The sequence below is a fragment of the Bacillus sp. 3255 genome, from assembly GCF_031456485.1.
Classification (GTDB): Bacteria; Bacillota; Bacilli; order Paenibacillales; family NBRC-103111; genus Paenibacillus_E.
This window is the reverse complement of sequence record NZ_JAVDUS010000006.1, coordinates 346,029-395,375: the sequence shown is the minus strand read 5'-3', so window position 1 is coordinate 395,375 and position 49,347 is coordinate 346,029. Positions and strand designations below refer to the sequence as shown.

At 53.2% G+C, this 49,347-nt stretch carries 34 protein-coding genes (1 of these 34 cut by a window edge); 6 read left to right on the top strand and 28 right to left on the bottom strand.

The window, feature by feature from the left end:
- Positions 1-306: 306 nt before the first annotated feature.
- The 6 genes from J2X61_RS12245 to J2X61_RS12220 all read right to left on the bottom strand — a co-directional run bounded on the left by J2X61_RS12245 (position 307) and on the right by J2X61_RS12220 (position 5,329).
- Positions 307-555 carry a hypothetical protein gene (locus J2X61_RS12245; RefSeq protein ID WP_310188052.1) on the bottom strand — a complete coding sequence of 83 codons (249 nt, stop codon included), beginning with the start codon at positions 553-555 and terminating at the stop codon, positions 307-309.
- Positions 556-608: 53 nt separating this feature from the next.
- The gene (locus J2X61_RS12240) at positions 609-1,394 is read right to left on the bottom strand and encodes a sugar phosphate isomerase/epimerase family protein (protein ID WP_310188050.1); all 786 of its coding nucleotides are present in this window, start codon (positions 1,392-1,394) and stop codon (positions 609-611) included.
- Positions 1,395-1,543: 149 nt separating this feature from the next.
- Positions 1,544-2,323, bottom strand: coding sequence for an ATP-binding cassette domain-containing protein (locus J2X61_RS12235; protein WP_274469823.1), 780 nt, complete (start codon positions 2,321-2,323; stop codon positions 1,544-1,546).
- 15 nt (positions 2,324-2,338) lie between these two features.
- The gene (gene ssuC, locus J2X61_RS12230) at positions 2,339-3,121 is read right to left on the bottom strand and encodes an aliphatic sulfonate ABC transporter permease SsuC (protein WP_310188048.1); all 783 of its coding nucleotides are present in this window, start codon (positions 3,119-3,121) and stop codon (positions 2,339-2,341) included.
- Positions 3,090-4,274: an FMNH2-dependent alkanesulfonate monooxygenase gene (gene ssuD, locus J2X61_RS12225; RefSeq protein ID WP_274469825.1), complete on the bottom strand. Its 1,185-nt coding sequence runs from the start codon at positions 4,272-4,274 to the stop codon at positions 3,090-3,092. Before ssuD ends, ssuC begins: the two co-directional genes overlap by 32 nt.
- A gap of 41 nt (positions 4,275-4,315) precedes the next feature.
- Positions 4,316-5,329 carry a sulfonate ABC transporter substrate-binding protein gene (locus tag J2X61_RS12220; protein ID WP_310188046.1) on the bottom strand — a complete coding sequence of 338 codons (1,014 nt, stop codon included), beginning with the start codon at positions 5,327-5,329 and terminating at the stop codon, positions 4,316-4,318.
- Between the two features lie 283 nt (positions 5,330-5,612).
- Here J2X61_RS12220 and J2X61_RS12215 point away from each other — a divergent pair, with 283 nt between their 5' ends.
- Together J2X61_RS12215 and J2X61_RS12210 are read left to right on the top strand one after the other, a co-directional pair.
- Positions 5,613-7,400, top strand: coding sequence for a methyl-accepting chemotaxis protein (locus J2X61_RS12215; RefSeq protein ID WP_310188044.1), 1,788 nt, complete (start codon positions 5,613-5,615; stop codon positions 7,398-7,400).
- Positions 7,401-7,870: 470 nt separating this feature from the next.
- The gene (locus J2X61_RS12210) at positions 7,871-8,002 is read left to right on the top strand and encodes a hypothetical protein (RefSeq protein ID WP_310188043.1); all 132 of its coding nucleotides are present in this window, start codon (positions 7,871-7,873) and stop codon (positions 8,000-8,002) included.
- A 256-nt stretch (positions 8,003-8,258) separates the two neighbouring features.
- Here the strand turns inward: J2X61_RS12210 and J2X61_RS12205 are convergent, their stop codons facing one another.
- The 4 genes from J2X61_RS12205 to J2X61_RS12190 all read right to left on the bottom strand — a co-directional run bounded on the left by J2X61_RS12205 (position 8,259) and on the right by J2X61_RS12190 (position 12,148).
- Positions 8,259-9,161 (bottom strand): DMT family transporter, encoded by a 903-nt coding sequence (locus tag J2X61_RS12205; RefSeq protein WP_274469828.1) that lies wholly within the window; start codon positions 9,159-9,161, stop codon positions 8,259-8,261.
- A 325-nt stretch (positions 9,162-9,486) separates the two neighbouring features.
- On the bottom strand, positions 9,487-10,575 hold the full coding sequence (locus J2X61_RS12200; RefSeq protein ID WP_310188042.1) for a Gfo/Idh/MocA family protein: 1,089 nt from the start codon (positions 10,573-10,575) through the stop codon (positions 9,487-9,489).
- Between the two features lie 18 nt (positions 10,576-10,593).
- Complete coding sequence (locus J2X61_RS12195) at positions 10,594-11,745, bottom strand: Gfo/Idh/MocA family protein (protein ID WP_310188040.1); 1,152 nt, start codon at positions 11,743-11,745, stop codon at positions 10,594-10,596.
- A 151-nt stretch (positions 11,746-11,896) separates the two neighbouring features.
- Entirely contained in the window at positions 11,897-12,148 is a 252-nt protein-coding gene (locus J2X61_RS12190) for a hypothetical protein (RefSeq protein WP_310188038.1), read from the bottom strand.
- Positions 12,149-12,323: 175 nt separating this feature from the next.
- Here J2X61_RS12190 and J2X61_RS12185 point away from each other — a divergent pair, with 175 nt between their 5' ends.
- Genes J2X61_RS12185 through J2X61_RS12170 form a run of 4 tightly spaced genes read left to right on the top strand, consistent with a single transcriptional unit; the run spans position 12,324 to position 16,480 of the window.
- Entirely contained in the window at positions 12,324-12,566 is a 243-nt protein-coding gene (locus tag J2X61_RS12185; protein ID WP_274469832.1) for a hypothetical protein, read from the top strand.
- Positions 12,567-12,587: 21 nt separating this feature from the next.
- Positions 12,588-13,703, top strand: a complete 1,116-nt coding sequence (locus J2X61_RS12180) for a GerAB/ArcD/ProY family transporter (RefSeq protein WP_274469833.1) — start codon at positions 12,588-12,590, stop codon at positions 13,701-13,703.
- A gap of 39 nt (positions 13,704-13,742) precedes the next feature.
- Entirely contained in the window at positions 13,743-15,329 is a 1,587-nt protein-coding gene (locus tag J2X61_RS12175; RefSeq protein WP_310188036.1) for a spore germination protein, read from the top strand.
- Positions 15,326-16,480 carry a Ger(x)C family spore germination protein gene (locus tag J2X61_RS12170; protein ID WP_310188033.1) on the top strand — a complete coding sequence of 385 codons (1,155 nt, stop codon included), beginning with the start codon at positions 15,326-15,328 and terminating at the stop codon, positions 16,478-16,480. Before J2X61_RS12175 ends, J2X61_RS12170 begins: the two co-directional genes overlap by 4 nt.
- A 57-nt stretch (positions 16,481-16,537) precedes the next feature.
- On the opposite strand, the gene J2X61_RS12165 is transcribed toward J2X61_RS12170, so the two are convergent.
- The 18 genes from J2X61_RS12165 to J2X61_RS12075 form a co-directional block, all read right to left on the bottom strand.
- On the bottom strand, positions 16,538-18,052 hold the full coding sequence (locus J2X61_RS12165; RefSeq protein ID WP_310188032.1) for a glycoside hydrolase family 28 protein: 1,515 nt from the start codon (positions 18,050-18,052) through the stop codon (positions 16,538-16,540).
- 21 nt (positions 18,053-18,073) lie between these two features.
- Complete coding sequence (locus tag J2X61_RS12160) at positions 18,074-18,742, bottom strand: hypothetical protein (RefSeq protein WP_310188029.1); 669 nt, start codon at positions 18,740-18,742, stop codon at positions 18,074-18,076.
- A 46-nt stretch (positions 18,743-18,788) separates the two neighbouring features.
- Complete coding sequence (locus tag J2X61_RS12155) at positions 18,789-20,960, bottom strand: glycoside hydrolase family 88/105 protein (protein ID WP_310188027.1); 2,172 nt, start codon at positions 20,958-20,960, stop codon at positions 18,789-18,791.
- A gap of 70 nt (positions 20,961-21,030) precedes the next feature.
- Entirely contained in the window at positions 21,031-22,584 is a 1,554-nt protein-coding gene (locus J2X61_RS12150; protein WP_274469838.1) for a type 2 periplasmic-binding domain-containing protein, read from the bottom strand.
- Positions 22,585-22,802: 218 nt separating this feature from the next.
- The gene (locus J2X61_RS12145; RefSeq protein WP_310188025.1) at positions 22,803-25,115 is read right to left on the bottom strand and encodes a helix-turn-helix transcriptional regulator; all 2,313 of its coding nucleotides are present in this window, start codon (positions 25,113-25,115) and stop codon (positions 22,803-22,805) included.
- A 108-nt stretch (positions 25,116-25,223) separates the two neighbouring features.
- Positions 25,224-26,090: a carbohydrate ABC transporter permease gene (locus J2X61_RS12140; protein WP_274469840.1), complete on the bottom strand. Its 867-nt coding sequence runs from the start codon at positions 26,088-26,090 to the stop codon at positions 25,224-25,226.
- Between the two features lie 12 nt (positions 26,091-26,102).
- Positions 26,103-27,068, bottom strand: coding sequence for an ABC transporter permease (locus tag J2X61_RS12135; protein WP_379240350.1), 966 nt, complete (start codon positions 27,066-27,068; stop codon positions 26,103-26,105).
- A 12-nt stretch (positions 27,069-27,080) separates the two neighbouring features.
- Positions 27,081-30,344: a glycosyl hydrolase gene (locus J2X61_RS12130; RefSeq protein ID WP_310188022.1), complete on the bottom strand. Its 3,264-nt coding sequence runs from the start codon at positions 30,342-30,344 to the stop codon at positions 27,081-27,083.
- Positions 30,345-31,390: 1,046 nt separating this feature from the next.
- The gene (locus J2X61_RS12125; protein WP_310188020.1) at positions 31,391-32,164 is read right to left on the bottom strand and encodes an endonuclease/exonuclease/phosphatase family protein; all 774 of its coding nucleotides are present in this window, start codon (positions 32,162-32,164) and stop codon (positions 31,391-31,393) included.
- Between the two features lie 19 nt (positions 32,165-32,183).
- Positions 32,184-35,426, bottom strand: coding sequence for an NHL repeat-containing protein (locus tag J2X61_RS12120; RefSeq protein WP_310188018.1), 3,243 nt, complete (start codon positions 35,424-35,426; stop codon positions 32,184-32,186).
- 115 nt (positions 35,427-35,541) lie between these two features.
- On the bottom strand, positions 35,542-36,552 hold the full coding sequence (locus J2X61_RS12115; RefSeq protein ID WP_274469845.1) for a zinc-dependent alcohol dehydrogenase: 1,011 nt from the start codon (positions 36,550-36,552) through the stop codon (positions 35,542-35,544).
- Positions 36,553-36,579: 27 nt separating this feature from the next.
- Positions 36,580-38,832, bottom strand: a complete 2,253-nt coding sequence (locus J2X61_RS12110; protein ID WP_274469846.1) for an AraC family transcriptional regulator — start codon at positions 38,830-38,832, stop codon at positions 36,580-36,582.
- A 49-nt stretch (positions 38,833-38,881) separates the two neighbouring features.
- Positions 38,882-39,745 carry a carbohydrate ABC transporter permease gene (locus tag J2X61_RS12105; protein WP_274469847.1) on the bottom strand — a complete coding sequence of 288 codons (864 nt, stop codon included), beginning with the start codon at positions 39,743-39,745 and terminating at the stop codon, positions 38,882-38,884.
- Complete coding sequence (locus J2X61_RS12100) at positions 39,739-40,656, bottom strand: ABC transporter permease (RefSeq protein WP_396135441.1); 918 nt, start codon at positions 40,654-40,656, stop codon at positions 39,739-39,741. The genes J2X61_RS12105 and J2X61_RS12100 overlap by 7 nt, the downstream gene beginning before the upstream one ends.
- Positions 40,657-40,839: 183 nt before the next feature.
- Positions 40,840-42,453: an extracellular solute-binding protein gene (locus J2X61_RS12095; protein ID WP_310188014.1), complete on the bottom strand. Its 1,614-nt coding sequence runs from the start codon at positions 42,451-42,453 to the stop codon at positions 40,840-40,842.
- A 688-nt stretch (positions 42,454-43,141) separates the two neighbouring features.
- Positions 43,142-44,563 (bottom strand): MFS transporter, encoded by a 1,422-nt coding sequence (locus J2X61_RS12090; protein WP_310188011.1) that lies wholly within the window; start codon positions 44,561-44,563, stop codon positions 43,142-43,144.
- 1,162 nt (positions 44,564-45,725) lie between these two features.
- Positions 45,726-48,086 (bottom strand): family 43 glycosylhydrolase, encoded by a 2,361-nt coding sequence (locus J2X61_RS12080; protein ID WP_310188009.1) that lies wholly within the window; start codon positions 48,084-48,086, stop codon positions 45,726-45,728.
- Between the two features lie 139 nt (positions 48,087-48,225).
- Positions 48,226-49,347, bottom strand: the 3' portion of a protein-coding gene (locus J2X61_RS12075) for an alpha-L-arabinofuranosidase C-terminal domain-containing protein (RefSeq protein WP_310188007.1). Its footprint extends 900 nt past the window's final position; the window shows 1,122 of its 2,022 coding nt (coding positions 901-2,022); its start codon lies off the right edge, out of view — the gene reads right to left on this strand; its stop codon occupies positions 48,226-48,228.

The following is a 49,347-nucleotide window of genomic DNA, read 5'->3' as shown; positions in this document are numbered from 1 at the left end:
GACGCTATTTGGCGTCATCGGGCATGAATTTGCCTCGAAACCGGCAAATAAGGGCTCCCGTGTCCGTTAGAATCGCGTCGCGCCGATTTGCGCGCAATTAGCGGCCGTGGTGTCCGTTAGCGCGGGCGCGGCGGGGAACGGCACCCGTGCGGGCGGCGCCAACAACGCAGCGACTCCCTGTGGCCGCTCGCTCCCAGTCCGCACGGCCACAGCTGCCATCCGCCCGCTCATCGGCGAGCAACGGACACAGCGGACCTTATTCCGCGAATTCGGGCCGGCGCGGAATTCTAACGGACACCGGCGACGCTATTTGGCGTCATCGGGCATGAATTTGCCTCGAAACCGGCAAATAAGGGCTCCCGTGTCCGTTAGAATCGCGTCGCGCCGATTTGCGCGCGAATAGCGGCCGTGGTGTCCGTTAGCGCGCAGCGCTCGCCCAGCCCCTCCAGCACGAGCGTCCACCGGCACGCTCTCCCGCCTTCGCGCCCCTCCAGCACGAGCGCCCGCCGGCACGCTCTCCCCGCCTTCGCGCGCAGCGTCACTCGCGGCAGGCACCACCGCCCCCGCGCAAACAAAAACCCCAGCCACAAACATGGCTGGGGATCCTTCTACGCGTATGTACGGCGAATGCGCTCCGCGATCCAGTGGTTGACTTGGAACAAGTCGGCAACAGGCTGGCGGGTAAATGGCAGAGTCGGCATATAGCCCGGAGGACCGAACTCCGGTGTGAACGTTGCGACGGGCTGCGCGGTGATAATGCTATTGCGGAACATCTCATTCCACCATGCTTCGAACTGCTGCAAATGTCCGGCAAACTCCGGAGCTGCAGGATGAGGCACCTGCGGGCCCTCCTCGAAGCCGACCCGGCCGTGAATATGCAGCGCCCGGCTCATAATAAGCGCGAGGTCCTCGCCCTGGTCGGCAAGCATCGACTCGCACACACAGGTGAAATGGCTGAAATCAGCCGTCACCTTCAGATCCGGGAACTGTCTCAGCACGCCGGCCGTCGCTCGCGGTGTGAACATGATGCGCCCGCGGTGCGTCTCATGGCCGACTTGAATGCCGGACGCTTTCTCGACACGCAGCGCATGCTCAAAAAAACGATACTGCACATCCTCGGACATATAATCTTTGCCGCTGTGACTATTAATGATAACCGGCGAGAACTGCTTGGCCCTCTCAACCTGCTCGGCAAAAGATTCCTCATTCGCCGTGAAAATTTGCGGAATGTAAGCAAGCCCAAGCTCTTCCATCAGCTCTTTGAACTCATTCTCCTGCTCAACACTTGGCAATGGCGCCTCGATGCCCTCGTAGCCGTGATCCTTCGCACGGTTCAACTGCTCGCGAAGCGAGCCGGTCATGCCCCAAAGGGCGTGAAACAAGTGTAACTTCATCAGATTCCCTCCTTTATGATCTCATGGATACTTTTCGTGCTGAAATCAGGAATTCCTCCCGCGCTCCCGTTTTTTTCCTGCTTTTTCCCAAATTAACACGAAAAAACACGTTAACGCAGCATATTGCCGCACTAGCGTGTTCATATCGCCTAGATGGAGAAGGCATATTTGCCCGCTGGAGGAATTTCCGCCAATTCGGGACGATTCTCCTTCACCAGAATGCGATCCAGAATCAACTGTTCGAAATAAGCGAACCCGCTGTCCCGCACGCGCGGGCGCGAAAGCGAAATTTTCACATCCAAGGCAATCCTGCCTTCTTCTATTAAAATGACGCGGTCCGCCAGCTGCACAGCTTCCGACACGTCATGCGTCACAAGCAATGCCGTGAACTTCTGCTGAAACCAGAGGCGCTCGATGAGCTGCTGCATCTCGATACGGGTCAGCGCATCCAGCGCGCCGAGCGGCTCATCGAGCAGCAGCAATCTCGGCTGCCCGGCCAGTGCGCGGGCCAGAGCGACGCGTTGGCGCTGCCCGCCGGACAACACCCCCGGCCATTCCTTCGCTCTGTCCGCCAGCCCCACCTGCTTAAGAACCTCCTCCGCTCTCCAGCGTGAGCCGTCTCTTACGCCTACTTGCACGTTCGCCAGTACTCGGTTCCAAGGCAGCAAGCGGGCGTCCTGAAACAGCACGCGCGTATCCGCATGAATCCCCTTCACCTGCTGTCCGTCAAGCTCGATCTGACCGCCGGACGGTTTATCCAATCCTGCGATCAGCCGCAGCAGCGTGCTTTTGCCGCATCCGCTGCGCCCGACAATCGCAATGAACTCGCCTGGCGCTGCGTCAAGCTCGATCTCGTGCAGCACCTGCTTTGCGCCAAACTGCTTCGCCGCCTGTTTCACTTGCAGCCGAAGGCCTTTAGTCTCCGTCATGGTGTCCACTCTCCTCTACGGTTTCAAGAAATTAGGATGCCACTGGAGCCAAGCGCGTTCCAACAGCTTCGCCATATAATCGGACAATTTGCCGAGCAATGCATACACAAGAATACTAAGAATCACGACGTCCATCTGCAAAAATTCCCTGGCATTCATTGCCATATAGCCAATACCCGAACTGGAGGAGATCGTCTCCGCCACGATCAGCGTGATCCACATAATGCCTAAGGAGAAGCGTATGCCCACCAAAATCGAGGGCAGCGCGCCGGGAACGATGACTTTGCGGAACAAATGGATGTGGCGCAGCCCGTAGACGCGGCCCATCTCGATGAGCCCGGGATCGACCGACCGGATGCCATGAAACGTATTGAGATAGATTGGGAAAAACACCCCAAACGCCACGAGAAAAAGCTTGCCTTCCTCGCCGATGCCGAACCACAGAATGACCAGCGGAATCATCGCCAGATGCGGGATATTGCGCAGCATTTGGACGGAGGTATCCGTAATTTTTTCTAGGATAGGAAGAAGTCCATTGATCAGACCAAGTGCGAAGCCGATACTGCCGCCTATGGCAAAGCCGAGGAAAGCCCGCTTGGAACTGGCGCCGATATAATCGAATAGCGTCCCTTTTTCGGCCAAATGAATACCTGCTGCAAGAACAGCCGATGGCGTGGACAGAATGCGCGTGGAAATAATCCCGAATTGTCCCAACAGCTGCCATAAAGCAATCAGCACGATCGGCAGCGCCCAAGGGAGCAGCCCTTTACCCAGAGACTTTGACAGGCTGGTTGGCATCGGATGAAACCCCCTTCGCCGGCTTCGGCAGCTCCGTATTAGCAATGAGCTCACCGAACGGACTAACGTAATTGGCTGTTTCTTTCGAACGGTTCACGGCAGTCTTCAGCGGCAGATGCGGAAACAGCAGCTCCGCCGTCCGGTAAGCCTCTTCCAAGTGCGGGTAGCCGGAGAAGATGAACGTCTCGATCCCTAGATCCGCATATTCTTTCATGCGGGCGGCTACCGTTTCCGGATCGCCGACTAATGCGGTGCCCGCTCCGCCGCGAACGAGCCCGATACCGGCCCACAGATTCGGACTGACCTCCAGCTTCGTGCGGTCTCCGCCATGCAGCTCCGCCATGCGGCGCTGGCCTTCGGAGTCCATACGGGCAAATATTTGCTGCGCGGAGCGAATCGTTTCATCATCCAAATGAGATATTAACCGGTTGGCATCCGCCCACGCCTCCTCGGAAGTTTCGCGCACGATGACGTGCAGGCGGATACCGAATTTCACCGTGCGGCCGCGTTTGGCAGCGGCTTCGCGCACGGTCTTAATTTTCTCCGCCACTTGAGCCGGCGGCTCCCCCCATGTCAAATACATGTCCACATGGTCGGCCGCAACCTCAATACCTGCCGGCGACGAACCGCCGAAGTAAAGCGGAGGATATGGCGCTTGAAGCGGCGGATAGACGATTTTGCCGCCTTTGACCTGCAAATGCTCACCGGTGAAATCCACTTGCTCGCCGGCCAGCTCCTTTCGCCAGATGTGCAAGAATTCATCCGTCAACTCATAACGGGCATCGTGATCCAGGAACAAGCCGTCGCCTTCCAGCTCCTGCGCATCGCCGCCGGTCACGACATTAATTAGAAGCCGGCCGCCCGAAAGCCGGTCGAAGGTGGAGGCCATACGGGCCGAAAGCGTCGGCGACATCAAGCCCGGACGGACGGCAACGAGGAATTTCAGCCGCTCCGTTGCGGGGATCAAGGATGATGCGACAACCCAAGCATCTTCGCAGGATCTCCCCGTAGGCAGCAGAACGCCGCCGTAGCCGAGTCTGTCGGCCGCTTGCGCAATCTGCTTCATGTAGTCGTAATCGACTGCGCGCGCCCCTTTCGTAGTCCCCATGTATCTGCTGTCTCCGTGTGTCGGAATAAACCAGAATACTTCCATCTTCATCGTCTCCCTTTATCGGTATTAGTTTAAGCTCGAAACTATTTCGCAGCCGGCAATACGGCGTCTTTCACTTTGATTTCTTTCGGAATCAAGCCCAATTTGAAGAACGTATCGGCAATTTTCTGCTGCTCGGCAAGCAATGCCTCATCGATCGGTTGAATCCCGTACGTTCTCCGTTTAGCTGCACGCTCCAAGGAAGGAACGTCAATCCCCAACTGCGGCGACAACGTTTCGGCGAGCTCCTTCGGATGATCCTTGGACCAGGCGTCGACCTTGGCCAGTTGTTCCAGAATCGTTTTCACCGTATCCGGGTTGCTCTCCGCGTACGAGCGGGTGGCAAGATAAAATTCGTGGTTCGCTACGGTGTCTTTGCCGTCCGCCAAAATCTTCGCCTTCGCCGATGTTTCGGCAGCTGCGAAGAACGGATCCCAGATGACCCAAGCATCCACGCTGCCTTTCTCGAACGCAGCCCGTGCATCTGCCGGAGGCAGGAAAGCCACTTGAATGTCCTCATATTTCAAGCCCGCCTTCTCCAGCTGTTTGACTAACAGATAATGCACGTTGGAGCCTTTGTTCAGGGCGACTTTCTTCCCTTTCAGGTCGGCAACGGTTTTGATGTCGGACTTCTCCGGGATAAGGATCGCCTCGCTGGCCGGGCTCGCCGGTTCATGCCCTAAGTAAACGAGCGGCGTGCCTGCCGCCTGCGCGAATATCGGCGGCGCCTCGCCGGTATGACCGACATCGATGCTGCCGACATTCATCGCTTCGAGCAGCTGCGGTCCGCCTGGGAACTCCGTCCATTGCACGGAGATGCCCTTCTCTTTCAGCACTTTATCGAGCTCGCCGTTAGCCTTCAGGAAGTTCACCGTCCCGTATTTCTGGTAGCCGATGCGGAGCGTCGTGCTTTTACCTTTTCCTTCTTCGGCCTTCGCCGCCGCAGGTGCCTTGGAATCGGCCGCGCCTGCCGCAGGCTTGGCGCCTGATCCGCAGCCGGTTAACGCCGTAACGAGCAGAGCGGATAAGGCGAAAGTAACGAATGCATGTTTTTTCATGTGCAAAACCCCTTTTCTTTATTTGAATCTAACCAGAACAAAAAAGAGACACAGCAATCCCGTTATGGATGATTAGCCTGTGTCTCCGGTGGTCCGGTCGATACATAATTATTCTGATGTTTTTACTTGGTTTTAATTTACCAACATTCCCCTTATTCGTCAATCTATTTTTTAGGTATAACATTTTCGACTTTATTCGCCGAAATTAAACATAGGATAATTTACCCAAAAGGGAAAACATGACCCTTACAAAAAAAAGAAAAACTTCGGAGGCTGGACAGAAATGGATTTGACGAAATTCACAAGAATCACCAGTTTGACAAGGTTGACCAAAATGACGCTTTACAAGAAACTGCTCTGCAGTTTTGTCGTTGTTTTATTGCTTCTTACGGCAATTAGCGTGTCCTCTCAATTGAGAATGAAGTCGATGAGTGCGGCAGCTAAACAAACGACCGAAAAAGGGCTTCCCTCTGTGATCCTGCTTGGCAATTTAAATTTCGATTTGAAAAGTCTCGACGATCAAATGCTGCGTCTTCAATTCAATATGGAAGATAAAACGAAGGAGAACCTAAGCGGAACCGGGATGCTGGAGGAAGAAACGACATCCTCGCCCACCGAAAGGGCACAGAGCTTATTCAATGACATTCAAAAGCAAGTCCAACTCCTGGACGGGATTTTCCAGAGCGAGAAGGACCTTCAGATGCTGAAAGTATTCAAAGATCAATGGCAGCAATATGCAAGTGTGTTTCCGGCAACGCTCGCAGCGGCTGAGAAGCATGGCGCCGAAGGCATGGCGATGATTCAACTCGCGGACACCAATCTCGGCAGCTGTTCCTTGCTGATTGAATCGTTCACCAAACGTATTCAAGAGAATGCGGAAGGCTGGTCTGCCGAAGTCGATCAATCTTATCAAGACGGCGTGACTTGGAATATGACGCTTAGTTTGATTGCTATCGCACTGGGACTGATCATCTCGTTCCTGATCGCGCGCCACGTCTCCAAACCGATTATCTCGATGAGTGCCGCGGCGAAGCGCATTTCCGAAGGCGACCTGTCCGTTCGTTATGTGCCATTGAAAAGACAGGATGAGATCGGCGGTCTTGACGCATCCTTCGCTCAAATGACCGAGCACATGCGGACCATGATTCAAACGGTAAGCGGGCATGCCCAAAGTGTCTCCACCTCGGCAGAGCAGCTGCGCGCAAGCTCCGTCGACATGCAGGAGGTATCGGAGCAGATCACGCAGACCGTTAAAGAAGTCGCATCCGGCGCCGATCAGCAAACGTTGACGATGGAAGAAACGTCCCGCTCCATGGAAGAAGTCGGCTCCGGCATCTACCGGATGGCCGAGAGCGCCTCGTCCATCGCCGAGTCGATCGAATGGACGAAGCAGCAAGCCGAGGCCGGCGGAACGTACGTGCAGAGCACGGTGCAGCAGATGGAATCGATTCACGCGTCCGTGCACCAGACGGATCAGGTCATGACTGAGCTTGAGCGCAAATCGCAAGAAATCGGGCATATCCTGCAGTCGATTCAAGAGATCGCCCAGCAGACGAATCTACTCGCTCTCAATGCCGCTATCGAGGCGGCACGTGCCGGCGAGCAGGGGCGCGGCTTCGCCGTCGTCGCCTCCGAAGTGCGCAAGTTGGCCGAGCAATCCGGCCAATTCTCGGCTGAAATCTCCTCTCTGCTTGCGGACATCCAAACAACCGTGCACGACTCCGGCCATGCGTTAAGCCAGGTGAAAGACGAAGTGCAAACGGGCATTGAGCTCGTTCAGAAAACCGAGCAAAATTTCGGCGAAATCGTACAATCCACCAATCAGGTGGCGTCGCAAATTCAGGAGATGGCCGCAACCTCCGAGCAGATGTCGGCAGGCGCTCAGCAGATTACGGCTTCCGTCCAGCAAGTCGCGTCCATCGCCAGACAAACGGCCGATTCCTCGCAGGGCGTTTCGCAATCTGCCGTCGATCAGCTGGAAACGACCGGCGAAGTGAAAGTTGCTGCGCAGTCATTGTCCACAATGGCGGAGGAGCTGCAGGAAATTCTTTCCCGTTTCCGTATCGCCTAGCCATAAAGCTCCACGGAGCTGCGTCTTTTGTGTTGAGACGCGAGTTAGATGACTTCCCTCTGGTCCTATGGACCTAGAGGGAAGTTTTTTTGTGGTTGGCGCGGGGGTGCGGGGGGCGCGGAGCGAGCGCCGCATGAAGCGTAACTGGAATTTCTCCAGTTATTTCCTCCATTTCCCCCTTCAACTGAGGCGATAACTGGAAATTCTCCTGCTAATTTCACGAGAAATTGCAGTAAGGCTCGTCAATCGCTAATTTTAGATGGAGAGATTCCTTTTATTCCGTCCAGTGGGCTGCCTGGACACTGGAATAACTGGAGTTTTTCCAGTTATTCCAGTGCGGCTAGTTGTGCAGCTTAATGTGGTGCAGATTGCTCAGCTTATGCAGCGCAGCTCAATGTGGTACAGATTGCTCAGCTTATGCAGCGCAGCTCAATGTGGTGCAGATTGCTCAGCTTGTGCGGCGCAGCTCAATGTTGTGCAGCTTTGCGCCGCTCGCGCGGCTCAGCGCAACGCAGTGCAGCAACGGCACGGCTGTACAGCTGCAGCTATACGGCCGCACCTCCCTCACCAGCAAGTTAACGGAAATACGATTCGTTATTTAGCCTCAAGAAGGAGATTTGGGGGAGGAAGCGGAAGTGTAAGACCTTATTTCGCGGTTATTCCTTCAAATTCTGCGAAAAACCGCTTAATAACGAATCGTATTTCCTCTTCATCCGCAGAATGGGTGGTTCTTGGTGAAATAGCGAACTGTATTTCCCTTTCACCGATAGGATGTGCAACGCAACGCGGGAGCTTACGGGGCAGAGATCAAAAAAGAGCCAAGCCGTATAAACAGCTTAGCTCCTTCTTTACCGACAATTACAAAGTCCGCGCTCGTGCCTCCACCGGCTGACGCCGCTTCATATTGGCGATGGCGACGCCGAGCAGAATCAGGATGCCTCCGCCGATCTGAGCAGCGCGAATCGGATCGCCGAGCAGGAAAAAGCTGACGATAATCGCGATGAACGGCGGAATATTCATAAACATAGAGCTCGTGGACGGACCGACGACGGCGATGCCTTGGTTCCACCAGAAGCCCGCCAAACCTTGGCCGATGACGGCCACCGTAATGAGCAGCAGCCAGGTCAGCCATTGGTGACTAGAATGAAAGTTCCCTTGAAATGCCTCAACTCCGACAGCCGGCGACATCATGATGGTCCCGATCACCGTTGAATAGATGGTCACTTCATACGAGCTCATCCCCGTTGTCAGCTTCCGGATGAACAGCAAGCTGGCTGACATGCCCAGCATCGCCAACAGCAAGTAAATATCTCCTTTGGAAATCCCCAGCGATTTCCCGCCGTATAGCACGATGCACACCACACCTGCAAGCGCAACAACCGCTCCTGTAAGCTTCGTTGCGGTTACTTCTTCTTTTAGAAACAGACGGGATAACAGTGTCGTGGCAATCGGCGATAAAGCGATGATAAGTGCGGCATTACCCGCAGTTGAGTGCTGCAGCCCCGTGAAGTAGAAGAGCTGGTTGATCAGCGTGCCGAAAATACCGGCGAACAGCAGCAATCCCCACTCCCGGGAGGTCGGCCTACGTATCGATTTGTTAATTAGAGCCACGGAAATTAGAAAAAGCGACATGACGACTAAACGGGCGAATGACAAAAAAATCGGCGAGAAATCCCGCAGCAAATAGGCGCTTGCAACATAATTGAAGCCCCATAACAGCGACACTCCCCAAAGCTTCCATAGAACAGTACGGTCTGACATCTCTCTGTAGTCTCCTTGAATGGTTATCGTTCCATGTTTCTTATCATACCAAATTATAAGGGGATGGGGTATGGAAATGTGGAGATGGGTTATGGAAATGTGGAGATGGGTTATGGAAATGTGGAGATGGGTTAGTTATTGAAATGGAAATGTGGAGATGGGGTATTGAAATGTGGAGTTGAGTTAGTTATTGAAATGTGGAGATAGGATATTGAAATGTGGAGATAGGGTATTGAAATGTGGAGATAGTGTATGAAAATGTGAATCCCGCCTAACCGACCAAAGGCTGCCTCCAATTCGTCAGGAAGCAGCCTTCTTTGCTATTTTACCGCCTTGCCAAGTCTGTAATATTCATCGCATCGCGCTGCGCAATCAGGCACAATTCAGCCGCCTTGAAGGCATGCTCTTGCGTCATCGCAACTTCGGTGCGGTGGAGACAGTCCAAGATGAGCTGGCCGAAGTAAGGGAAGCCGACCTTCCCGTTCACTGCAAAATGCTGCTCCCCGTCCCGATTGACCAGGTAAACATGGTTGCTCGATTGATCGCGGGCAATGTCCACATATTTGCGAAGCTCGATATAGCCTTCGGTACCCAAGATCGTCATGCGGCCGTCTCCCCATGTGGATAGACCGTCCGGCGTCATCCAGTCTACGCGGAAGTAACCGGTAGCACCATTGTCGCCGACTAGCGTCGCATCGCCAAAATCTTCAAATGTCGGATACTGCGGGTACTGGTAGTTGGCGACTTTGCTGTGTACGACTTGGGCATCCTTCGCACCGGTGAAGAAGAGGAACTGCTCGATCTGGTGGGAGCCGATATCGCATAGAATGCCGCCGAACTTCTCTTTCTCAAAAAACCAATCCGGTCTGCTCTTCTCATTCATCCGGTGCGGTCCGAGACCGATCACTTGCACGACGCGTCCAATCGCGCCCTGCTCGATGAGCTGCCCGGCATAAATTGCGCTCTCTACGTGCAGGCGCTCGCTGTAATAAACCGCATATTTGCGCCCGGTCTCAGCCACCTTCGCACGCGCCGTCTCCAGCTGCTCGAGCGTTGTGAACGGCGCCTTGTCCGTGAAGTAATCTTTGCCGCTATCCATAACGCGCAGCCCCAGCGGTCCGCGCTCCGAAGGAATAGCCGCAGCCGCTACAAGCTTCACCTGCTCATCCTGCAGAATCTCCTCCAGCGAGCCGGCCGCTTGAACCTCGGGATACGTGCTGACGAATTTGTCCACCTTCGCCGGATCCGGATCATACACCCATTTCAGCTGTCCTCCCGCTTCCCGCAGTCCGTTGCACATGCCATAAATATGGCCGTGATCCAAGCATGCTGCAGCAAAAACAAATTCCCCCGGCTCACAAACGGTCCTGAAATTTCCTTGTGGTGCGTAGTTCATTCCGTCACTCTTTTGCATAGTTGCTGAACTCCTCTTCTATTTGTAATTGCTGCCCGTCGTAATCGTCTGGGGCGCGAAGTTTTCGATGGATGTTGTCTTCTCATAAAAGTGTGTCGCGTTCGCCTGAACGCCGCTTCTTGTGTAGAACGCGTCTTCGCTCGTTAACGGAAGCTTCACGAGTTCCCCTGTGCTAGCGGATTTATAAATCGCTGTGATGAGTTCAAGCGTTTGGCGTCCGGCTATTCCGTCGATGAGCACAGGCACGCCTGTCTCAATCGCCGTCAGCACGTCATTGATTTGGCCGGCATGCGCTTCATAGACCACTTCCGGCAGGTTGTCATAGAAGGCCTGCAGCTCGGCCTCAAGCTCACGGTTCGGCTCCGGGAAGCCATTGGCCGTCGAATTGGATGCCTTGACCTTCCATGGTGTGGATACACGCGCTTTGCTCCCTTGGAAGATGAGCTGCTGCTCTTCGCCGTGATGCACAACAGAGGAAGTCACTTGTCCCAAGGAGCCGTTCGCAAACCGCAGCATGCCGATGGACAAGTCTTCAACCTCCGCATTATCATGAGCCACATTGCTCATGAAAGCTTGAACTTCCGTAGGGCTGCCCATCATCCATAGCAGCGCATCGATATGATGCACGGCATGATTCAACGTAGGGCCGCCGCCTTCCTTCTCCCAAGTGCCGCGCCACCACAAATCATAGTAGCAATGCCCGCGCCACCAGAAGGAGTCCACCTGCACATGCCCGATTGTACCCATCAGACCGCTATCGAGAACCGACTTCATTTTCATCATCGGCGTTTTGAAACGGTTTTGTGCCACAACCGACAGGATTTTGCCTGTTCGCTTAGCTGCCGCATTCATCTGGTCGCATTCTTCGAGCGACGAAGCCATCGGCTTCTCCACCATGACATGCGAACCCGCTTCCAGGAACTCCGTCGCTAATGCCGCATGCGTATAAGGCGGTGTGCAGATCGAAACGAGGTCGATCTCCTCCTGCAGCAGCTCCTTGTAGTCCTTGACCGCCCGTGCGGACAACTGGAACTGGTCGATGCGCTCCTGCGCCTTGTCCACATAAATATCGCTTATCGCAACAATCTGACATCGTTCAGGGAATTGCAGATATCCTTCAATATGCGCTTTGGAGATCGCGCCTGCGCCGATAATGGCTACCTTTAACATGGTCTTCACACTCCATCTCTATTGGTTGCTCTAAGCATACCAAGAACGCGCTTTCATTTGTGACGCTAGTTTGCTCAAAAATACCGTTACTTTGCGGTGGGCAAATCGAAAAGCCGGCTCGGATGAGCCGGCAATGTGCGAACGGATCTGTCTATTCGTGAATGATCACTTGACCGTACTTTTTCTCGGTAAAGCCAGGAATATCGTATAACAAATAAAACCGCCCGTTCACTTCCCCGCGAAAGGAAGGTGGACTTGCCAGATACTGATCCTTGGACAGCAGCGGCAGAACGGCTATATCCACACTCATCCCGAACTTCTCCTTCATGGATAAAGCGGCAGCAAATTTGTTTTCGATGAGGATGATCCGGTCATATTTGGTGTCGTATAAACAGAACTTCATAGGATGCATTCCCCCATTACGTAATAATCCAATTGTAGTGAGAATGGACACGCTTTCAAATGATACAATTTGTGCTTGGCTTTGATAATTTTTGTTGTCGAATATTCCAGCCCTTCCAAGGAAATGATAACCAGAACTACAAATGCAAACTACCATTGTAAAGCGGGTATGCCCAATGCTTGAACGAATTATCATCTTGCTGATCATTACAGCGCAGCTTCTGTCGGCCGATTTCGGCAAGTTGCAAAAAGCGTCGCGGCGGGAAACGATCGTCTATACCGCAGCGACGCTTGCGGCTGGCTATCTCGCCTTTCTATTTATATTCGGGAAAGACTGGTTCAATTTTAACGATTTGCTCAATCTGGTATTCTCGGCTCCGGCACATAAAATTGTCGAATACCTCAAAGCTCCATCCTAACCCCTGTCGAAGGAGTATGACATGAACAAAAAAGAGCAAATCTCTCTATGGCAGCTGATGTTTTTGTTCATCATAACGATAACCGGCTCAGCAATCGTCAATATCCCGCAGCCTATCTTGGCCGTGGCCCATAACGGAGCCTGGATTTCCCTTATCATGTCCAGCGGGTTCGGGTGGCTGGGCCTTGCTTGCATTTATTATTTGCATCGGCAATATCCGGAAATGACTTTGGTTGAATATGCAAAACAAATTCTAGGACGTCCGATAGGAACTATCATCCTCATCCCTTTCCTGTGCATGCCTCTGATCCTGCTTCCGAATATGGTCGCCGATATCGGCAATTTCTTCACATCGACGATGATGAAGGAGACGCCGGTGTATGCGTTTAATATCGTTATCGTTTTTACGGCCGCCATGACCGTGCAGGCCGGCATCGAAGTGATGGCGCGCATGTTCACTTTCCTGCTCATCGTCATGTGCATCTCGGTCGTCATTGTCTTGTTCTTGGTTTTACCGCTGTATCATCCGGAATATTTGCTTCCCGTCCTGCCCAAGGGGTGGAAGCCGGTCCTTCACGGCGTCTATATTTCGTCCAGCTTTCCCTTCGCCGATGTCATCTTTCTCTCGATGCTTCTTCCCTTCATGCGCCAAGAGAACCGCAGCCGATTCGGCAGCACGGCAGCCATTGCTTATCTGTTGGCCATTGGCAGCCTAATCGTTGTTACACTTTGCAGCACAATGGTGTTGGGGAATGTGGCAGGGCATATCAAGTTTTCCCTCTACCAACTGGCACGCATGATAAGCGTAGGGGACGTCGTAGAAAGGGTCGAAATGCTGGTCGGCATCACCTTAATTGTCGGTTCTTACATGAAGACTTCGATTATCCTGTTCAGCCTCACACTGGGAATCGCTCAACTGACAGGACTCCGCGACTACCGCATCCTGACTTATCCGGTAGCCTGGACGGCCTTCTTTCTATCTCTTACAATGTACGCCAATCAATCCGAATTCACTGAAAATGTTTCCGTCACCCGGCCATTGATGAGCATCACGGTTTCCACCGTCCCGCTTCTCTTCCTTGCACTCGTGTCTTGTGTGAAGAATCGGTTCACCAAGCGCAGCGGGCTGGAAACCTGAGTCCATCCCGACCACAACACAGCAAGAGAGGGACCTAAGATGAAACTGAAATTTTTCAATCAGAGAAGGTCATACACCTCGTCCCAATCCAATCAAGCGGCAATGGAACCGGCACAAGAAAGTAACGGTATCATGCCATCCATTTCCAAAAATTTGGATTTAAATCGAAAAAAAGTGGAGGAATATTTCCTCAATTGTTATGACCTCGTTTATCATACCTGGAGCTATGGACCCAATTTGGCTTATACCGCTTTGTCCGTCTATTTGGGAACGCTGGTTCAAAATAAGCAAGTCAATTATATGAAAGAGTCTCTTCAGGATCTTGTCGATCACGAAATCGGACCGGCGGATACGGTAACTCCTGAGCAGATCATGCATTTCTTCAATCGTAATGGGGTTTCCGCGCAAAGCGCTTCCGTACTTGAGCATTTCGACGATGCCGTCAGCCGGATTCTAAGCGGGAATATAATCATCTTCTTCGATCAATGGGACAAGGCGCTGAGTTATGAAGCGCTTGGACTAACGTCCAGACAAATTACGGAGCCCGTCACCGAACCGGTCGTACAGGGACCTCATGTGAGCACCATCGAGGATCTCGATAGCAATGTCGGTCTCATTCGCAATTTGTTGAAATCTGCCAATCTCAAAGTTGAAATGTTGACGGTCGGGGCAGAGTCCAAACGGAACATCGCTTACTGTTACTTGAACGGAGCCGTCGACCCGGAGACCTTAAGCGAATTTCAGAAGCGAATAGCGGATATCGATCAGGAGGAAATTCTGGAAACCTCCTATTTGGAGGAATGGATCGGCGAAGGCACCTTTTCTCCTTTCCCCGCCGTACGCTATACGGAACGTCCCGATACGGCCGTTGCTGCGCTGATGGACGGCAAAATCATCGTCATGGTTAACGGTACGCCAACGGTTTTAATTTGCCCCGTTACCTTTTTCGAGTTCTTCTCTTCCAGCGAAGACTATTACCATCGGTCGATCTTCTCAACCTTGATTCGTCTGATACGCGTCGTCGCTTTTCTCATCGCTTTACTGCTGCCAAGTACGTATATCGCGCTGTCTACTTTTCATTCCGAATTAATTCCGACGGTGCTTCTGCTCGCTATCTTGGATACCAGAGAAGGCATTCCCTTCCCTGCCTTTATCGAGGCGCTCCTGATGGAATTTTTCTTCGAGCTGCTGCGGGAAGCCGGTATCCGCCTGCCGCGGCCGATCGGCTCGGCCGTCAGCATCGTCGGGGCGCTTGTTATCGGGCAGGCTGCGATTCAAGCCAAAATCGCCTCGCCCGTCATGGTCATCATCGTGTCCTTAACCGGCATCGCTTCTTTCGCTCTGCCGCAATACAACATGGGCATCGCCCTGCGCATTCTGCGGTTCCCGTTAATGGTTCTCGCCGTTACCTTAGGCGGCTTTGGGGTCATGGCCGGTATCTTGTGGATACTGCTCCATCTATGCTGTTTACGTTCCCTGGGGCAGCCTTATTTCACCCCTATTGCCCCGCTGCGAGTCGAGCAATGGCGGGATGTTTTCATCCGTATTCCCCGCAAAATGCTCCTTCACAACCCGCGCAACCGGCACCTTCATAAGAAAAACGGGGAAAGGGGGAAAGGCCGATGAAATCTTGTATCGCGGGGATGACCTGCCTGTCGCTGCTGTTCCTGTTAACCGGCTGCTGGAATAAAGCGGAATTGACGGAATTCGGCTTTGTCCAAGCCGTTGCCGTTGATCTGAGCAAAGAAGGGAAGATCGAGCTGACCACCCATTTCTATTTGCCCTCCGGCGGTGAAGCGGTGAGTAATACACCGCCAAGACAAAGAGGGGTGAGCATTCAGACGGTAGGCGATACTGCCTTCGAGGCGGTCCGCGATATTCCGATTCATTTCGGGCGCAAGGCCAAATGGGACCATTTCCGGGCCATCCTGTTCGGAGAAGAATTTGCCAAAGAGAAAGGCATTACGGAAGTAATGGATTACTTCATGCGCGACCACGAGCCCAGAGAAACGGTATTTGTCCTCATTGCCAAAGGTCCGGCCAAGGAAGTGCTCAATATAAAGCCGTTTATCGAAAGCACGATCGGCCAGCAAATCCGGCGCATGGTCGATTCCGCCGCCCATTATTCCGCCAAAACTACCCGAGTGCCGCTGCTGGATCTGGCCAATCAATTAAAAAGCGAAACAGGTGTCGCCATGCTGCCCTTAATTCAAATTAATAATAAACCCAACATCGCGTCCGTCGCCGGAATTGCGGCAATTAAAGATGAGAAAATGACGAATCAGTTCATGACTCCTGCCGATGTCGAATCGCTCCTGATGATGCTGAATAAATATCAAAGCGGGGTTATCGAATATCCTTGCGGAGAGCCGGAAAATAACATACACGAGGCGCTTGAGGTTATTGCCTTGAATGGAAAAGTGACGCCGCAGGTCAAAGGGGACAAAGTGCTCTCCCGAGTTTCCATTAAGATTAAGGGGTCTCTGGGAGAAATCAGATGCTCGCCTATGGCAACCAAAGAAGACGGCCGACGATTGGAGCAACGGATCAGCGACTATGTGGAGAATAACTTGCGCAAGACGATTACGGATTTGCAAAAGGCCAAACTCGATTTGATCGGAATCGGGAACAAGATATACAGAAAAGATCCCGCCGTATGGTTTAAACTGAAACCGGATTGGGAGGAGCATTTCGCGAAAAGCCGGTTCGACATCCAGGTGAAGGTACAGGTCACGAACTCCGGCCAAGATGCGGGTAAGCCATTTTCCAAGGAATGAGGGCGGACGGCGAAAAAAGAGAGGCCCCTAAGCCAAGAAATGGCTAGGGGCCGAATCTTACACAACGCGAATGCCCGCTGCGGCCTTGGAGAAATCGTTACCTTCCATGCTGCTCATCGAAGCATCGACGTCCCGCAGCACTAAATACGTGCCGGTCCCAGCCAAAGCTCTCGTTCTTTCGAGCACGAAGCCTTGAACATGATGCAGCTCCATCACGGACAGATCTTCATTAGCGGCTTTCCCCTTGAACCCTTGGACGTGCAGGTCCTCCAGGTGTTCACCGTACAAGGCATTGGACCAATTGACATTGCGGTCATCTCCCCACTTCACTTCCACATCGCTAAGTACGACGTCCTGCGCATGCCGGAGGAAGATCGCCGGAATAGGATGCGGGAACACCCCGCGCGCAGATGGCTGCGTATCGAACACACCACCGGTATAGCCGCTGAGCTTGCGCAAGGTCGTCTTCACATTGCGGAGCGAAATCCCCTCAATGACGCTATCTTCGGACCCTTCGATGTAGATGCACCCTTCCGCTTCGGCAAGCACCTGATCGAAGCGAATGTTGCGAATTTTCCCAGGCGCAGGCGCGTTCGGCACGTTCCTCCGCTCCGCCGTCATGAAGATCGGCTCAGCCTTGCCCCACCAACGGAGCGTACGCTGAATTTCCTCCTCGTTGCTGAACAATCGGGTTTCGATCAGCAGATTGGAGAAAAGCATATTTTCTACGGTCGCCCCGTCGCGAACCCAGATCCCGACGCCACGGTTGGAATTGCGGATCACACAATTGGTCACCACGATATTGCGAATATCGGCGTGCGTTTCCGTTCCGATCTTAATCGCCGAGTCATGGGATTGCAGCGTGCAATTCGTCACCGTAATATTCTCGCAAGCACCATAACGCTCAGCGCCGTACTTGGTCGTTTTGATCACGATGCAGTCGTCGCCCGTTTCAATATGGCAATTGGAAATATGTACGTCCTTGCAGCAATCGGGGTCGATCCCGTCGTTATTCGGACCGCGGACTTGGCCGAGAATCTTCACGCCGTCGACGGTAACCCGGTTGCATCCGGTCATATGCAGCCCCCAGGAAGATGCCCGGTACAAGGTAACGTCGCGGAAGACGACATTCGTGCAGCCTTCGAAGTCGATCAGCTTCGGACGGAAGCCGCCGAGCGGCTGCAGCACATAATCGCTCACGCCATCCTCCGGCTCCAGGAATTGCTCGCCTCTGCCGTCGATCGTGCCCAGACCGGTGACACCGATATGCACCGCATGCCTCGCACATACGAGTGCCCGGCTGCCTTGTCCCTCGCTCAGTTCAAGCGCCTCCGCTCCGGACGGCAGAATGAAGTCCGCTTCCTCCATGGAGCTGACAATCCGTGCCGCCGGTGTCAGATGCAGTTCTACATAGGAGCGAAGATACAGCGTCCCCGATAGAAACTCCCCTTTCGGAACGACGACCGTCCCTCCGCCTTGTTCCGCACAATAATCAATCGCTTGCTGAATGCTCGCCGTATCTTTGGCGACGCCGTCGCCGACAGCGCCATAATCTTTAATGTTCACGATCATGCCTTACACAGTCTCCTTCCCCTATTCCCCTTCTTTGCCTGCATCGCCGATATAATACGCAAATACTTGATCGATCTGTTTGAAATATAAATATCCGTCTTCCCATGGCTGGAAATGGAGATCCATTCGCGAATCGTTCCAGTTCTCAGGCGTTCCTTTCGTATGAAGCCGCCCTGGCACAACCGGCTCTTCGACGACCTTCGGAAATTCCTGGTAGCCGAAGAGCAAATTCTCGTGCATAGCGATAATTTCATATTTGTCTCCGAAGAAAGCCCGCTCCTCTTGAAGCTGATAATGATAATAGATGTAGCTGCTCATCATTTCCGGCTTCAGGAAAGCGACCCGGCCCGCCCGGCGTTCGACCGGCTGCTTGCGCAGCCAATGTTCCGTGCTTGCCGGCTCGTTGAAGTGAAATACGTCGATCATGCCAATCCACTTGCGCGGTTCGGCTTGCCCCGGCCAGTCCTTCAAGTAGGGGGTAGCGGCTCCGGCAACCTCCTCCGGCGGCAGTTCGCCGTCTATGCATTCGTAGTAGAGGAACAGATTGTTACGCCATGAGAACGCCGCCGCCGTCATGAGCTCCCCCTTCGCTACGCGCTCTTGGGCCTGGGCGCTTGATTTCAATGCCTCCAAACCGGCCGACTCCTGACCTTGCACCCACTCAGCCCGGTACATCATTCGTTTGATCATATGGTAGATGCCTCCTATCCTTCCTCTTCTCGTTCTTTTCCTCTTTCTATTTCTCTTTCAGGAAACGCTGCACCTGCATAACCTCCACGCCGGCCAGCATCACGATCCCGATACCGTGGGTATCGTTCAGCAGCCACGGCAGCTCGTCCCGGTAATAACGTCCGGAGAACGAATAACCGGAGCCTCGGCAAACGCCGTATACATTGCCGAACTTATCGATGCTTATTTTCGTAAGACCTTCCCAGCCTTTCATCACCGCATGGACATAAGCTTCAGGCTGGAGCAGCCAACCGTTCCGAATACCCTTGGCGAAAGCATACATAAACATGGAGGTGCAAGAGGTCTCCTCATACGAAGTCGGATCGGTCAGCACCTGATGCCATAGCCCGCCTGCCCCTTGGAGCCGCAGATAGCCCTCGCATAGCTCGCGGTAGAAAACAAGCAGAGCTTCCCTGTGCGCATGCTCTTGAGGCAGTGCGCCTAACAGCTCGGCAAGCGAGAACAGCACCCAACCGTTGCCGCGGCCCCATGGAACCAACGTCGGCCGATCGCTTTTGAAATCGTACACGTGCGACATGATCTGTTGATCCGGCATATATAAATACTCCTTATACAGGAGAATTTGTTTGACTGCGTCTTCCATGTAAGAAGCATCCTGGGCGTACGCAGAGTACCTGTATAAGAACGGAACGCTCATATACAGATCGTCGCACCACAGCGTATCTTTCATGAAATCGACGCTGCCGCGCACCCGGTAAAGGGCGCCGTTCGGCAGCCTGTCTTGGACGCGGGCGATGTACGCGGCGATTCGGGCGGCCACCTGCTCCGAACCCTCGACCTTCCCGTACTCCAGCGCAGCGAGCATCGTAGCGCCGAAGGAGCCGCAGTCATCCAAAGAATCAATCAGAGCCAGCTGATTGTTGATGCCTGCCGCGCCATACTGCTTGCCGTCCCACAGTGCATATTCGTCGAACGATGCGCTCTGCTCCACATGGCGAAGCACGTAATCGATGTAGTCTCTGCGCCCGATGGCCGCTCCCGTCTGCATCAGACCGTACAGCGTGACCCCAAGCGGGTAGTTCCATTTGGCGAACAACGTATTCTCCAAATAAGGCCTAACCCAAGTATTCGGCAGATCGGCTCTCCAATAGGTGCCCTCCCGGCCGTCGTTATAGACGCGGTTCAACACCGGGAGCTCTTCCGCAGCCGGGATGTGCTCATTAGCGAAAGTCCCCAGATACAGCCAGTTGTCCTTCAAGCCTTCAACCGGAAAAGGCGGCGTCAGAGACAGCCCCGATTCCTCTTGTGCAGGCTCCAATTCGAATCCCCATTTGCCGCCTGTACACACACTATATGCGGCGATGTCGTTATCGCCGAAGCTCAGCGGGATATCCACCTGGAATTCGGCGCTTTGAGCAGCGGCATACACTTCGGTGCCGTTGACATACAGCTTCAAGGCGCCGTCGTGCTTCCCTATCCAGCGGGCGGGCTTCTCGCGCGTTACCGTGCTGCGCGCTTTCGTCCAGGCAATGGCCGTGCGGCCGCTCTCCGCACCGAACAGCCGCGCGAACACGCCGCTTTGGCGGGCCTCCTCGCTCCAGCCAAGATTCGGCAGCCACTGGGTAAGTCCGCCTGATTCCTTTAATCCCTCGGCCAGCATCTGCTGCGCATCCGCCATCGTCGGCTCCGAGTACACCCAGCCCTCCTGGCCGTCCCGCCCCGGCGTCGGGCAGATGAAGTGCAGCGGGAAATTTTTGTACGAGCCCGTGCCGAACACACCGCCGCAGCCATTCGCCGTTTTCTCGAACTGCAGCAGGAACTCGTTCCAGCCCTTATTCATTTGCGCACGGAAGACGTTCTTCCGTTCCGGCGCCATTTCATCGGATATGTTCGAGGCAAATACGCGTACTCCGTTCACATAAATATGCGTGGAACTATAACAGCTAATGCCGAAATTAAGCTCCGCAGGCTGATCGCTCCAAAGCTTGGCCCAAGCGTACACATACTCGCCTAAGCGCATTTGGTCCCAGCGGTCCTGGAAGTCCATCACATATCTGTAATCGTGAATACGCGTGAAACCATCCTTGCTAAATAACCGATAAACATACGGATGCGGGGGATTCGCCCCGATATAGCGCTGCGCGATCGTGCGGAGCGTCCCTTCCACATCGTGAAACTGCTTATTAAATACGGATTCATTCGGCTCAAAATACGTCATGGCAGACTTCTCCTCTCTTCTGTAAGACAAAGGCTCCCACACCTAAGCGCGGGAGCCGGTCGAGCTTTTTTTATTTGGCGGCAGCCAGACGCTTCTTGTAAGCATCCGTCAGTTCTTGGCTCATTTTCACAACATTCGCGTCCGCTTTCATCTTGTTCACGAATTCATCCCATCCGGCGATCGATTCTTTGCCCAGGATGACTTTGATTTTCATATCAAGCACTTTCTTCTGCAGCTCAGGCAAGTATTGCATAGCAGTCGGGGAGTACAGACCGATGCTGATATCCGCTTGGCTCGTTTTGGCACGCTCGTCCTGCACTTTTTTGTACAATTCTTGCGTATCTTTCTGGAAGAAGTTTTTCACTGTACTTGCGTAAGGGTCCGCTACATACACGATTTGGTTGAAATCAGGACCGCCGTCATCCGCCAATTTCTTAGAGTCAACGACTTTCACGCCGTCTTTCACGGTATGGTCAACACCTTCAATTCCATAAGTTTGGATAGCGAATACATCGTCGTTCATCCAAGTATCGACCATTTTGAGAATACGCTTCATTTTATCTTCTTTAACGGTTTTCGGAATCGCCAGTACGCCGGAGAAGCCTGGACCTTTCGGATTGTAACCGTTAATGTTCGTAGCCGGGTAGAAATCCGTCTCTTTCACTTTCGTATCGATCTTTTTGAGATCGTTCAAGTAGTCGGACACGACCGTTCCCGTTTTATCGACGAGACCGCCTGCTTTACCGGCTTTCACGATATCTTTCACTTGGCTCGGTTTCAGAGCGGCGAAATCCTCCGGAATCAATTTCTCCTGATACAGCTTAATGACGAATTCCAACGCTTTGCGCTCTTCCGGAAGGAACGATTTGAATACCATCTGGTCGTTCTGCCATTTCCAGTCTCCATTAGAGGCGGCGAAGGCGTTCTCAATTTGACCCAGTGTATCGGAAACTTTATCCCCGCCGTTCGTCGCATTAATCGCAAGACCGATCGTATCTTTCTTACCGTTCTTGTCCGGATCGTTCTCCGTGAACGCTTTGTACACTTGGTACAATTCATCCGTCGTCGTCGGCACTTTCATCCCGAGGTTATCCAGCCAGTCTTTGCGGAAAATAAAGAACGTATCGCCTTCGGTAGGACGAGGACGCGGAATGGAGTAGTTTTTGCCGTCGTCCATTTTGGTCAAGTCCCAAGCGGTTTTGGAAATCTTGCTGCTCAAGTTCGGGTAATCTTTGATGTAGTCGCTGATATCCCAGAACGCTCCCTGCTGGACCATCCCGCGGAATACGGAAGTGAACGGATCGGGAATATAAATAAGCTCAGGAATGTCCCCGGATGCGAGTGTAACGTTCAATTTGTCGGGATAGCTGTTAGCCGATACCCATTGAATGTTCATTTTGGAATTCGTTGCTTTCTCGATCGCTTGCTTGATAGCGTTGTCATTTGCCGGCGGGTTAGCGCTGAGCAAAATCGTCATAATGCTGACATCGAGCGGTGAATTATCGCTGCCTGCTCCAGCCGCTGGCGTATTGTTAGATTTGGCTCCGCAAGCCGTAAGCGCCGTTGCGGCGATCAGCATGGCGCTCAACCCGAGCACAGCTTTCTTTTTGACTTGAAATGTCATTCTGATTCATCCCCTTAATCATGTTCTATAAAATGGTTCCGAGCTGTGATTCACACTTTAAGGGATGTTCCTCTTCCCGACAACCAAACTTTCTTGCAGCCCCTCGTAATCGGGGAATTATCCTTTGTTGCACGGTATTCATTCCTTGCGCAGACAGCAGAAACCGCCTACAGCGGCTGTTTTGCGGTTCGTAACAGGCTTGTAAGCGGCATTACCGGCTATTGGTCTTTCTGTATCATCTCTCGGTATTGACCTGGGGATACGCCTTCGACTTTCTTGAAAATACGGTTGAAGTACGTATTCTGGTAGCCGACTTGATCGGCAATCTCATTGATCTTCATCGTCGTCGTACGCAGCAGTTCTTTGGCCTGCGTGATGCGAAGATTGGTCAAATAATCGATGAAATTAATGCCCGACACTTGCTTGATAGCCCGGCTAAGCGTATACGGGGAAGTGTTGAAATGCTCGGCACAAGACTCCAGGGACAGATTCGTTCGGTAATTCTCCTGAATGTAGAGCATCACCTTCTCAATGAACTGCTTCATCTGGAGATCCTGCCTGCCCGCATGCTCGCGGACATAAGTGCCGACCACGCGCGTTTCCAACCACCGGAGCATCTCATGAGGCTCATTAAGCGCGTTCAACTCCTGGAACAGGTTCGCGCCTTCGAACATCGGGATCGGATTAATACCCGACTGCAGCATCGTATGCTGAATGCTTCCCAGCAATTGATTGATCCCCTGCTGAATGACAAGCTTCTTCAAGCCGGCGGACGTCAGCTCGTCCATGAATTGCCGCGCCAGCTTGAGCGCTTCCTCTTCAGAGCCGATCCGAATGGCGTGAATCAATTCTTTCTCCAGCATAAAATTATAAGGAAACGCCAGCTGGCTGGAGGTTTGGTGGAACTGCACCACATCGATGAGCTCGTTGCTGTTGTGCAGGTCCCAGTAATTCAGCAATTGTCTCGTTTCATCGAATAAATACGGCACATGGCTGATCTGGGTCGTCGTATTGCCCATCACGACGACGGCTTGCAATTTCAAAATTTTCTGGATGATCTGCAGCATCTCATCCCCGAATTCCCGCATCCACGCTTTGCTGCGCTCCGCCTCCCACTCCTGCGGCATGGTCAAGAACAACCCCAGCGAGCAATCGTGGAAGTTCAGAACATCGCACCGAATGCCCATATTCTCTCCCAATTCCGCGGCGATATTCCCTACGGCGAAGGCAACCAGCTCCTCGTCGCCCTTGGCGAACCTCGCGCCTTTCTCCCAGTTCAAGCCGCGCATCTGTACAACCATAGCCCCGATCTGCTTGTTCTCCATATCAAGGCCAAGCTGTTTGGAGCGCTCCTGAACTTCGACCTCGGTAAGCTCGAACAAATATCCCTGAACCAGCTGCATCAGGAAGCCTTCCCGCAATAGAGGAAGCTGAAGATCCAGCCTGCTCCGGAGCTTCTCGCCTTCCTTCGTCAGGGAGTCCCATTTCATCTCGATCCACTCGAATTCGTTGCGGTTCCCGTCCCGGCCATGGCCTCCGCTCAGCTTGCCGAACAATCGCTCCAAGGGGGAATAGATGCGCCGCGAACCCATCCACGACAGGAGAAGCGCCAGCAGCAGGCCGCCGAGGCTGACGAAAATAATAACTTTGGAGATTAACAAAACCGGCGACGTAATACTTGATAGCGGTGCTGCCGAGAGGAACACCCACGTCGTTCCCAGCCGGGTGAATTGGCTGATGGAGACGGAATAGACCGATTTCTCATAGGAGAACAGGAAGGAATCCTCTTTGGAGCCGCGGCTCTGATATTCGTTCTCCAATGCGGCGTCGAGGTCTGTCCACTGGCCGCCTGACGAGATTTTCCACTGGTTGTCTCCGCTTAACAGCAGGGTCGAACCTTCACCCAGAGGATTAAGCGTTTTCAGCTGTTCCTCCAGACGGTTTTTGTTCAGTGATGCAATCAGCAGCCCATAAGGCTCCGTCGGTCCGCCGGGAAGCTTGTTGACCAGAGCCAGCGTCGTCCCGTTCGTATTCTTCGGTGTGCCCGGAATCCCCGCAGCATCCATCCAATAAATCGATTTGTCCCGTTTCATTAAGGCCTGATATTGATCAAGCGCTTCCTGATTCGTCTGGTAGTCGTAGCCTTCCTTATTCATAACGACCGGACGGGGACTTCCCATGTAGAGAGAAGCCCTCTCGATTAACGGACTGGAGCCTTCGATGATCAACAAGGTCCGGTACAGCTCGTGAACTTGCTCGTAATCGGCCGCGAAGCTCAAATTTTTGAGCTTGGCTCCCAGATTCGGCTCGAACGCCCAGTGCGAGAAGGTCATCTCCAGGTTGGCGAATTGCGCTTCGATATTTTTCTCCTGTTGAATAATCTTATTGTGATGCAGGCGCTGCAGCTCGCCCTCGATTTTATTCGTCACGGTCCAATATGTAACAAGCCCCATCCCGATGCCGGGAATGGCGGCAATTAACATGATCAAGACCAAACTATTCCGGTAAAAGCTTCCTCTTCGGTTCGGCAAAGCATGTCCACCTTCCATGCAGATCTCTGATGATATTCATCCATTATAACGCAATAAAAACATGATTTCGATGGAAATTTCCATCGAAACCATGCTCTCTCTGCAAGCCTAGCCCTTGACCGACCCTACCATCGAGCCTTTGGCAAAATGCTTTTGAAGGAACGGATATACAAACAGGATTGGAATTGTCGCGACGACAACCGCCGCCATCTTGAGCGTTTCCGCCGGAGGTGCAGCAACGAAAGCATCCTGCCCGAGGTCGCTGTTTTGCGCATTTTGCAGCATATTTTGGAGCAGCACTTGAATCGGCCATTTATCCGCCTCGTTCAAATACAACAGTGCCGAGAAGTAGGCGTTCCAGTAGCCAACCGCGTAGAACAAGCCGAACGCCGCCAAGGATGGTAACGACAGCGGCAAAATGATGCGGAAGAACGTCGTGATATCGTTGCATCCGTCAATCGCCGCCGATTCTTCCAGCTCCGCCGGGATGCCGGCGAAGAAGCTGCGCATCAGAATGACGTTCCAGCCGCTCGCCAAGGCGGGCAAAATGAGCGACCAGGTGTTGTTGATCAAATTCATGTCGCGAACGAGCAAATAGTTCGGAATGATGCCCGGGCTGAACAAAATCGTCAGCAGAATGAGCAGCGAAAACATTTTTCTTCCAGGCAGCCGTTTCCGCGAAATCGCATAAGCGAGTGCCGCCGTAACCATCAGGCTTAGCGCAGTGCCGACGATTGCCAGGTAGGCGCTGTTGCCGAGGGAACGCACGAAGGCTTTGGTGCCGAGCAAGTATTTATAGGAATCCAGCGACCAGTTCTCAGGGAAGATAATGAACTTCTTCTGCAGGAACTCCGTCGGATCCGTGAACGATACAACGAAAACGTAGTAGATCGGGAAAAATGTAATCAGGGCAACCAAGGCCATGATCGTGATGTTGACTGCGTCAAAGATGCGGTCATTTGTACTTTTTTTCATATGAGAGCCTCCTTAGTAGACGCCATCTTCGCCCATTTTCTTAGCCAGTTTGTTGGAGAGAACCACCAGGATCAAGCCTACGACCGATTTGAACAAGCCCGCAGCCGTACTGTAGCTGAACTGCCCTTGCTTAATCCCGACCGTGTAGACGTACGTATCGAATACTTCTGCAACTTGGGAAACCGCACCGTTGTACATCAGGAAGATCTGCTCGAAGCCGACATCCATCATTTGACCGAGGCGCAAAATGAGCAAGACGACGATTACGCTTCGGATCGCCGGCAGCGTAATGTGCCAGATCTGACGCAGTCTGCCTGCGCCGTCCATGCGTGCAGCTTCGTATAGGCCGGGATCGATACTGGCGATCGCAGCCAGGAAGAGAATCGTTCCCCAGCCGGCTTCTTTCCAAATCGACTGCACGACGATCATGAGCCAGAACGCATTCGGATTCGTCAAGACGTCGATTTTCTCCCCGCCGAACGACTCGATCACTTTGTTGACGAGCCCGTCCCCTTTGGAGAACAGGAGGAAGGTTAAGCCCGCGATAATGACCCACGACAGAAAGTGCGGCATATAAATGATCGTTTGCACGAATTTCTTGTAGATTTCTTTGCGCAGCTCATTCAAGAACACCGCGATAAGAATCGGAAGCGGGAAATACAGAATCAAGTTCAATAAATTGATCCCCATCGTATTGCGGAAAATGATCAAGAAATCCGGATTGGAGAAAAAGCGCTCGAAATGGGCGAACCCCACCCATGGACTGTGCCACATCCCTTTGAACGGGGAATAGTTCTGAAACGCAATCACGATGCCGAACATCGGAACGTATTTGAAAATCAGGAAAAAGAGCAGCCCCGGCAAAGCCAATAAATATAAATACCGGTTTTTGAAAATTTCTTTGGCCAGGCCGCTTTTCTTGCGCTTGCCGGCCTCTCGGGCCGAAATCCCCGGAGAATGGGAGATCGTTGGCTTCACTGTGTTGTGCATTTACGGTATTCTCCTCTCGCTGTGTATGTCATCTATGCGGTGTTCCCGGTAATCGAAATATTTGCCTTCCAACAGGCCGATCAGTGTGCCGGTCACCCGCACTTCGATCCGGTTGACGCCTTGCTGCAAGCCGGGCGTATCGCCTTCCCACGTGTAAGGGGACCACGGCCTTACGCCTAATGACTTGCCGTTCACCAACACTTCCACCACATCGTGAACGTTCCAGCCGTCGAAGGCCAGCTCGTAGCGCTCCCCTGCCGGCAGAGCTTCCAGCACCCATTCGCGGCTGAAAGCAAGTGTTCCGGCCAGATAAGGATATCCCGGGTAGTAGCTGTCCGTAGAAAGGCTGGCTGCTGCGCCCGGCGCCTCCGTGACGACCGGGCTCTTCGATTCTTCATCGAGCTGTACGCCGAACGTTCCGTATAAGTAGAGCGCATCGACGACGCCTTGCCAATCTTCATTTATCTCAACATGAACCGTAAGCTCGTTCCAGCCTTGAACCAGGCTCTCCTTCAGATCGCATAAGCGGTTCGCATGATCATAAACGATTCGCTGCTTGAAATCCGTCTCGGTGTAGACGTTATCGTTAATTGCAAGCTTCCAATCGCCCAGAATGGCGGATTGATCCATCAGCAGCTCGCACTGCTCCGGTATGCGCTCCACGTAGAATCTGGCGGTATACCGGCATGGAATCGGGTACGCCAGCTTCATCTTCTTCGGCGTGCCGAAGATTTGCGCGAACGATACGGGAAGCTTGAAGCTATCCGCCAAATCGGCGCATTGATCGATGAAGGTTTTCGCCTGCACCCACTCGCCCGCGCCTTCCTGACTTCCGATCGACAGCTGGAAGTTCTCGAAGCGTACCGCATTCGGCGTCAGCGCTTGCTGCTCCCACGGGCCTTCCGCACTCACCGCAAGGCGCTCCATCGCATCAATCGGCTCTGCCGCCGGAATTGCCGCTGCTTCCTGCCTGCGCAGACGAATCATACGCGAGCCATATGGTGCAAAGCTCATCGTAAGCGTACTGCGTTCATCGCTTGTTACTACCGGTACAGGGCTGCTGCCGCCTGTTTCCAATTCAAGCAGCTCGGCAGCTGCGTAAGTCGCAGGTCCGGCATCAGGCCAGATCTCCGATAGATCCGCTGTGATCCGGGTTTCCCACGCTTCGCCTTCCTGGTTGCTCGCGAAGACGATATACTCCGACTCGGATATATATCTGCCCTGCAGCAGGAAAGAGCGGTTGGGCCGGCTGCATTCGAGCGTAACGGCTCTGGCCAGTACGCGATCCAGCAGCGCATCCAGCTTACCGAGCGCTTCCTGCGGCGAAGCTGCGCCTTGGCGCGGGATGAAATAGGCTTCCTGCTCACCCTTGCACACATCCTGGCTGGGCAGCCCTTGTCCATGCCAGTAGCCGTTATCCGGCGCTTGCGGCAGCCCGAACGCCTTCATCGCTTCTTCCGGCACGGTATTGCCGGCTTCGATGCGCTGGCTCGGCAGCAAACCGAAGGAGATCACGGTGCCTCCGGCGGCAAGAAAACGCTGTGCCGCTTCCCAAGCCTTCTGCTCCAGGTTCGCCATCGGCGGCAGCAGCAGAACCGCATATTGCGCATCGCCGATCACGAGCTTGCCGTCCCGAATCTCCGCTTCAGCCAGCAGTTCGGGATCGAGATGATCGTAATCGCGGCGCGTCTGCAGCAGATTGACGCTCAGGGAACGCCAATCGTCCTTCAGCTGCTCCAGCTTCGCTTTCTCGACCGCGTCATCGCCGCCGTAGTCAAAATGGTGCAGCGGGTTCCCCATGTGCGTCCAGAACGTTGTCGTCGGATCCAGCATGGCGATGCGAATATCCGCGGTGCCCTGCGCCATTATATAGCTGATGCGGCCGGCATAGTCCCCGAGCTTGCGGAAGTGCGGCCAATACGGGTTCTGATAAAATTGGGATGGCGGCGCATCATGCTGCGTCAAACCGTCCACCGTATAGAAAAACGCATGGAACGTGAAGAAATTCGTCCCCAGAGCCGCCATGCGATCGATCATCCATTTGGCATCCTGCATATTCATCGACCAGCCGACGCTGTGGAAGCATTCGTCCACGTTCCGTTGGCGGCGAAGCTGGCGGGCGATCGAGCTCGTCATTTTGGGATTGTCGCGGAAGCTGCACGCATACCGCCGCAAGATCCACTCCAGCGAGCGTCCAAGCTTCTCGTGCGCGCTATCCCCGCCCGGTACATGACTGAACCGCTGGGTCGTCATGCGAATCGACGGCACCTCCGCCAAATACTGCAGCCCGCGCTCATCGCACCAATCGTAAACTTGCTTATGATAGGACTGCGTTAGCAGCTCATGCAGCGCTTGATAGTAGTCATAGCGGATCCGTGCAGCATCCCGGTAATCCGCGTGGGACAGCGCCGCGATGTTTGCCGTAATCGAATAGCCGTTGCGCTCTTGGAAGTAAGCCTCCAGCCTCGGCGTCCAAGGCATCAAGCCGAGCAGTCCGATTTCGTCCGTGAACATCCCTTTGACCGTCTTGCCGAATTCATCTCCGATGTATCGGGCGTAACGGTCATGCGTCAAATGGATGAAAGTCTGCATCGCTTCCTTATGACACGGGTCCACGAAAGTCCCGTAGTATTTGAAATCTTCAATCTCCTTCTCCTGGTACACGAGAATATCCCACTCATACGCACTGTCCGGCGCTTGCCAATCAAGCTGGAATACAGTCCGGTATGTGAAAAAGCGCTTCTGGTTATAAGTCGTCAGCCCCGTCTTCTGAAACACGGGGTCCGCTTGCAGGTTGCCGATCGCGTCCTTCAGATCGACGAGCTGATCCCACAGCCGAACGCCGCCTTCCGTGACCGGCACCGCTTTGGCATAGATCACCTTCGCCCAAGGGTACTCCTGCCGCACCTTGGCTCCGCCCCTGACTCGGAGCGTCTTCGTCACCAGCGTCTGGTGCTTGGCGTCCGGATGAAGCAGCGTCACTTCGCCGCCCGCTATGCCGCTCGGATACGGATACTCGTCGTAGAGGTACACGTGCATGCCCCGCTTCTTCGCAGCTTCGATCGCAAAACGCACCTTATCGAACCAGGCTTCCGACAAGTACGGAATCTGCAGCCCTTGACGGGGACAAATGAAGAAGCCGCCTACGCCTTGCACGTGCATCTCTTCGATCTGTCTCTCAATCTCATCATCGTTCATATCGCCGTTCCAAAACCAAAACGGCTGAACTCTATACTCCGCACCCGGATCCATAAACCGTTCCATGTTATTGTAAAACCTCCCCATACTCGCAACTTTGTATCCCAACTTTATGCGCGTGCCCGCTTCCCGGCAAGAATCATTTCTTGCAGCTGGCCAAATGGCCCGATTACACTTTTTTGCGGGCTTAGATTTCGTTGCAAATCATTGCAAATTGTTGCACAGGCTAGGGATATCGGGCTTTGCCGGGTATGCGGGCGGAACAGACAAAAACACATACACATGGCTCATGAGCTAACATACACATACGGCTCATGAGCCGATGGGATAGTGGTATGAGCGGGGCATTCATGCGGGGGGCAGGCGAACACACAAACACAAAAGTCAGAACGCACACTCCTCATGAGTCAACGGGATAGTGGCCTGAACAGGACTTGCATGCGAGGGGCTGCTGGACACACATACAACAAACACAGACGCATACGGCTCATGAGCGGATGGGATAGTTGCATGAGCAGAGCATTCATGCGAGGGGTGAGCGGATTCGGCTCATGAGCCGACGGGATAGTGGCCTAAGCAGGGCATTCATGCGGGGGGCGAGCGGATTCGGCTCATGAGCCGACGGGATTGTGGCCTGAGCAGGGCATCCGTGCGGGGGCGAGCGGGTTCGGCTCATGAGCCGACGGGATAGTGGCCTGAGCAGGGCCATCCGTGCGGGGGCGAGCTGGTTCGGCTCATGAGCCGATGGGATAGTGGCCTGAGCAGGGCCATCCGTGCGGGGGCGAGCGGGTTCGGCTCATGAGCCGACGGGATAGTGGCCTGAGCAGGGCCATCCGCAGAGGTAGAGGGGCGAGGGTCGGAAGAGCTAACGGACACCACGACCGTTATTTGTGAACTTTGGCCTGATGTCTAGTTCTAACGGACAGGGGAGACGCTATTTGTCCATTTTCTGACTAATTCTGCCCTATTCCAGGGGAATAGAGGCTCTGGTGTCCGTTAGAGCCTGGGGAGAGCCACAAATCGCCAAATAACGGCTGCTGTGTCCGTTAGCGCAGGAGAAACAGTCTCCGACAAAAAAAAGAACCGGAATCGCTTCCGGTTCTTCATTCTTGTTACAGCTCAACTCGCGCACATACAGGGTAATGGTCGGACGGATATCGGCCGCCACCATATAAGCTTCGGTCGACATGCGCCGAGACGATGCCCGCTTGCGCGGAGATGAAAATATAATCAATCGGCTCCCCCGCCTCACCGCCTCTAAAATTATGGAACGTCAGGCCGGGAGGTTCATCCATGACGGCGTACACACTGCGCATGCCCGCCTGGTGCAGAATGCGAACGGCTTCACTCCCCGGTCCGCAGTTAAAGTCGCCGCACAGCACTGCGGGAAGTTCCGCCGATCCGTCACTGACGATATCCTCCATCCGCTGAACGATCAGCTTGGCCCCTTCTCTTCTGGCTTCCTCGCTGATATGATCCAAATGCGTATTGAAGACGAGCCACGAGCGACCGTCTTTATGCCGCAGCCGCGCCCATGTGCATATGCGCGGGCAGGCGGTTTGCCAGCTCATGTATCCGAGCACTTCAGGACGTTCGGATAAACCGAACGTCCCGCTCTCCATGAGCTCGAAGTCTTCGCGGAGGTAGAAGACGGCGCAATACTCGCCATCTTCCCCGCCGCTGCGACCTTCGCCCAGCCATGCGTACTCGGGGAGCCGCTCCTGCAAATCCCTCAGCATAGCATGCTTGCCTTCTTGCGTACAAATGATAGCCGCCCGGGACGCACGCACGGCCTCGGCCGCCGCCTCTATGCGGTGCGGCCAGGCGTTCTCGCCATCCTGCTCAACATGAACACGGAGGTTAAACGTCATAACGGTTAACTCCAAATTCCTTCCTCCTCGCCGATTATAAATACGCAGCCAACCTTGTCAGAGTTTGCGCTTGTTCGGCCGTCAATTTCTTGCCGCTTAGCGCGCTCATCTCGACGTTGAAAGCGTGGATCATAGCTTCCTTTATATTCTTCTTCCCGCGCTGGTCCGCTTCCTGCGCCAGCATCAATTGCTTGCAGAGGCCTTCTGCATCCGAGCCCAGGAATTGACGTATCAGTTCACACATGCCATCATACGTGACATCAATTCGGAATGTATAAACCGCTGTCGTCGTGTTCCCTGCCCGGTCGGTAGCCGTAGCTGCGATTTCATGATTGCCGGGCTCCAGCGTATAAGCCGGCACTCCCATGAGTTGCTCGGAGCATGGGTTATTCGTTAAACCGGATACGGTATCGGAAGCTGCGCAGCCGATATAGACCGCTTGCTGAACGGTATAGGCAGGCTGCCCGGTGAATTGAACGAGAGGTGCCGTCTTATCGATCCGCACGTCGAAGGACCGACTTGGTTCCGCCAAGCCTGAGAAGTTGGCTGCACCATAGGTCACCGTGGTGACGCCTTCCGCCGTAATCGCTAACTGTGCCGTATTGCCCTGGACCGTCGTCTTGTCGATGACCTGCGAGCCGGCGGCGGAATAGGTGATGTTATAGGCGCCGGTCGATTGGATCGTTATCCCCGCATCCCGGTTGATCCATCCATATTCATTCGGCTGCGGATTCATGCTGATGGTAGAAACAGGAACGGCGGTATCCTTCACGCTCACAGCGAAGTCATCATAGAAAGCGGACGCCATGTTGTATCGGCTCGTCACGGCGATCAGGCTGGCGCTGACGGCATTCGCCGGCGCTTTGCCTTGAAGCGCAACCTTCTGCCACTGCGCTAACCTGGATTCGTCGAGATGAATCTCGAGCGTCGAGATCGTTGCGTTGTTTTGGTCAAAGAAGCGGAACATAAAGCCCGGTTGGCCGGATTCAATATAGATGTTCACGCTCGCTTTGTATTCGTCGCCTGCTTTCACCGGAAACTTGGCGCTCTGCAGTGCGACGGACGCGGTTCTTAAGTTATCCGTGATTTTCAAGCTTTTCGTCCCGGAGAAATGCTTGCTATCGCTAATTTCGTAGCGGTAATCGGCACCCGTTGCGAAAAGCGAGGACCATCCGGGGATGGTGCTCCCGTTCAGCGGCTCCTCAAACCCTGCGTTGCGAACGGAGACGGGAAGTCCCGGCGGCGGCTCCACAATGTCGCCGTCTACCTGCATCCGGTACAAAATGGTATTCGTTGCCTGATCCGTGAAGTACAAGTTGCCGTCCATGCCCAAATCGAATCTGGACGTGTCCGCAAGCGTACGGAATTCAAGCGTTTCCGGATCGATAACGGTCAGCTTATTATTGAAGAGAACATAGAGCAAGCCGTCGTCGGACCAGCGGAGCGGATGATGGGCCCATTGGCTGAAATTGAGGCTTGGATATATTTTTTTGCTTTTCACGACGTTGTACGTCACTGGATCAATCGCAAAAATATATTCATAGGATGCGCCCCAAATAAGGCCGTCCGGTCCTGCAGCGAGGTCGCCGATGAAGATCGGCTTCGTTAAGCCGGGAACGCGGAGCGGAAACTCGGCGATTTTGCGATCGGAGGCGACATCCCAAACGAAAATCTTAGCCTCCTCCGCCGTAGGCTCAGAGCCTAAGCCGCCGCGAATGGTCGTCGAGCCGAAAATTTTGCCATTCAGGTAGGCCGTGCTGAGCACGCTTTGATTTTCCACAACATGGCGGTGAACGTCGGTTTCTCCGGTTGCCGGGTCATAAACCGTGAGCGATCCGCCCAGCGTTCCGTAACCCGAAATCGTGGAAACGAACAATTTGCCTTCCGCCCCCGTTATATTCACAAGCCGTTCCTGATCGTTGCCCAGTACTGCCAGGCGTTTCGGATTCGTTTCGCCCGGTTCGGCGCTCAAATCGTACTCGTACAGCCCGCCTTCCGGATACACGCCCATGTATACTTTATTGCCCACTGCATAGACGCTGTCCGCCTGGCCGATGCTGAAGGGCTTCGCCGTGTTAGTCGTCAAATCGACGAGCGACGAACGCGCTTGCGAGCCGGTTGTGATCAGCTGTGTCGGAGAAACCGCCGCCACCCGATTCACTACGCCCGGGAGACCGGGGATGACCGGAGGCTTCAGAATCACTTGCTTCGTTGCGATATTCATGAACGTCACGCCGCCGTCGTACCGCACGGTGACGAGCGTTTTGCCCGGCAGCTCAGGGTTGTTCGGGAATTCCGCCCAATCCGCGCCGCGCAAGCCGGATGCATATTCCATCCCCGTCAACGCCACTTCGCGGGTAGCCAGATCGAATGTTTTGAGCTTTTTATCGGACATATAATAAATCTTGCCATCCACCGAGTCCGTCGCGTGCAGCCCGGTCACATTCTCCAGCTCCACATCCAGCCAAGAGCCGCTCTGCGTATCGTAAATATACGCCTCTCCGGGAATACCGCTGCCGTCTGTGTATCGTGCAAACAAATAACGGTCGTCGATCGTATCCAGATCGTAAACGGTATCGTTCTTCACCGGAAGGGCAGCGGCGATGTCCGTTTTCTCTCCGGTCGCCAGGTTGACCCGGACGATTTGCTTATGCGCGGTTCCGGCATACACGTTACCGCCCTGGTAAGCGATCGAGCGCACGTACTCCTGATCGGTTGCGCCGATCACTCTGCCGTAATCTTTCGTCAGCTTCGTAACAGGGTCATACTGATACACCTTGCCCCCGGGATAAGTTCCCACGTACACGCGGCCTTGCTCATCCGTCGTAATGCTGTTCGGCACGGATTGTCCGTCGAACTGGGCAACTTGAACGGGCGTATGTGTGACGGGCGAATAGCTCCACAGCCTGGCTCCGCCGCCATCTGCGGCAAGAAACAGCGTGCCGTCCGGTGCGACTGTGTGTGCCCAGGAGCTCTCCGACGGAGCAAGCGGAATGCTTCTCAGCAGTTTATAGTCCTCCAGATCGATAACGTTGAGGTGGCCGGGCTTTCCTTTGCTCGTAGCATAAAGCACATACCGGCCCTCCTCCTTGCCGACCGTACCGTTAAACACTGCTACCGTATAATTGTTCGGGATGAGCAGCTCCTCCGGGCTCCCGTACGTTTTCTGCGACAAGCGGCTGCCTTCCGCCGCAGATAACGTCCCCGTTCCCCACCCTGCCATTGCGACAAGCCAGCACATCATAAGGATAAAAACACGAAACTTTGCGATTATCATGACATGGCCTCCTTCAAGTTTCAGTTAGATTTACGTCTTGAAATGAACTCTTCATTTTTGAAAACGCTTTCAAACTTACACAAGTCCGTGTTCCACATTCCCGTGTCCCTGGCGTTTAACTCGATGTTTTGCCGTAACTCAGCAGCGTCCCCATGCGGTTAGACGACTGCGCATACCCTTCATAGGCCTCCTGCGCCCGCTCCATCGGATACGTGTCTGAAATCAGTCCTTCCAGGGAAATTTGGTTCTCGGCAAGCAGCCGGATATATTCGGCGATGTTCCTGCCTTCCGTCCAACGCACGAAGCCGATCGGATAATCCTTGTTTTCCAGCTCATATCCGGCATCGTACCGGCCTGGTCCGCCGGCTCTGGAGATCAGCACCTGCGCCTCTTTGCCGAACATCAGCCCTCGTGAGAACGACGTCGACAAGTCCCCGACGATCACAATCTTCCCTCTGTCGCGTATCCAGCGAAGCGAGCTGTCGATCAGCTCCTCCCCCGGCCCTCCGGCGCATAAAATGACACTGTCGGCGCCATGGCCTCCCGTGAGCTCTGCCAGCCGCTCCTCCAGCTGCGCCTGATTGTCAACCGCACATTCGACGCCCCGCTGCCGGAGCAGCTCGGCCCGGTGCGGATTCGTATCGAAGCCCGCCACGCGGTAGGCCGCTGCCGAGGCGATCCTGGCGATCAGCTGCCCCAGAATGCCGAGCCCCACGATAATGGCGGATTCGCCGAATCGCAGATCGGCCGTGCGCAGCGCATGAATAGCGATCGCTCCCAGCCCCGCGAAGGCGGCATCTTCCGGCTGCACGTGCGGGGGGACCGCTGCCGTCAAGTTCGTCGGCACCGTCAGCCGCTCCGCATGGCGGACATACGGCGCTCCGTAGCAGGCAACACGCTGGCCGACCTGCAAATGACGGACATCCGCGCCCGCTTCTTCAACGATGCCCACGGCGCTATAGCCCAGCACGGCCAGCTGTTCGGACGCCCGGCGAATGAACGTCATTTCCGTGCCCGGACTAATGGCCGAATATTCCGTGCGCACCCGCACATGCCCTGGCGGCACCGGGCCGGCTTCCAGCTCGGTAATCGTAATCTTCCCTTTTAAAGCGGCAACAGCTTTCATCCTTGCTCTCCTCATTTCCTCCGGCAATTAACCTCCTGGCTTCTTGCGAAACTCGCTCGGCGAAATGCCATAATATTTCTTAAATGTGGTGGTGAACGTGGAAGCATTCAGATATCCTGTCTTCTCCCCGATCTCCGCCACGCTTAGCTCTGTCTGCTTGAGATACTCCCTGGCATGGGACAGCCTTATCTTATTCAAATAATCCACATAGCCGACGCCGAACGTTTTCTTGAAATAGTTGGAAAAATATTTCGGGCTCGTATTCAACACTTCAGCCATATGGTCTAGATAGAGATTATCCATATAATGAAGCTCGATGTATTGGGTGATAAATTCCGGATTCAGCTTGCTTTTGCCCTCCTGCAGCCGTCTGCTTCCGATCCACTGCACGACCGTTTGCAGCGCTTCCGTAACTTCCCCGCAGCTGTACGCATTGTCAACCTTCCGGCAAAAGGCCGTCTCCAGTTGAAAACTCTCCTTGCTCGAGGCAGCCGACGAATCCGTATGCTTCATCAGATAGTAAAAGATGCTTTTGGCAATGTGTGCAAACTGGTGCAGATGGATGCCGCGTTCCGTATTCTCTTGAACGATTTCCAGCAAAATGCTCATCGCTTCATCACTTTTGCCGCTAAGCAGCGTATTCGACAGCTTCTCGATTCTCTCGAATGGAAAATGAATTTGGGACACGTACCGGATTGTCTCCAAATCAACGACCGACCGCTCTGCATTGATATTCCGGTATAGCCGGGCATTCTTAATGTCTTGGTAAGCCTCATGGCAATGGGCTGTCTTGGCATCGTAGAGCTTGCTCACACAGGCCCAGAGCTCGTGCCCTTGCAGCTCTTCCTTGACCGCCCGCTTCACGAAGTTCTCCAGGCATTCGATGACGACTTTGCGCATGGAAGGCTGGCGAATCGCAACGAGCGCCACGAATTCCAGATGTCCCGTGTAAAAGACGGCGGCAGGTCCCGCGGTACGCAGCCCCTCATCCATCATGGACGCGATTTCTTCTATCGGCCTTCCCGGCTGCGAATCGCCTGCTGCCGGCGGCTTCATCTGCAGCGCAGCCATCACAAACTGCCTTTCCGGGAAAAAGAATGCGTAATGCTTCTGCAGCTGCATTTCCAGCTCCCTGGAATACGAATAGCCGTCCAGCATTTGCAGGAAAACACCTCTGCGCAGCTCCTTATCCGCGAAATCCATCGCTGCTCTCAGCGATTCGTTCTCCGCCTGCACCTTGACGATGCCGCTGTATATTTTCCGGAAATCGTTGCCCTTCACATGTCCGCCGCCAAACAGCTTCAAAATATCTTTAACCGGCCGGTACAAATACACACTAAGCAAAGCGGACAGCAGCACCGCACTGATGATGGCAGAAATCATAATCATGTGATTGGCGGCTTCTACGGAACCGATATTTTGAAATTGGTACGGAACTTTGTTGATATAAATAAAATCGTTGTACTCCGACTTGTAGAAGTTATACTCGAAATTCTTGCGGGTCAGCGTCGCCTCTTTGTCCGGACTGAAATAAACCTCATCCAGAATATCGCTCGGGTCCTGCGACTTGTCGGTGCTCAGCACAACATTCCGGTTGGCATCAAGCACGACTAAGGAAGCACCCGGAATCATCGACTTGAGGTCCATCTGCTTGAGCAGCCGCTCGGCATTCAGCAGCACCATCACGTTTTTATTGGATAACCGCACCTTATTGCCGTCCGACACAGCCATCAGCTGCTGGGTTCTGCGGGTTAATCCGTCCGCCATGACCGCGAAATCCGTAATCGGAAACACCGTCTGCTCATGCTTGGAGCTGGCAAACATTCGCCAATATTTGGCACTATACGTATCGTGCTTATACTTTTTGTCGAACAAGACGTTGAAGTCGCTCGTTCCCTTGGCCGTAACGGTCAAATCCAGATTATCGTAAAAAACGATCACATCTTCAATATAATCGATGGAGGATGCCAGCCTTGCGATATGCTCTTGAAGCGTATAAGCTTTGGCCATATCGATGCTCTTGTCTGGCGACTCAAGGTCGTAAGGCAGCCCGTGTACGGCAAAAATCAGATTGTTCACCGCAGCGAAGGAGCTGTCGAACGACTGAATAATATTTTTAATGACAAGCCGGTTATTCTGGGTCACTTTATCATAAATGCCGGAAATCGAATTTTTGTAGACGATGTAGTTGGATACGACCATAATTACGATGACTAACAGCAATGCGCAGAAAATTTGCAGGAGCCCCCTGCTCGCCATTAAACGATTGATCGGCGTCACCTTATCACCTCATACGATGTCATCCAACTATAATTCAACAGTCGTCGCTTTAACCCTTTTCCGAACCGAGCATCACCCCTTTGGCGAAATATTTCTGCGCGAACGGATACATCAGCAGCACTGGAATCATCGAAAGCACGATCGTTGCATTCTTCATCGCCTGCGGCGCCAGTGCGGCCCGGTCGACAAGCCCTGCATCATTCTCCGCGTTGTAGATGAGCATATCCCTCAGCACGACCTGCAGCGGGTACATATCCTTATCGCTCAAATAAATCATCGGCAGGAAGAAGCTGTTCCAATGTCCCATGAAATAAAACAGTCCGATTGAAGCCAGCGCCGGCTTGGAGAGCGGAATGACGATGGAGAACAAAATGCGGTAATCGGATGCGCCATCGATAAGCGCTGCTTCGCGAATTTGCGTGGACATGTTCTCATAGAAGCTTTTCAAAATGATGAGCTCCATCGTCCATATCGCGTTCGGCAGCACCAGCGCCCACACCGTATCGAGAAGTCCGAGCTGCTGCACGACCATATAAGTCGGGATGATGCCCGCATTGAAAAACATCGTGATGACGATCATCAGCATAAACCATTTCCGCCCGAAAAACGTGCGTTGGGAGAGCGGGTAAGCAGCTACCGCCGTAAAAAGCAAATTGATGAACGTACCGAGCGCCGTATAATAAACGGAATTGAGATAAGCTCTCGGAATTTTATCGTTTTTGAGCACTTCCTTATAGGCGTCGAAGTTCAAGCCCTTCGGAAATAAAAATACTTTGCCTTGAATGACCGCTGACGTATCGCTCAAAGAAACCGCCAAAATATACAGCACCGGATAGAGCGTTGCTACGGCTACACAGGATAAGAGCAGCGCGTTCAGGATGGTGAACAAGGTAATTTTGCGGCTTCCTACCATAACCCGTTTCCTCCGATCCGTTTACTTATATAGTTGGCTCCGAGCAGCATCATCATCGCGACGAGCGCTTCGAACATGCCGACCGCCGATGCATAGCTGTAATTCGATTCCAGCAGCCCCTTCCTGTACACATAAGTGGAAAAGACGTCGCCGACCTCATACGTCATCGGATTGTACAACAGCAAAACTTTTTCATAGCCGATGCGGATCATGGAGCCGGTTTTCAAAATAAACATCACCAGCAGGGTTGGCAGCAGACCGGGAAGCGTAATATGCCGCATCATGCCGAATCGGCTTGCGCCATCAACCTTCGCCGCTTCATACAGCGTCGGGTTAATGCCTGCTATTGCCGCCAAGTAAATGATTGCCTCATACCCGATCTTCTCCCATATATCCGAGATGACATAGATGGAGCGGAACCAGCCCGGATCGATCAGGAAATATTTCTTAGGGAAGCCGAGCGCCGCCAGAAACTGATTGAACAACCCGCTGCCCGGAGACAGAAAGTCAATAATCATCGAGGATATGATGACGACGGACAGGAACGCGGGCAGATAACTCAGCGTTTGAACCGACTTCTTGAACCATTGCACACGTACTTCGTTCAGCAAAATTGCAAGCAGGATCGGAAACGGAAATCCGAAAACAAGGGTGTAAATTCCTAGTAGGAAAGTGTTTCTGAACAACATCCAAAAATCTTGATTCGTGAAAAATTGAATGAAATACTTGAATCCCACCCATTCGCTGCCCCAGATTCCGGTAAACACACTGTAGTCCTTGAAGGCAATGATTAAGCCATAGAGCGGACCGTAGCGGAACAAGATGTAGAACAGCAAACAAGGGGCGAAAAGAATCAGAAGCTGCCTGTCCCGCTTCATGTGCCGCAGAGCAGCGGCAAGTCTGGCCTTCATTGGCTTCTTGGAGCGTGCCGGGGCTTCCGCCCCAATGATTGGTTGTTGCATTGGCGGGTCTCCCTCCGATCCGGACGAGTGGCGCCTTCCGCATGCCGGCGGTGCCGTCATGCAACCGCCCGCAGCAGTAGGTCAGGCGGTCATCACCGTACCCCCATGAAGGCGCCACTCCCGGTTTCTTCCTTATTTCGCAGCGTCATAACGCTTTTGCGCGTCGTTGTACACTTTCATATAGGCGTCCACGCCTTTTTTGGCAATGTTTTTCTTCCACTCTTCCCATTGCTCGTCGCCGTATTTTTTATCCAGCACATACTTGGCGTTAAACTCTTCGGCCGCTTTCTGCAGCGTCGTTTGCAGCTCGGCCAGCGTGGAGATCTCCGCATCCGTGAAGTTCAGAATCGGATCAGCCGCTTCCCGCTTATTTCCTTTAAGAATTTTGTCCTGCGCCTCTTGTTCCTTCTCGGAGAATTTGTAGTACACGCTTCGGCGGTCCGGCCGCAGATAGGCGCTCTCCAGCCACATGGCATACCGGTCTTCCAGCACGCTGATATCCACCAGAGGCAGATCCTTCAGCTCAGGGTATACAGGAACGCCGTCTTTGCCCCATTCGAAGTTAACGCCTTCCACCCCAATCGTCATCAGCTCGCTGCCGGACGGACTGGTCAAATAGTCAAGCAGCTTCAAGGCGGCTTCTTTGTTTTTGTTATTCGCTACCGTCACGCTGAAATCGGATACCTTCGGCAGCGTTCTGACGTTGCCCGTCGGACCGATCGGATACGCATACCGCAAATTATAATCCGGATTTTTGGCTTTAATCTGGTTGTAGAACAAGTCCAGACGGCCGATCCAATCCCACGTCACAAACGATTTGTCCGTCGTCATCTTCGTTGTCCAGGAATCCTGCGTATCCGTCAAAAACTCAGGATCGATCAGCCCTTCATTGTACAGCTTCTTCATGAAATCAAGCATTTCTTTATGCACGGGCTGAATTGCGGCAAACTTCCAAGTTTTATCCTTCTCATCGTAGTAGGCCGGATAGCTGTCGCTGCCTATCCCCCAACCGTATGACCAGTCTTTGAATACGTTGACCAGCCCTTTGGACGCGTAGGGATACGAGTTCGGGTACGCTTCTTTCAATTTTTTGAGCGCCTGGTAGAACTCCTCCGTATTGGTCCACTCCTTGATGCCGAGCTTATCGAAAATATCTTTCCGGTACATGAAGCCATGATTGACATCCCGGTTCAAATTGTAAATGGGCCACGTGTACAGCTTGCCGTTCTCGTCGCCGTAGGATTTCACAACCCAGCTGTTTTCTTCCAAATACAGCTTTTTGAAGTTCGGCAGCATATCCGCATAATCGTTAATCGCAACGACCCCTTTTTGCTTCCCGATTTTCTTTAATTCCGCAGGCTTTAGCCCGTCGAAAATGTCCGGCAGCTTACCGGAAGCTACGATAACTTTAAGCTTGTCTTGATAGGTCTGAGGGGAATATGTCTGAAACTCGACTTTAATGCCTGTGCGTTTCAAAATTTCCTGAACGACCAGTTTATCTTCTTTAATATTGGTGGAATTGCTTGGCAGCATCCAAGTCACCGTGGTCGGTTGATCGACGAGCGGCAGCTTCAACCCTCCTGTGTCGCCATACTGCTTGGCTGTCTCTGCCGGCTTACCTGCCGGTGCGGTCGATGCTTGCGTTGGAGTGGCCGTCTGATTGACGCCCGCGTTCCCGCTGCAGGCAGCCAGTACGGAAGTCATCATCGCAATTCCCGCTACAGCGCTGATCAGCTTCTTTGACATTGTTGTTCCTCCCTTTTGAGCTTGCGTTGGTTCCTATTTCATCATAAAAGCGCTTCCACCTCTCGTAAATAAAATGATTTCCATTCGCTTGTTTATTTCACTGCTGAACGCAAAAAATGCCGAGAAACCTTGTCAAATCAAGGCTTCTCAGCATGTAGATAATGCTAAAGCAGTAGATAATCATAAAAGCACAGGTCAGCATCGGGGGCGGATACACCTCAGTGGCAACCTGCGCCGCGGGTTTATCCGGTGTGAAAGTGCGTGCGTGTAATACTGTGAACATTGCACCGTTCATGGCACAAGCGCTATTAACAAAGCACCGCTCGCTGCTAATGGGCTAGCACTGAGGGATGTAATTTACCGTCCATGGATTAAGTAACCCTAGCACTTCGCACCGCAAAGTCACACCCGCAAAGTTTAGTAGTGCCACACAACCATGCACCTTGCGAGGACATCGCTGAAATCATCTCACCTACCCCGCTAAGGGACAGATAATACATTATTTGGCACTTTTTTTAATCTCTTTACATTTTAACGGATGCCAGTGCTGCTATTTGCGTATTCATATTCAGGCGACAATTCCCCCCAATAAAAGCAAATAAGCACTCTGGTCTCCGCTAGAATTGAAATGAGGCTAATTTCCGCGTTTAGCAAGCAAAAATTTATTCCCCGGGAAATTTCCTTGGAATTAGGAAACTGTTTGCGGCTTAGGCATGCCGGCCCGAAGATAGCCGATTGCACATATAATGGAGAGGATCACAACCAACGTAAGCCCCCAATAAATGTTACTGTAGGCGTGCGCCAAAGGAAAATCTTTCTGCCATACAAGCGCGCTTGCCGTTGCGGCAACCCCGAAAGCACCGCTAAAAAATTGCAGCAACTGATACAGTCCAAGTCCAGAAGCGATCTGTGAAGGGAGCAGCAATCTGGAGATTTCGTTGGAAATACTGCTCGTCAAAATGGTGTAGCTAACACTCATCAGCATATAAATGAACAGGATCGCCAAGAAAGAAACGCCCTCAAGCAGCGCGAACAAAATAACGGAAGCGAGCAAAAACAGCGGCGTGTAACGAATGAGCGAGCTGTTCCCGCGAGCATCGATAATCCGTCCTACCTTGCGTGAGACGATCATTGCCAATGCTGAGCCTGGGAAAATGACCAAACCAGCTTGGATGGCGCTCAGCCCGTATTGTTTGACCAATATTTGAGGCATCAGGAATAAAGTTGCAAAACTGCATAAATACGCCGCAATTCCAACGGCACCTAAAATTAAAAATGAACGATTGCTAAACAACGCCGGAAGTACGAAGGGATCTTTGGCCGAGCGAATGCGTATAATAAATAGAACAATGGAAACCAGTCCCGCCAGAAGTGCGATGACCGAATGGTTCGTTAAAAATAAGAGCAGCCCTGTTGTTCCAACTCCAATGAAAAAAGCGCCAATAGCATCAAAGGACCCTTTCCGCGGCTCCTCTTTCGGAATCATTAACATATAGAAAGGCACGAGCACTAAAGTGACAGCTGTAACGACAAATAAAAGCTTCCAACCGAGATACTCGACGACAATTCCACCAACGACGGGACCGAAACCAAGTCCGAAAGCGACCGAAGACATGATCATAGCCATAGCTTTCCCACGACGTTGAATAGGAATGTACCGAGATAATAAAACTAGTGCTAATGCTGGAATCGAGCCTGCTCCGGATGCTTGCACAATACGCACGATCAGCAGCATAGCAAAACTGTTGCTGAACAGTCCCGCGATAGCACCTAGGCTGAGCGATAATATCCCAATAATGAAAAGTCTCCTGATGGGAATAAAATCGGCAAGCCGGCTGTACGTAATCGATGAGATCGCAAATACAATGGAATATCCGGTTACGATCCAAGAGGTAGCCGATGCCGTAAGACTGAACTCCTTAGCCACGTCCGAAAGAGCCAAATTGAACATCATCGTGTTCATGATGACAAGGACGATCGTAATTCCGAGCAGCAAGGTGACGACGCCTTCTCTCATACCGCTATCACTGCCCTCGCGGTTAATATGGCCAATATGGGCCTTGCTGGTTTGAATTGTATTTTTATGCTTCGGATCATGCTTTTTTCGCATGGATATTACCTCGCTCCCTTATTCGTTATTTCGATAATAATCGAACAATAGAATAATAACACGGGTTGTGCTATAATTCAATCATATACTGTAAAAAAGTAAGGGGGATGCTCGAGTGAAGCACTTATTTCATCCAGATCGCGCAGACATTCAATTATCCACCGTTCTATATGCACTGAGTGACCCGGTTCGCTTATTAATTGTTTCGGAGCTTTACAAAGGATGTGAACGGGCATGCGGCGACTTCGCAGTTCCCGTTGTGAAATCCACGATGTCACACCATGCTCGCACGTTAAGAGAAGCCGGTGTCATCAACGTACGCATCCACGGCACCCAACGTCTTATTTCCCTTAGATCCGAGGATTTAGACATACGTTTCCCCGGACTATTAACATCTATACTATCCGCCTACGAAGCTTCCGGTGAGAAAATGAAGCTTTATCCCGACCTGTACGAGTCGGAGGCGGAACCCCAACATGAGCACGAGTCTAGAGTAGAATAGTCTCCAAATAAAACGCACAAAGTCCAATGAGCTAATTTCGTATTAGCCATTGGACTTTTGCGTTTGGTAGGAGAGCAGCCCGATTTGGAATAAGGGGAATTTCTCCCGTTATTCTTCACCTTTAATGGTTTAAACAGACTCATAGCTGGAAAAACTCCCGTTATTTTCTCCTTCATGCCAGAACTTCTCGCATTTTCAATGAAAATAACTGGAGAAATTCCAGTAATTTCCCCTCAAGCCATTCATTTAAGGCGAAATAACGGGAGGAATTCCAGTTATCACCGGGCAAGCACTCGCGGTTGGTAGCCAAAAGTAGCTGGTAGGTGTAGTAAGGTATAGTTAGCATCCACTTGCAGCTAGTTTTACTTAGTTGCTGCAGGTGCAACAGTTCGGGCAGTCGCATGCAGCAGGTGCAGTCAGTTACAGCATTTACAGCATTTACAGCATTTACAGCATTTACAGCATTTACAGCAAGTGCAGCAGTTTTGCGGCAGTTGCAACAGTGCACCAGTTACCAGTAGTTACTACAGTTCCGGCAGGTGCATCCAGCAGTCGCAGCAGGTACAGAGGTAAGTCAGTTGCAGTAGGTACGGTCAGTACGTAGGCGCAACAGGTACATGCAGTTACTGTAGTCACTTCATTAGTAACAGGTGCAGACAGTTACTTTGCCGCTGCAACCGTCAGCGGCGAAATCGTCCACGCCGGCGATGCCCCCCGGAGCCCGACACGGCCCAGCAGGAACGCATTCGGGTCCGTCCATTTCACAACCGGAGCTTGGCTGCCCTCTGCGAAAACAGCAATGGTCGGCCCGTGCAGCTTCACGGTGATCCGGCGGGTCTGGCCAGGGAGGAATGCCAGCGTGCCGGAGGCTGCCTGAACGGCATTCTCGTAGCTGATTCGCCGCAGCACGACCCTGCCGTTATAGAACGCGAGCCCGTACCCCATGAAAGCATCCTTCACCTGATCCTTGAACTCGGACTCGTTCGTCGTCCTCAGCAGGATGCCCGCTTCCTCCGCGCTTTCAGCCGCATCGGCCTTGAGCGTCAGATCGAAGCTGACGTCGTAGTCCGTCCAGCCCCAATCGCCGCCGAAACGGTTGAAGATGCCAACCGCCGCCGGCTTGACGACCGTCGTCTCGGGCACAGGCGCCGTCAAACTCGCTTCCGCGTACCTGAGCGTGATCTCTCCCTTCGCCCGGCTCAGTGACAGCCACTGCGGCCCTTTCGTTAGCGCGAACTCGCCCAGCGGGACCGTCGTCCACTCCGCATCGGCTGCGAATAAGGAGGCATCCAACTTGACCTCCTCGCTCTTGCCATTGATTGCGACGGAGAGCGTGGAGCCTGCTGACGATCGGGCTGCCTTCACCGCAAGCAGATAGCTCCCGTCCTGGCGAACGTTCACGGGAAAGGAAATCCCGTCGCCCTTGCCCGACAGGACCACGGCATCGCTGCCGTCGGGCGTTATACCGGATCGTACGTCCGGGTTGCCGTCTCGCAGCCCATGCACAGCTTCCATCGCGCCGGGCAGCGGCTTGATCACTTTCATATCGCTGCTGCCGTTCGCATCATTCGCGAATGCCGTATAGCGCAGCTCCGGCTTCGCTCCCTGCGGCCATGCATAGCCGATCCGGCCGGCCTTAGCCGCCATACCCGCCTGCTCGATTCTGGACAGCCCGTCCCAGTAAAGCAGCGTGCCCGCGCTCCCCGACTCGACGCGAATCGTATGCAGCTTCGCCATATCCGTCCCCGCAGGCAGCGGCTTCGCAGCAACAACCGTGTCGACGCCGTTCACACGGTCGACCAGCGCCAGCTCCGCCCCGTTCACACGGACTAAACGATAATTGCGCTCATCCGCATAGGCGAATATAGCATCCAGCGAGGAACTTCCCCCGGCATCGCCCAACCGGAAGTTATACTCTACGGTATATTTCTCTTCTGTACGGCTTCGCGCCAAAAGTGTCTCACGGCCTTCAAGCTCAGCCGACTCCCACTTCTCCACGGCTGGCACTGCACCCGGCACGTCCCGGAACACCGGCATCGCCGGCGCTTCTTGCGCTGTCCCGTGCGTCGGCCCGAGAACGGACATTTTATCCCCGTTGAATACGAGCCGGTCCAGATTCAGCTTGCGGACGGGAGGTCCTTCCGCAGAGCGTCCGATCAGGTTATGGTAGACGATATAATAGGAATCGAGATCGGGTCCCATTACAGTCGCACTGTGTCCCAATCCGTTGAAATCAGCCGCCGTGGAAATCAGGATCGGATTGTTCTCGGGAATATGGTAGGTCCCCATCGGAGATTCTTTGCTCACGCCATAATTGACACGGTACCCTTTGCTGAATACGTGATTCCCGGTGTACGTCATGAAGTACCGCCCATTGCGCTTAATGATCATCGAGCCTTCCGTCCAATGACCGAGCGAGGCGTTCAACTGCGTATCCGCTCCGATCGTATACGGATCGGACATTGGGCTCGCCATGATGCCTCCGAATTTGGCGTGTGTGAAATACCACTTCTCATCGTCGTCGATAAACACCGAGCCGTCGATCGTGAACCCGAGATTGTCCGTCTTCTTAACGAACGGTCCGGTTGGCTTGTCGCTCTGGAGAACGTAATGTCCTTTGCCTGCGGGCGACGTATACATATAGAACGAACCGTTCCAATAAACCACCTCCGGCGCATAGGCGCCTACGCTAATGGGCTCCTCCGTAACCAACCCTTCATAGCGCCAGTTCACCAGATCGTCCGAACTCCATGCTTTAATGCCGACTCTGCGGTCCTTCGTACTGCAATACAAATAATATAGGCCATCGTACCGAAGCACATAAGGATCTCCGATGCCATAATCCTCCCACTCCTGATCCAGCACGAACGGATTCTGGTACGTTTGTCCCAAAGCAACCTCCATCCTGTTCGCTCCCTTCTTTCCATCCGACGGCAGCATCGGCGTAACCAATACCAGCGCCACCAGCACAATTGCACTCGCAGCAATAATAAGCAACCACGATTTTCTAGACTTTGGCATTTATCTGTCCTTTATTCAGACTTTAGCAATTATCTGCCTTTTATTCAGACTTTAGCATTTATCTGTCCTTCTATTCAGACTTTGGCATTTATCTAACCTTCTATCCCCAACTTTAGCATTTATCCATCTATCTCTTCTTCTAGAGGGTAATTTCCAGCGCATAAACGGAAGAAGCCCTAAGCTGACAAGTCACTTGTGAATGCATAACCGGCAATTCGCGGGTGACGCACACCACATTCTCCGGGTTCAGCGCATTGTTGATGCTCTCATAATGATCGCCGGTCAGTTCCAGCAAACGGGCTGTACCCGATTCAGCGAACCCGCCCAACTCCACATCGGTTATCGTATCCTCGAGACTTCGGTTCACGATCAGAACCGTCAATTTATCGCCGGCTGTATTCACACAAGCGACGACATCCAGGTTCGGCAGATCATTCAACTGCGGCGCGGGTACCGTCCCCTCTGCACGTTGAACCGAAAAAACGGCGCAATCGGTCTGACTCTCCACAACGTACCCCAAGTCGCTGTTTGCATACATCTTCATGACATAATAAGAAGGTGTGCCGTACACGGTCAAACGGTTCTCGCTTCTGCCGGCAGATTTCCCTCGGAACTGGTCCGCATAGAAATCTCCCACCCGAATGCAGCCGCCAAGCCAACCGTTCACAAGGTCGGAGAAACTGCCGATCTCGATCAAATCGCTATTGCGGATGAATTCGTTGAGATTCGCCGCATTCGCAGCCGCCGCCTCCAGCGTATGCTCATTCGGAAGCCCTTTGCGGATTGTATTCGCATAATACATCGTATTATATTCGGTGACAGCCAATTTCAGATGGGCGTAACGGTCCGAGGACCCGAACTTTTCCCTTAATTGTCTGACGGTTTCCCGCGTCCACTCCGGATAAGTGACGATAGCTTGAAACCGCTCTTCTTGCGGCGTACGGGCATTCATCCCGAACCGGTTGGCGCCATGATACAGATGCAAAGTCAAATAATCGATATACTCGGCAGCCCGCTCCAATAACGGCTCGTTCCAATCCATCCTCACATCGCCGCAAGCCAACAGCACGATTCCCGGATCAGTTGCTTTCATCGCCTGTGCGAATTGCAGATAACGTTCTGCGAACTGCTCCGCCGTGCAGTGACCGACCTGCCAGCCGCCCCACACTTCATTGCCGATCTCCCAATATTTCACGCCATATGGTTCAGGATAGCCATTGGCGGCACGCAGCTTGCCCATCGGCGTATGGGCATCGCCATT

What these genes read in the sequence shown, in the direction of transcription:
- J2X61_RS12240 (WP_310188050.1), bottom strand. Translation starts at nt 1,394, where the DNA reads ATGAAGTTACACTTGTTTCACGCCCTTTGGGGCATGACCGGCTCGCTT.
- J2X61_RS12235 (WP_274469823.1), bottom strand. Translation starts at nt 2,323, where the DNA reads ATGACGGAGACTAAAGGCCTTCGGCTGCAAGTGAAACAGGCGGCGAAG.
- ssuC (WP_310188048.1), bottom strand. Translation starts at nt 3,121, where the DNA reads ATGCCAACCAGCCTGTCAAAGTCTCTGGGTAAAGGGCTGCTCCCTTGG.
- ssuD (WP_274469825.1), bottom strand. Translation starts at nt 4,274, where the DNA reads ATGGAAGTATTCTGGTTTATTCCGACACACGGAGACAGCAGATACATG.
- J2X61_RS12220 (WP_310188046.1), bottom strand. Translation starts at nt 5,329, where the DNA reads ATGAAAAAACATGCATTCGTTACTTTCGCCTTATCCGCTCTGCTCGTT.
- J2X61_RS12215 (WP_310188044.1), top strand. Translation starts at nt 5,613, where the DNA reads ATGGATTTGACGAAATTCACAAGAATCACCAGTTTGACAAGGTTGACC.
- J2X61_RS12210 (WP_310188043.1), top strand. Translation starts at nt 7,871, where the DNA reads ATGTTGTGCAGCTTTGCGCCGCTCGCGCGGCTCAGCGCAACGCAGTGC.
- J2X61_RS12205 (WP_274469828.1), bottom strand. Translation starts at nt 9,161, where the DNA reads ATGTCAGACCGTACTGTTCTATGGAAGCTTTGGGGAGTGTCGCTGTTA.
- J2X61_RS12200 (WP_310188042.1), bottom strand. Translation starts at nt 10,575, where the DNA reads ATGCAAAAGAGTGACGGAATGAACTACGCACCACAAGGAAATTTCAGG.
- J2X61_RS12195 (WP_310188040.1), bottom strand. Translation starts at nt 11,745, where the DNA reads ATGTTAAAGGTAGCCATTATCGGCGCAGGCGCGATCTCCAAAGCGCAT.
- J2X61_RS12190 (WP_310188038.1), bottom strand. Translation starts at nt 12,148, where the DNA reads ATGAAGTTCTGTTTATACGACACCAAATATGACCGGATCATCCTCATC.
- J2X61_RS12185 (WP_274469832.1), top strand. Translation starts at nt 12,324, where the DNA reads ATGCTTGAACGAATTATCATCTTGCTGATCATTACAGCGCAGCTTCTG.
- J2X61_RS12180 (WP_274469833.1), top strand. Translation starts at nt 12,588, where the DNA reads ATGAACAAAAAAGAGCAAATCTCTCTATGGCAGCTGATGTTTTTGTTC.
- J2X61_RS12175 (WP_310188036.1), top strand. Translation starts at nt 13,743, where the DNA reads ATGAAACTGAAATTTTTCAATCAGAGAAGGTCATACACCTCGTCCCAA.
- J2X61_RS12170 (WP_310188033.1), top strand. Translation starts at nt 15,326, where the DNA reads ATGAAATCTTGTATCGCGGGGATGACCTGCCTGTCGCTGCTGTTCCTG.
- J2X61_RS12165 (WP_310188032.1), bottom strand. Translation starts at nt 18,052, where the DNA reads ATGATCGTGAACATTAAAGATTATGGCGCTGTCGGCGACGGCGTCGCC.
- J2X61_RS12160 (WP_310188029.1), bottom strand. Translation starts at nt 18,742, where the DNA reads ATGATCAAACGAATGATGTACCGGGCTGAGTGGGTGCAAGGTCAGGAG.
- J2X61_RS12155 (WP_310188027.1), bottom strand. Translation starts at nt 20,960, where the DNA reads ATGACGTATTTTGAGCCGAATGAATCCGTATTTAATAAGCAGTTTCAC.
- J2X61_RS12150 (WP_274469838.1), bottom strand. Translation starts at nt 22,584, where the DNA reads ATGACATTTCAAGTCAAAAAGAAAGCTGTGCTCGGGTTGAGCGCCATG.
- J2X61_RS12140 (WP_274469840.1), bottom strand. Translation starts at nt 26,090, where the DNA reads ATGAAAAAAAGTACAAATGACCGCATCTTTGACGCAGTCAACATCACG.
- J2X61_RS12130 (WP_310188022.1), bottom strand. Translation starts at nt 30,344, where the DNA reads ATGGAACGGTTTATGGATCCGGGTGCGGAGTATAGAGTTCAGCCGTTT.
- J2X61_RS12120 (WP_310188018.1), bottom strand. Translation starts at nt 35,426, where the DNA reads ATGATAATCGCAAAGTTTCGTGTTTTTATCCTTATGATGTGCTGGCTT.
- J2X61_RS12115 (WP_274469845.1), bottom strand. Translation starts at nt 36,552, where the DNA reads ATGAAAGCTGTTGCCGCTTTAAAAGGGAAGATTACGATTACCGAGCTG.
- J2X61_RS12105 (WP_274469847.1), bottom strand. Translation starts at nt 39,745, where the DNA reads ATGGTAGGAAGCCGCAAAATTACCTTGTTCACCATCCTGAACGCGCTG.
- J2X61_RS12100 (WP_396135441.1), bottom strand. Translation starts at nt 40,656, where the DNA reads ATGAAGGCCAGACTTGCCGCTGCTCTGCGGCACATGAAGCGGGACAGG.
- J2X61_RS12095 (WP_310188014.1), bottom strand. Translation starts at nt 42,453, where the DNA reads ATGTCAAAGAAGCTGATCAGCGCTGTAGCGGGAATTGCGATGATGACT.
- J2X61_RS12090 (WP_310188011.1), bottom strand. Translation starts at nt 44,563, where the DNA reads ATGCGAAAAAAGCATGATCCGAAGCATAAAAATACAATTCAAACCAGC.
- J2X61_RS12080 (WP_310188009.1), bottom strand. Translation starts at nt 48,086, where the DNA reads ATGCCAAAGTCTAGAAAATCGTGGTTGCTTATTATTGCTGCGAGTGCA.